At 48.8% G+C, this 53152-nt stretch carries 45 protein-coding genes and 1 tRNA gene; 18 read left to right on the top strand and 28 right to left on the bottom strand.

The window, feature by feature from the left end:
• Positions 1–180: 180 nt before the first annotated feature.
• Entirely contained in the window at positions 181–1014 is an 834-nt protein-coding gene (locus AC4IE7_RS01195; RefSeq protein WP_490774974.1) for a CheR family methyltransferase, read from the bottom strand.
• A 41-nt stretch (positions 1015–1055) separates the two neighbouring features.
• Entirely contained in the window at positions 1056–1973 is a 918-nt protein-coding gene (locus tag AC4IE7_RS01200; RefSeq protein WP_490774975.1) for a chemotaxis protein CheV, read from the bottom strand.
• A 158-nt stretch (positions 1974–2131) separates the two neighbouring features.
• Between AC4IE7_RS01200 and flgA the strand changes: the two genes are divergently transcribed.
• The 4 genes from flgA (at position 2132) to AC4IE7_RS01220 (ending at position 4603) form a co-directional block, all read left to right on the top strand.
• Positions 2132–2845 (top strand): flagellar basal body P-ring formation chaperone FlgA, encoded by a 714-nt coding sequence (gene flgA / locus AC4IE7_RS01205; protein WP_490774976.1) that lies wholly within the window; start codon positions 2132–2134, stop codon positions 2843–2845.
• Positions 2846–2934: 89 nt separating this feature from the next.
• Positions 2935–3258, top strand: coding sequence for a flagellar biosynthesis anti-sigma factor FlgM (gene flgM, locus AC4IE7_RS01210; RefSeq protein ID WP_490774977.1), 324 nt, complete (start codon positions 2935–2937; stop codon positions 3256–3258).
• 5 nt (positions 3259–3263) lie between these two features.
• Positions 3264–3749, top strand: a complete 486-nt coding sequence (locus tag AC4IE7_RS01215; protein ID WP_490774978.1) for a flagella synthesis protein FlgN — start codon at positions 3264–3266, stop codon at positions 3747–3749.
• 314 nt (positions 3750–4063) lie between these two features.
• Complete coding sequence (locus AC4IE7_RS01220) at positions 4064–4603, top strand: hypothetical protein (protein ID WP_490774979.1); 540 nt, start codon at positions 4064–4066, stop codon at positions 4601–4603.
• Here the strand turns inward: AC4IE7_RS01220 and AC4IE7_RS01225 are convergent.
• The 3 genes from AC4IE7_RS01225 to arsS are packed head-to-tail and all read right to left on the bottom strand — an operon-like array spanning position 4582 to position 6935.
• Positions 4582–5244, bottom strand: a complete 663-nt coding sequence (locus AC4IE7_RS01225) for a TIGR04282 family arsenosugar biosynthesis glycosyltransferase (protein ID WP_490774980.1) — start codon at positions 5242–5244, stop codon at positions 4582–4584. The two genes, AC4IE7_RS01220 and AC4IE7_RS01225, sit on opposite strands and share 22 nt — an antisense overlap.
• On the bottom strand, positions 5234–5923 hold the full coding sequence (locus AC4IE7_RS01230) for a TIGR04283 family arsenosugar biosynthesis glycosyltransferase (protein WP_490774981.1): 690 nt from the start codon (positions 5921–5923) through the stop codon (positions 5234–5236). The genes AC4IE7_RS01225 and AC4IE7_RS01230 overlap by 11 nt, the downstream gene beginning before the upstream one ends.
• 46 nt (positions 5924–5969) lie before the next feature.
• Positions 5970–6935, bottom strand: a complete 966-nt coding sequence (arsS, locus tag AC4IE7_RS01235; protein ID WP_490774982.1) for an arsenosugar biosynthesis radical SAM (seleno)protein ArsS — start codon at positions 6933–6935, stop codon at positions 5970–5972.
• A gap of 316 nt (positions 6936–7251) precedes the next feature.
• Between arsS and AC4IE7_RS01240 the strand changes: the two genes are divergently transcribed.
• The 3 genes from AC4IE7_RS01240 (at position 7252) to AC4IE7_RS01250 (ending at position 8228) form a co-directional block, all read left to right on the top strand.
• Positions 7252–7328: transfer RNA gene (locus AC4IE7_RS01240), tRNA-Arg, on the top strand.
• Positions 7329–7453: 125 nt separating this feature from the next.
• Complete coding sequence (locus tag AC4IE7_RS01245) at positions 7454–7918, top strand: thermonuclease family protein (RefSeq protein ID WP_490774983.1); 465 nt, start codon at positions 7454–7456, stop codon at positions 7916–7918.
• Positions 7919–7952: 34 nt separating this feature from the next.
• Positions 7953–8228 carry a DUF2934 domain-containing protein gene (locus AC4IE7_RS01250; protein ID WP_490774984.1) on the top strand — a complete coding sequence of 92 codons (276 nt, stop codon included), beginning with the start codon at positions 7953–7955 and terminating at the stop codon, positions 8226–8228.
• Positions 8229–8288: 60 nt separating this feature from the next.
• On the opposite strand, the gene AC4IE7_RS01255 is transcribed toward AC4IE7_RS01250, so the two are convergent.
• Positions 8289–8540, bottom strand: a complete 252-nt coding sequence (locus tag AC4IE7_RS01255) for a fumarate hydratase (RefSeq protein WP_490774985.1) — start codon at positions 8538–8540, stop codon at positions 8289–8291.
• 229 nt (positions 8541–8769) lie between these two features.
• On the opposite strand from AC4IE7_RS01255, the gene AC4IE7_RS01260 reads away from it, so the two are divergent.
• The 5 genes from AC4IE7_RS01260 (at position 8770) to AC4IE7_RS01280 (ending at position 15747) form a co-directional block, all read left to right on the top strand.
• Positions 8770–11631 (top strand): 2-oxoglutarate dehydrogenase E1 component, encoded by a 2862-nt coding sequence (locus AC4IE7_RS01260; RefSeq protein ID WP_490774986.1) that lies wholly within the window; start codon positions 8770–8772, stop codon positions 11629–11631.
• Complete coding sequence (gene odhB, locus AC4IE7_RS01265) at positions 11628–12821, top strand: 2-oxoglutarate dehydrogenase complex dihydrolipoyllysine-residue succinyltransferase (RefSeq protein ID WP_490774987.1); 1194 nt, start codon at positions 11628–11630, stop codon at positions 12819–12821. The genes AC4IE7_RS01260 and odhB overlap by 4 nt, the downstream gene beginning before the upstream one ends.
• A 55-nt stretch (positions 12822–12876) precedes the next feature.
• Positions 12877–14400 (top strand): fumarate hydratase, encoded by a 1524-nt coding sequence (locus AC4IE7_RS01270; RefSeq protein ID WP_490774988.1) that lies wholly within the window; start codon positions 12877–12879, stop codon positions 14398–14400.
• 6 nt (positions 14401–14406) lie between these two features.
• On the top strand, positions 14407–15399 hold the full coding sequence (locus tag AC4IE7_RS01275) for an oxidoreductase (RefSeq protein ID WP_490774989.1): 993 nt from the start codon (positions 14407–14409) through the stop codon (positions 15397–15399).
• A 192-nt stretch (positions 15400–15591) separates the two neighbouring features.
• Positions 15592–15747, top strand: coding sequence for a hypothetical protein (locus AC4IE7_RS01280; RefSeq protein WP_490774990.1), 156 nt, complete (start codon positions 15592–15594; stop codon positions 15745–15747).
• 90 nt (positions 15748–15837) lie between these two features.
• Here the strand turns inward: AC4IE7_RS01280 and glgC are convergent, their stop codons facing one another.
• The 5 genes from glgC to AC4IE7_RS01305 all read right to left on the bottom strand — a co-directional run bounded on the left by glgC (position 15838) and on the right by AC4IE7_RS01305 (position 21356).
• Positions 15838–17058 (bottom strand): glucose-1-phosphate adenylyltransferase, encoded by a 1221-nt coding sequence (glgC, locus tag AC4IE7_RS01285; protein ID WP_490774991.1) that lies wholly within the window; start codon positions 17056–17058, stop codon positions 15838–15840.
• 401 nt (positions 17059–17459) lie between these two features.
• Positions 17460–17669, bottom strand: coding sequence for an acetyltransferase (locus AC4IE7_RS01290; protein ID WP_490774992.1), 210 nt, complete (start codon positions 17667–17669; stop codon positions 17460–17462).
• A 168-nt stretch (positions 17670–17837) separates the two neighbouring features.
• Positions 17838–19424, bottom strand: a complete 1587-nt coding sequence (locus AC4IE7_RS01295) for a peptide chain release factor 3 (protein ID WP_490774993.1) — start codon at positions 19422–19424, stop codon at positions 17838–17840.
• A gap of 163 nt (positions 19425–19587) precedes the next feature.
• Positions 19588–20502, bottom strand: a complete 915-nt coding sequence (locus AC4IE7_RS01300; RefSeq protein ID WP_490774994.1) for a nucleotidyl transferase AbiEii/AbiGii toxin family protein — start codon at positions 20500–20502, stop codon at positions 19588–19590.
• A gap of 8 nt (positions 20503–20510) precedes the next feature.
• Positions 20511–21356, bottom strand: coding sequence for a type IV toxin-antitoxin system AbiEi family antitoxin domain-containing protein (locus AC4IE7_RS01305; protein WP_490774995.1), 846 nt, complete (start codon positions 21354–21356; stop codon positions 20511–20513).
• 867 nt (positions 21357–22223) lie between these two features.
• Between AC4IE7_RS01305 and AC4IE7_RS01310 the strand changes: the two genes are divergently transcribed.
• Positions 22224–22901: a putative metalloprotease CJM1_0395 family protein gene (locus AC4IE7_RS01310; protein WP_490774996.1), complete on the top strand. Its 678-nt coding sequence runs from the start codon at positions 22224–22226 to the stop codon at positions 22899–22901.
• Here AC4IE7_RS01310 and rimI read toward each other — a convergent pair.
• From rimI to AC4IE7_RS01370, 12 genes are all read right to left on the bottom strand, one after another.
• Positions 22894–23382, bottom strand: coding sequence for a ribosomal protein S18-alanine N-acetyltransferase (gene rimI / locus AC4IE7_RS01315; protein ID WP_490774997.1), 489 nt, complete (start codon positions 23380–23382; stop codon positions 22894–22896). The two genes, AC4IE7_RS01310 and rimI, sit on opposite strands and share 8 nt — an antisense overlap.
• Positions 23379–24161, bottom strand: a complete 783-nt coding sequence (locus AC4IE7_RS01320) for a uracil-DNA glycosylase (protein ID WP_490774998.1) — start codon at positions 24159–24161, stop codon at positions 23379–23381. The genes rimI and AC4IE7_RS01320 overlap by 4 nt, the downstream gene beginning before the upstream one ends.
• A 40-nt stretch (positions 24162–24201) precedes the next feature.
• Positions 24202–25752, bottom strand: coding sequence for a 2-isopropylmalate synthase (locus tag AC4IE7_RS01325; RefSeq protein WP_490774999.1), 1551 nt, complete (start codon positions 25750–25752; stop codon positions 24202–24204).
• Positions 25753–25963: 211 nt separating this feature from the next.
• A complete protein-coding gene (gene pssA, locus AC4IE7_RS01330) occupies positions 25964–26764 on the bottom strand; it encodes a CDP-diacylglycerol--serine O-phosphatidyltransferase (protein WP_490775018.1) in 801 nt (266 codons plus the stop codon).
• A gap of 134 nt (positions 26765–26898) precedes the next feature.
• On the bottom strand, positions 26899–28203 hold the full coding sequence (locus tag AC4IE7_RS01335) for a DUF58 domain-containing protein (protein ID WP_490775000.1): 1305 nt from the start codon (positions 28201–28203) through the stop codon (positions 26899–26901).
• The gene (locus AC4IE7_RS01340) at positions 28200–29174 is read right to left on the bottom strand and encodes an AAA family ATPase (protein ID WP_490775001.1); all 975 of its coding nucleotides are present in this window, start codon (positions 29172–29174) and stop codon (positions 28200–28202) included. Before AC4IE7_RS01340 ends, AC4IE7_RS01335 begins: the two co-directional genes overlap by 4 nt.
• Before the next feature lie 2 nt (positions 29175–29176).
• Positions 29177–30322: a DUF4350 domain-containing protein gene (locus AC4IE7_RS01345; RefSeq protein WP_490775002.1), complete on the bottom strand. Its 1146-nt coding sequence runs from the start codon at positions 30320–30322 to the stop codon at positions 29177–29179.
• Positions 30312–31790 carry a DUF4129 domain-containing protein gene (locus AC4IE7_RS01350; RefSeq protein WP_490775003.1) on the bottom strand — a complete coding sequence of 493 codons (1479 nt, stop codon included), beginning with the start codon at positions 31788–31790 and terminating at the stop codon, positions 30312–30314. Before AC4IE7_RS01350 ends, AC4IE7_RS01345 begins: the two co-directional genes overlap by 11 nt.
• On the bottom strand, positions 31777–32766 hold the full coding sequence (locus AC4IE7_RS01355; RefSeq protein WP_490775004.1) for a stage II sporulation protein M: 990 nt from the start codon (positions 32764–32766) through the stop codon (positions 31777–31779). Before AC4IE7_RS01355 ends, AC4IE7_RS01350 begins: the two co-directional genes overlap by 14 nt.
• Positions 32766–33467 (bottom strand): RDD family protein, encoded by a 702-nt coding sequence (locus tag AC4IE7_RS01360; protein ID WP_490775005.1) that lies wholly within the window; start codon positions 33465–33467, stop codon positions 32766–32768. Before AC4IE7_RS01360 ends, AC4IE7_RS01355 begins: the two co-directional genes overlap by 1 nt.
• 15 nt (positions 33468–33482) lie before the next feature.
• Positions 33483–34775, bottom strand: a complete 1293-nt coding sequence (locus AC4IE7_RS01365) for a BPSS1780 family membrane protein (RefSeq protein ID WP_490775006.1) — start codon at positions 34773–34775, stop codon at positions 33483–33485.
• Between the two features lie 252 nt (positions 34776–35027).
• The gene (locus AC4IE7_RS01370) at positions 35028–35495 is read right to left on the bottom strand and encodes a DUF302 domain-containing protein (protein ID WP_490775007.1); all 468 of its coding nucleotides are present in this window, start codon (positions 35493–35495) and stop codon (positions 35028–35030) included.
• A 987-nt stretch (positions 35496–36482) separates the two neighbouring features.
• On the opposite strand from AC4IE7_RS01370, the gene AC4IE7_RS01375 reads away from it, so the two are divergent.
• On the top strand, positions 36483–38309 hold the full coding sequence (locus tag AC4IE7_RS01375) for an HAD-IIIC family phosphatase (RefSeq protein WP_490775008.1): 1827 nt from the start codon (positions 36483–36485) through the stop codon (positions 38307–38309).
• Positions 38309–39082 (top strand): polysaccharide deacetylase family protein, encoded by a 774-nt coding sequence (locus AC4IE7_RS01380; RefSeq protein ID WP_490775009.1) that lies wholly within the window; start codon positions 38309–38311, stop codon positions 39080–39082. The genes AC4IE7_RS01375 and AC4IE7_RS01380 overlap by 1 nt, the downstream gene beginning before the upstream one ends.
• Before the next feature lie 337 nt (positions 39083–39419).
• Here AC4IE7_RS01380 and AC4IE7_RS01385 read toward each other — a convergent pair whose 3' ends face one another.
• Together AC4IE7_RS01385 and AC4IE7_RS01390 are read right to left on the bottom strand one after the other, a co-directional pair.
• On the bottom strand, positions 39420–41096 hold the full coding sequence (locus AC4IE7_RS01385) for a DUF4382 domain-containing protein (RefSeq protein ID WP_490775010.1): 1677 nt from the start codon (positions 41094–41096) through the stop codon (positions 39420–39422).
• A gap of 324 nt (positions 41097–41420) precedes the next feature.
• Positions 41421–42392, bottom strand: coding sequence for a putative metal-binding motif-containing protein (locus AC4IE7_RS01390; protein WP_490775011.1), 972 nt, complete (start codon positions 42390–42392; stop codon positions 41421–41423).
• A 1270-nt stretch (positions 42393–43662) separates the two neighbouring features.
• On the opposite strand from AC4IE7_RS01390, the gene AC4IE7_RS01395 reads away from it, so the two are divergent.
• Genes AC4IE7_RS01395 through AC4IE7_RS01405 form a run of 3 tightly spaced genes read left to right on the top strand, consistent with a single transcriptional unit; the run spans position 43663 to position 47563 of the window.
• A complete protein-coding gene (locus AC4IE7_RS01395) occupies positions 43663–45645 on the top strand; it encodes a cytochrome C (RefSeq protein ID WP_490775012.1) in 1983 nt (660 codons plus the stop codon).
• 29 nt (positions 45646–45674) lie between these two features.
• Positions 45675–46253, top strand: coding sequence for a c-type cytochrome (locus AC4IE7_RS01400; protein WP_490775013.1), 579 nt, complete (start codon positions 45675–45677; stop codon positions 46251–46253).
• A gap of 23 nt (positions 46254–46276) precedes the next feature.
• Positions 46277–47563 (top strand): FCSD flavin-binding domain-containing protein, encoded by a 1287-nt coding sequence (locus AC4IE7_RS01405; RefSeq protein ID WP_490775014.1) that lies wholly within the window; start codon positions 46277–46279, stop codon positions 47561–47563.
• A 59-nt stretch (positions 47564–47622) separates the two neighbouring features.
• Here the strand turns inward: AC4IE7_RS01405 and pyk are convergent, their stop codons facing one another.
• The 3 genes from pyk to AC4IE7_RS01420 form a co-directional block, all read right to left on the bottom strand.
• Positions 47623–49053, bottom strand: a complete 1431-nt coding sequence (pyk, locus tag AC4IE7_RS01410) for a pyruvate kinase (protein ID WP_490775015.1) — start codon at positions 49051–49053, stop codon at positions 47623–47625.
• 393 nt (positions 49054–49446) lie between these two features.
• The gene (locus AC4IE7_RS01415) at positions 49447–50217 is read right to left on the bottom strand and encodes an alpha/beta hydrolase (RefSeq protein WP_490775016.1); all 771 of its coding nucleotides are present in this window, start codon (positions 50215–50217) and stop codon (positions 49447–49449) included.
• Between the two features lie 420 nt (positions 50218–50637).
• A partial coding sequence (locus AC4IE7_RS01420; protein ID WP_490775017.1) for a hypothetical protein occupies positions 50638–53152 on the bottom strand: 2515 nt, incomplete at its 5' end.

Here is a 53152-nt window from a genome sequence, read left to right on the forward strand (position 1 = left end):
TTTAGAAAGCCGCTCAAGCCGTGAGTGCAAGGCGCAGCCCGCAGGTAATGGTTGTTCCCTTACCAAGGGGTGCAACGCCGCAATCGCGGCTTGAGTGGCTTCCCGCAGGGCGAGGCAGGTGATTTAAGCGCAAACTGAGATAGGCCTTGTCTAAATATAGGGTTTATATGACGCACCACACTAGGACTTAAGCCTGTATGAGATGCCCCCATGACCTACCTTCATCTCAAACCGATTGGTTAATTGATTGATAGATTCTGTGGAGCCGAGAAAAAGATATCCCCCAGGATTGAGAATATCAGCCATGCGATTAACGATATCTTTTTTCAGTTCATTGGAAAAATAGATCAGAACATTGCGACAGAAAATCACATCGAAACGCCCCATCACCTGATAGTTGTCAGCCAGATTCATTGGCCTGAAACTGACCCGGCGTTTGATCTCCGGTTTGACCTCAATACAATCACCTTGAGGGGTGAAAAAGCGACTTTTCTGTTCGGCAGTTAAGCCGCGCTCAACAGACAGACCACAGTAGACACCAGCTCTGGCCTCATCTAAAACTTTACTGGAGATATCAGTGGCCTGAATTTGAACCTGTCGAGCCTGCCCTTTCATTGCCTGATATTCATCTGCAATCATACTGATGTTATAGGGTTCCTGACCACTGGAACAGGCAGCTGACCAGATGCGTATCGCACCACCCCGTTGCTGATTCAGATCGGGAAGGATTGTCTCCTTCATCAGAATATAGTGTCCGATATCCCGAAACCAAAAGGTTTCATTGGTTGTCATGGCATCGATGACTTTAACCTTCAATCGGGAATGAATAGGTGATTTGATCTGTTTCAGCAGTTCACCGAGAGAGGCAACTCCTGCCTCCTTCATAACGCCACCTAAACGGCTAGAAACAAGGTACTCTTTGCCATTTCCCAGCAGGATTCCGCACGCCTGCTGCAGAAAATTCTTAAACGCCTCATAATCTGCCGGCGAAATAGCCGCTGTTCGGTTGTACATAGTAGTATCTTGTTATTCAGCTGTATGAATAAGGCTAGCGTTTAAGAAATATCTTTCAGACGCTTAGTTACTGTTGAAACCAACTCGTCCGGCATAAACTTAGCGAGAAAATGGTTGGCTCCAACCTTTTTAACCATACTCTCATTGAATACACCACTTAATGAAGAGTGAAGAATAACATACAGGTCAGTCAGCTTCGGATTTTCTCGAATTGCGCTCACCAGGGAGTAACCATCCATCTTTGGCATCTCAATATCCGAAATCACCATCGCCAGCCAGTCACTCACCTTACCCTCTTCAGACCAGCTTTCAAGGTGCTTCAAAGCCTCTTTGCCATCCTTTGCAAGGATCGCCTCCAGCCCGATCTCTTCAAGCACCTTCTTGATCTGATTACGAGCTACCATCGAGTCATCCACAACCAAGACTTTAAAGGCTGTAACATCCGCACCTTCTACGTCTATCGGCTTGGTGATCTCTTCATCAATCCCCAAAACTTCACTCAACACCTTTTCAACATCGATTATCTCTATCAAATCACCTTCAATTTCGGTGACTGCAGTCATATAACTGTTCCGACCCACCCCTTGTGGTGGAGGGAGTATATCCTCCCAATGGGTATTGACAATTCGCTCCACGTTACCGACAAGGAAGGCCAGCAACCGCCGGTTGTATTCGGTGATGATAATAAAATAGTCTTTGGCATTGCCCATCTTCGGTCCGCCAATGGCATGACAAAGATCCATGACCGGGATGTTGTTGCCACGTATTGAGGCGACTCCCCTTATATTCTCATGGGAACCAGGCAGTGCAGTTAGAGGTGGACACTGAACCACCTCCTTCACCTTGAAGACGTTAATGCCAAAAATCTGACGCCCTGATAGACGAAACAGCAGTAATTCAAGACGATTCTGTCCAGCCAGCTTGGTTCTTTGGTCAACACTGTCTAACATTGACGCCATTCTCTGACACCTCAATCTAGTGATATATATTGAATTTCATCAATAGGTATGGCGGCTTGCAGGCCTCGACCTTTAGGCTTAATAAATTCAACAGCCAGATCCATTTATCCACGGCACATTGCTTGCATAGTTTATTGGCAAATAGGTGGAGATACAGAATGATCAATCCGAAAGCACTAGGACTCAGAATACTGCTGGGACTGCTCCTGGCAGGATCTGCCTCTGCCCAGCCCACGGATAATGAACATCAGTCCCATCAATCCATTGCTGATGCAGCCAGAGACTACTTACAATCGACTCTGACCCAGGATGTGGCAGGAGCAACCATAAAAATCTCCTCCTTGGATCATCGACTCAAATTAAAGCAATGTGAAACTCCTCTGGAGGCTTTCAGCCCCCCTGGTGGCGTCAAGCTGGGACGCACCTCTGTAGGCGTCAGATGTACCTCCCCTGCCCCCTGGTCACTCTATATATCTGCCAATGTAGGCATTCAGGCCCCGGTCGTCTTTGCCGTCAGAGACCTGCCCAGAGGAGAGGCGATCGACAGTAAAGATCTTAAAATAAAAATATCCGATACCAGCCACCTGCTCCGCGGATATTTTGAGTCTGTTGACGAAGTGGTGGGACAGACCCTGAAGCGAACTCTGCGCAGAGGCCAGGTTGTCACCCCATCGATGCTGGTGGTAAGAAAAACCATAAAACGGGGAGACCAGGTAACCATTCTGGCAGGCTCTGGTGGTATCCAGGTGCGAATGCAAGGCAAAGCCATTAAACAAGGCAACCCTGGAGATCTGATTACGGTAGTGAACAGCAAGTCAAAGAAGAAGATTGAGGCACGAGTTGTATCGAAGGGATTGGTGATGGTCGACTGAAGTCTGTTACACAGAAATTCGATCTATGATTTAAGTTGCATTAACATAAGACGATATTAGCTTTGTATACATCTCATTGAGGTAGCACGATGCCCATTCAAATCAATAGTCTTTCAAGCCGGAATCTGAAAGGAACGGGCAAGAGCGGCAAAAGTGGCAAGACACAAAGCTCGGGGAAGGCCGGCGGAAGCAAAGCCCCGTCAGCAGCTGCAGCAACCTCAGGCGGCGATCGCCTCGATCTTACCGGTGATGCCGGAAAACTACAGGAACTTGAGGGAAGAATCGCCAATATGCCGATTGTTGATGCACAGAAGGTCGAAGCCGTACAACAAGCCCTTGCGAATGGAAGTTTTACTATCGACCCTAAAACAGCAGCCGATAAAATGCTGGCTATGGAACTCTCTCTTCCTTAACCGATATGCCAAACAATACTCAACATCAAACTACTTTTAGCAAGCTCCTGAATAGCGAAATTGAGCAGACTAATAGCCTGCTTGAGTTACTGAAGCGGGAATTTGAACTTTTAAAAGCCCCCCCTTCAAAAGCACTGGAAGAGTTGACCGAACAAAAAAAGCAGTTGCTCTTAGAAGTAGAAAAGAGCGTCTCACAGCACAATCAGCTGCTGGTTTCCCAAGGATATAGTTCTGACCGAAAGGGAAATAAAGCGTTTATTCAGCAGTGCCAGAACAGTGATCAGTTGGATCAACTCTGGCGTCAATTCTCATCACTGCTGGAAGCGTGTCAGAAACAGAATGAGATCAATGGGGGGGCAGTGCAACTGAATCAACATCAGGTCGCACAAGCTCTGGATATTCTGCGAGGTTGTGCAAATAGTGACAAGACCTATGGTCCGGCTGGAGAGTCCCGCCCAACCACCAGCTCGAAATCACTTGGAAAGGCATAGCGGCCCACTAGCAGACTTTCGCACCCCCGCTCGATATAAGGTGCCCTTAATCGCAGAAATCGTCTATTTTAGAAGCAAGATACCAACGAAACACTAATTCTGAGCTTCATCATCGACTGTTTCAGCTATTTTCTAATTAAATTTAGTCATTTGGAGGAATCCAACGTGACCTCGCACAGCCAAAAGCACTATACTTGACGTGGTAAGGGATAGAGACCGTCACATGATGTGATTTTTAGGCGCTAAGTGCCCAAATGGAATTTAGAAAGGAAGCCTACTAAAACACAGATCCTCAGCCTAAATCTGGAGAAATGATGACAAGAGTTACCCTGTTCCGCCTGTTACCCGCTGTACTGTTTCTGCTTGTCTGTGCGAGTGCAAATGCAGTGGAAATGAGGCAAAATTTCACCCTGACAGGGACCAATGGCGAGACCGGCAGTGGTTTTTTTACCTGGGATGACGCGGTTATCCTTGACGGAAGCATTCTTCCACTCGGCAGCGTTATATCCGGATCTCTCACCGTTACAGGTGGCACCACTACAGGAGGAACTCAAACATTTGCACTTGCAGACTGGACGGTAGGCATCCTGCGTTTAACACCTGATTTCGCCGTTGATTTAAACATCTCTGCTAATAACGGAGTAACGACTCTGGCGATTTTTAACACTTATGAAACCGACGCTTCCTGGGGCTCGAGACTGACATTGATTCCTGGTGCCACTGTATTGGCAAATCCACCAGCTAACCCACGGGCTATCCCATTACTGGACTCCCCCGGTCTAATCATCATTTCACTGCTACTGGCTTTGACCGGCCTCTGGCAAGTAAAGCGTCAATCGAGCAAGAGGTCTTGACCGTCCACCTCGATACCCAGAGCTTTAAGTTTTTTCAACTCTTCGGGGCGATCCAGATCCCACAGTAGCGGCAGTTCACGCCAACTCCACTCCAGACTACGTAGTGCGCTCCTGGTGGTTTCAGCAACGTCTTCTGTTCCCCAATTGTGGCCTCTGAATAGTTCGGCTGCTGCTGCTTTCAAACCCAACAGCACATAACCTCCATCCTGGGCTGGCCCCAATACAGCATCCTCAGTCTCCAACCAGGTAAAGGCCTGCTGTATATGATCAACTGTCAGTGGAGGAGAGTCGACACCAATCAGCACTACCTTTTGATAGTGACGCAGGGCTCTGTTTGCCGCATTAAACATACGCTCACCAAGATCACTTCCCTGCTGATAGTGAACTGTAAAATCGTAATCTTCAGCCAGTGTTTGTATCAACGGATGAGCTTTATTCGAGCTGAGCCAAAGCTGGATTTGATAGTTTTTCTCTTTCGCCAGCCAATGGATCTCTCTTTGCAGTAAGCGGCTATAGAGTTCTGCCGCACCCTCTGCACCAAGTGCAGGAATCAATCGGGTTTTCACCTTCCCAACTTCAGGGATCTTGCTAAATACAAGCACGGCATTTGAGGGCGATGCAGTTTCATATTCAATGGCCATAGCTTCGATAAAATCCAGCTAAACGGGTGGGACTGACGCCCAGCCAGTAGGCAAATCGTAAACCCCACATCAAAAGAATGGTCGACACTATCCCAGCAGACTCCCAGCGACGACTGGATGTGGTCAATCGCTCACGTAAACAGTTAGGTGCTGCAATACGCTTCAGGCGACGACTGATTTCGATATCCTCCATTAATGGCTGCTGAGGAAATCCCCCGACGCTTTCGAACAGCTGTTTTTGTACAAACAGCCCCTGATCGCCGGTGACGATAGCTGTCATCCTCGAGCGCCAGTTCATCATCCACGCCACCACTCGTAACAAGGGATGAGTGCCGTTAAAACGAACATCAAACCGCCCCCATAGAGCGTCGGAATCTGCAATAGTCAGTATCGCATGCTCGATACCCGGCTTGATCTGACTATCGGCATGCAGGAACCAGAGCAGATCACCATCGGCCATGGCTGCACCTGAATTCATCTGAATTGCCCGTCCAGGAGGTGAAATCTGAAACCGATCCACATAAGATTGAAGCGACGTTGAGAGTGGCGGCTCACTACCCCCATCGACCAGAATCAACTGGTGCCCCTGGTGGCGCAGATACTGCAGATCCTGCAGCAACTTCAGCAATCCTTCTCCCTCATTCAGGCAGGGTATCACCACGCTCAACTTAGTCGACATGGATGAATAGTATCCTCAAAGTCAAAACCAATCGGTGCGGCATCGTTTACTCAACAAACGCACCGCCACAACTGCTTCCTTGTCCAGCGGTACACCCATAGCAGTGCTCTGCCACCTGGATATCCAACCCTTTCAGATCCACATCGTAGAGATCCCTCAAATGGGGTTGATAGTTCTCAGCGGATTTAAGATGGATTTTCAACATTTGATTGAAGTCGCAATCATAGAGATAACCCTGCCAATCAACACTCAACAGGCTACGGCACATGACAGCCGCTAAATTTTCAGGCTTGTAGGCTCCTCGCAACAGATTCAGGTAGCTATTAAACTCTCCCTTGGACTGAAGCATACTGCCAAATCTTTGAATGGGCATATTGGTAATGGTGAACAGCTGATTAAACTGAATACCGAACCGCTGTTTAAGCTGAAGACGATAATCTGCTTCCAGGGGCTCCTGGGGAGGTGGAAGTGTCGGGCCAAGAGGATTGAAGACAAGATTCAGTATCAGGCCGCTATCTTTTACACCGTAACCCAACCTATTGAGTTTGAGCAGCGCCTCGATACTTTGAGAATAACTGCCTTTACCCCGTTGCTGATCTACATTTTCCTCCAGGTAACAGGGCATAGATGCGACCACCTCAACCCCATGCCCAGCCAGAAACTCAGCCAGATCTTCCTGACCCGCCTCCTGCATGATCACCAAATTACTTCGATCGATCACTTTAACACCCATCTTTCGCGCCTCTTCCACCAAGTAGCGAAAATCGGGATTCATCTCTGGGGCACCACCAGTCAAATCAAGCTGTTTGAGTTGTTGCTTCTCAAGAAACAGCAGTACATTATCGATAGTCTCACGACTCATCATCTCAGTACGTTTGGGGCCTGCGTTTACATGACAGTGAACACAAGACAGGTTGCAGAGAAATCCCAGATTTACCTGCAGGGTTTCCAGCCTTTCCCGCTGAATAGCGGGAAAGGATGTAGGGCTTAGTAGATGTACCGTATCAAGCATATTTAAATCCCGAATTGTTACTAACCACGCCCCGTCAACTGCGCATGCCGGGCTTTCAGGTAGTGGTGTTCCTTTTGAGCATAGCCACACCCTCTATTTTTAGGGCATCTGATCAGGGATACGGATACGCTTCCATATTGGATGCAATTTTACTGGAATCCTGACTAATCCCATCCTTAGTCTTCCTATGGATGAACATCTCGAGCCTGATGATTCAATATCAATCATACAACCAAAAAACTCGACTTTATCCGTTCAGAAAATAGAAAACATCGTAGCATTTTATATCTAATACAGGGACAATAGCCTGGCGTCCGCCCTCGTAGCTCAGTAGGATAGAGCGATCGCCTCCTAAGCGATAGGTCACAGGTTCGACTCCTGTCGAGGGCACCAACTCGGCACCCAGGAAAACCTTTTAAGCTGCTGAGCCACCATCTCCGATAGTGTCTAAATCGCTTATGTGTTTAATCAATATCAGCACTGAGTCCAACAGCCTCTGTAACAAGAGACCCTATCAGATGAACCTCGTTCGAAATATCACAAACTCTCTGACTCTCCTGCTACTACTATTCAGCCTGGGCCCTGACTGTGTGGCGGCTGCCAGCCTGCAAGGAAGAGTCATTAATGTTTTCAGTGGTGAACAGCTCCAAGCCACCATCTCTGATGGGCGACTACGCCAGATAAAGCTGCTTGGTATCAGAGCGCCGGTAAATTCCAGACGTATCAGTGCCGATGCAAAACAGTATCTACACATGCTTACCGCCGGCCGCGCTATATCTATCGAATACCGGGTCGTTATGGCAAACGGTGTTATACTTGGAACAGTGAAACATGGTGGCGCAGACATCGCACTGCGTATGCTTAAAGCGGGTATGGCACGCGTAGCTGACGAAGCCCATCTTGATCCCGAAACCCGACGGGGTTACCTGGCCGCAGAAAGATTGGCAAGGGGTAGAAAAGTGGGCCTCTGGCAGCAACACTAATTTATGAAAGTCTGCGTTGAGAGGAGACTATCAGATGGGTAAAAAATCAAAAAAAACCAAGCAAGAGCTTGAGGATAAGAGCAAAAAAGAGAGCTCGAAAAAAAACAAGATCAAGAAACCCAAAATGCATAAATCAAAGACACCAATGAACCCGCCGACCATAGATCCTACTCTAAGGTATCAGATGATCGAAACAGCGGCTTACTATATTGCCGAAAGACATGGATTTGATCCTAGAAAATCTATTGAGGATTGGGCACAGGCTGAGCAGGAGATCGACAAGCGTCTGAAAGAAGAGAGTCAAAGCTGATTCAGCTCTATAATGCCAGGATAGGCACAGTGTCTGAAAGGTTAATCTAATTCAGTGGTATCAGGCCTTGTCAGATTTTTTTGGCGCTCTCTTTTTACTCTTACCTGATGTTTTGGACTCACTCTTGCGCAGTCGCTTGAGATTTTCACACAGTGCACTCTCCAATGCTTTGTATACTTTTAGCTGAGCTGCCTGATAGCTCGTTTCCGGCTCTCCTACCAACTCCAGGCGCGCACCAAAATAGGCCAGATCCGCCTCCAAAGAGATCGGATTCAGATTGACCCTTAGTTTATTGTGATTTTGGCCCGACAATCTCTCAGTCCTTGCTCATTGACAGATTAATTCTGTACGCTCTAATCTTAACGACTCCAGTCATTCCAAACACCTTGTCTGGTCATCTATTTACAATTTATTCTATTCTGACACAGGATGAACGAATTTTTTACAATATCTACTGCCAAATACCCAGCCTGTGCTAACATTTACTGATAGCTGCACAAAAATAAGTTATATTTACTAGCCAATTGGTTCCAAATAGACGATGACCACAAATCTGGATTCCCTTAGATCCACTTCCGCCTTTTCTGGTGGCAATGCCTCTTTCGTAGAAGACCTTTACGAATCTTACCTCAAAGATCCTGAGAGCGTACCTCCAGATTGGCGACACCAATTTGACCAACTCCCCCATCAGGAGAGACTCGATACCGCCCATGAGCCCATTAGGCAACGCTTCCTCCATCTGGTAAAAGAGAAGCGTTCTGCTACAGCATCACCACAGGAAAACCTCTCTCCTGCAGCTGCTGAGCAACAGGCCTCTGTGCTTCGCTTTATCAACGGTTATCGCATGCGGGGTCACCAGAATGCCAACCTTGATCCGCTAAAGCTACGTGAGATGGTGACCGTCGATGATCTCGATCTGGCTTACCACAAGCTCGACAACATTGACCAAAACACTATATATAACACAGGTTCCCTGTTCGCCCCTGAGCGCATGGCGCTAAAGGATATAATCGAACTGGTGAAAAAGAGCTATTGTGGCAGTGTCGGTACGGAATATGGACACATTACCGATACCAAGCAGAAGCGATGGATACAGGAGCGCATCGAACAGCGACACCTGCTTCAACAATTCAGCGTCAAGGAAAAGAGCTGGCTGTTAACCCTGTTGACTGCGGCAGAAGGCATCGAAAAATATCTGCACACACGCTATGTTGGGCAGAAGCGATTCTCCCTGGAGGGTGGTGAAACACTGATCCCTCTACTTGATGATTTGATCCAACATGCAGGCAAAAATGATATCAATGAAGTCGTCATCGGCATGGCCCACCGTGGGCGTATCAATGTCCTGACCAACATTCTAGGTAAACCGCCACATGAGATCTTTGATGAATTTGAAGGCCGGGTCACTGTTGATCCTCAACGCCTCTCCGGTGACGTTAAATACCATATGGGTTTCTCAACAGATATCGATACTCCCGGTGGTATCGTGCACACGATATTGGGCTTCAACCCGTCTCATCTGGAGATCATCAATCCGGTTATAGAGGGTTCTGTCCGTGCCCGACAACGGCGTCGTGGTGATCATGATGGCTCGCGGGTACTACCAATTCTAATCCATGGTGACTCTGCCTTCGCTGGCCAGGGTGTGGTCATGGAGACACTGAATCTTTCCCAGACACGAGGCTACGCCACCGGTGGAACCGTTCACATCATCACCAACAACCAGATCGGTTTTACCACCAGTAACCCACTGGACACCCGCTCAACCCTTTACTGTACTGACGTTGCAAAGATGGTTCAGGCACCCATTTTTCATGTTAATGGCGATGATCCGGAAGCTGTCATTTTCGTTACCAGGTTGGCACTCGATTTCCGTATGCGCTTCCGCAAAGACGTTGTCATCGATGTCATCTGCTATCGCCGTCTAGGACACAATGAGGCGGATGAGCCGTCAGTGACTCAACCCGAGATGTATCGTAAAATCCGCAACCATCCCACCGTAAGAACCCTGTATGGTGAAAAGCTCGTTCAAGATTCAGTCATTACACCACAACAGGCCAGAGACCTGGTGGATAACTATCGAGAATCGCTGGAGGCAGGTATTGTAGAGGCCAGACCAGTCACCTGCGCACTGCGCCACCCCTATGCTGTACGCTGGAATGGTTTTAAAGGTATCGAATGGGACCATCCCTGCGATACCACTTTATCAATCGACACCTTTAACCAGTTGTCAGATCAGTTGCTTCATGTACCTGGTGGATTCGAGCTCCATCCCAGGGTGGAGAAAATCTGGACCGAACGTCGTCGCATGGCCAACGGAGACCAATTGATCGATTGGGGTTTTGCAGAAAACCTGGCCTACGCCTCAATGTTGACCGAGGGTATTCCAATTCGTCTCTCAGGTCAGGATTCTGGACGGGGAACCTTCTTTCATCGACATGCAGTGCTACACAATCAGAGCGATGGGGAATCCCTGGTGCCGCTGCAGCACCTCAGTCAAAATCAGGCTGATTTTGTGGTTATCGATTCCCTGCTCTCGGAAGAGGCTGTATTGGGATACGAGTATGGCTATGCCACAGCAGATCCAAATTCATTGACCATCTGGGAAGCCCAATTTGGTGACTTTGCCAATGGCGCCCAGGTGGTAATTGACCAGTTCATCACCTCTGGCGGTGAAAAGTGGGGACTATTATGTGGCCTCGTGATGCTGCTTCCTCACGGATATGAAGGACAAGGTGCAGAACACTCATCCGCCCGACCCGAACGTTTTCTACGCCTCTGCGCCAATCACAATATTCAGGTCTGTTGCCCTACCAATGCCTCACAGATATTTCATCTGCTTCGGCGTCAGATCCTGCGTCCATATCGTCATCCGCTGGTTGTCATGACACCAAAGAGTCTGCTGAGACATCGCCTCGCCACCTCATCCAAACAGTCACTCATAGAGGGCAAGTTTGAGAATGTAATCGATGAGATCGATGAGATCGATCACAAGAAGGTAAAACGTGTTGTCCTCTGCACCGGAAAAGTCTACTACGAGTTACTTGAAACACGTCGCTCCAGAGGCTTGGAGGACGTTGCGATCATTCGCATTGAGCAGCTCTACCCCTTCCCGCAAAAAGAGTTCGACAATGTGATACGGCAATATAAAAATGCCAAAATGATTATCTGGTGTCAGGAGGAACCACAGAACCAGGGGGCCTGGGATCAGATAAAACATCGCTTCTACCCATTAACTTCAAAAAGCAGACAGCTACACTACGTCGGGCGCTCTACCGCCGCTGCTCCAGCAGTAGGTTATCGCTCAGTTCACATCGCCCAGCAAGAGACCTTGATAGATGAGGCGCTCAGTGGACGCATCAACCCTAGAATGAATTACAGGAATCAGGCATACCAACAATGAGCATTGAACTACGTGTCCCCCAACTACCGGAGTCTGTCTCAGACGCAACAATATTGAGTTGGCACAAACAACCGGGTGAATCGGTAAAACAGGACGAGACTTTGGTGGATCTCGAAACCGATAAAGTGGTACTCGAAGTACCAGCCCCACAAGATGGACAACTGAAAGAGATACGTTTTAAAGAGGGTGAAACTGTCCAGGCTGAGGATATTCTGGCACTAATGGAGGCAGGCTCTGTTGCAGAAGAAACCCCTTCCAGCCAGCCTGAAACCGGTGCTGAAGAGAGTGAAGACTCCCCGGTCTTGTCACCAGCAGTCAGACGCTTGGTCAATGAAAGTGGCATTGATCCCAATACGATCAAGGGCAGTGGCAAAAACGGCCGTATCGTAAAAGCTGATGTTGAAGCGGCCATTGCGGACAAACCTGCACAGCAAGCCAGCCAACCCAAAAAATCGACACCAACTCAGGCTGTTCCTGCTGATGCTGATGGCAGAGTTGAGCAACGGGTACCGATGACCCGTCTGCGTAAACGGGTTGCAGAGCGTCTGATCGAAGCGCAACAAACTGCCGCCATTCTGACTACCTTTAATGAGGTAAACCTGCAAGCAGTCTCCAATCTGCGAGCAACCCATCGTGACACATTCGAAAAGCGCCATGATGTGAAACTCGGTTTCATGTCATTTTTCGTCAAGGCTGCAGTTGAAGCACTGAAACAGTTTCCAATCATCAATGCCACCATGGATGGAGATGATATTCTCTATCACGGCTACTTTGACATTGGCATTGCAGTCTCATCCCCTCGTGGATTGGTAGTACCCATTCTACGTGATGCAGACCAACTCAGCTTTGCCGCTGTCGAACAACGCATCAAAGAGTATGGTGAAAAAGCCAAGCAGGGTTCATTGAGCTACGATGATCTGACTGGAGGAACCTTTTCCATCACCAATGGTGGTGTATTTGGCTCAATGCTCTCTACTCCGATCCTCAATCCTCCCCAGAGCGCAATCCTGGGTATGCACTCGATTCAGCAACGTCCGGTAGCTGAAAAGGGAGAGATCGTTATACGACCAATGATGTATCTGGCACTATCTTATGATCACAGGATTATTGACGGGAGAGATGCCGTACAATTCCTGGTAACCATAAAACAATTACTCGAAGATCCAAGCCGTTTACTGCTGGAGATCTAATTAATTAACATGGTACCCCTTATCTTCTGCAGATAAGAACAGGATAGGATAGGTTATGACACATATTCGCGAGGATGATTTCATCCAAAGCATTGCTGATGCCATACAGTTCATCTCCTACTATCACCCGGCCGATTTTCTCAAGGCCCTGGGTAAAGCCTACGAGAATGAACAGAGCCCTGCAGCAAAAGATGCAATGGCTCAGATTCTGGTTAACTCCCGCATGTGTGCTGAAGGAAGGCGCCCCGTCTGTCAGGATACTGGCATGGTGGTGGTGTTTCTGAAAATTGGTATGGAGATCACCTGGGACAACCAACTGACTATCAATGAGATGGTAAACCAGGGAGTACGGCATGGCTACGCCCACCCGGATAACCTGCTGCGCTTCTCCATGGTCAGCGATCCTCTGGGCTCACGCAAAAACACCGGTGACAATACCCCGGCCATCATCCATACCGAACTGGTAGCGGGTGATAAAGTTGAGGTCAAGATCGCCGCAAAGGGTGGCGGCTCTGAAAACAAATCCCGCTTCAAAGTACTTAACCCTTCTGGCTCCCTGGTGGAGTGGGTACTTGAGGAGATCCCCAAAATGGGTGCAGGGTGGTGCCCTCCGGGAATGCTTGGCATTGGTGTAGGTGGCAGCGCTGAAAAGGCGATGCTATTGGCCAAAGAGTCACTTATGGAACCCATCGATATTCAAGAACTGTTTACCCGGGGGCCTCATAATCGCAAAGAGGAGTTACGCCTGGAGATATATGAGAAGGTCAATGCCCTGGGTATCGGTGCACAGGGTCTTGGTGGGCTAACGACTGTTCTGGATGTCAAGATCAGTGACTTTCCCACCCATGCCGCCTCCTTGCCTGTAGGTATGATTCCCAACTGTGCGGCAACCCGACATGTAGAGTTCACACTGGATGGCAGCGGACCTGCCCTGCTTACTCCACCACAAGCCAGTGACTGGCCAGATGTCACCTGGGAGGCTTCACCCCAGGCACGCCGGGTTGATCTGGATAAGGTCAACAGAGAAGAGATCGCCAGTTGGAAGCCTGGTGAATTGATTCTTCTGAATGGCAAACTGCTGACCGGACGGGATGCTGCTCACAAACGAATTGCAGATCTCTTCGAAAAAGGTGAACCTCTACCCGATCAGGTCGACTTTCATAATAGATTCATCTATTACGTAGGCCCTGTAGATCCGGTACGGGATGAAGTCGTTGGACCTGCAGGCCCTACAACAGCGACACGTATGGATAAGTTCAGTGAATTGATGCTGGGCCAGGCAGGATTGCTTGGCATGGTGGGTAAAGCTGAGCGAGGACCCACTGCAATTGAAGCAATTAAAAAACATAAAGCTGTCTACCTGATGGCTGTGGGTGGCGCCGCCTACCTGGTCTCCAAAGCGATTCGTGGTTCCCGCGTGCTGGCTTTCGAGGATCTTGGTATGGAGGCGATAAGGGAATTTGATGTTGTTGATTTCCCTGTCACCGTCGCAGTCGACAGCCAGGGCGTTTCGGTTCATCAGACCGGTCCTGCAGAGTGGCAGAGCAAGATTGGAAAAATAGCTGTAGTTACGGAGTAGTCCACCATGACCTCTTTTAACGCATTTCGTATACACTTCGACAATTCACAACACTCTGCCGGCGTTGAAGAGCTGCTTCTCGCACCACCGGATAAAGGTGAAGTGTTGATCCGGGTGCAATACTCCAGCATCAACTACAAGGATGCCCTGGCCGGCACTGGCAAGGGAAAAATATTGAGACACTTTCCTCTCACTGGGGGTATCGATGCCGCAGGAGAGGTAGCAGAGAGCAATGACAGGCGCTTCAAGGAAGGCGACCCGGTGATTGTTACAGGCTATGAGCTCTCGGCAACCTCTGATGGTGGCTATGCTGAATATCTCAGAGTACCTGCTGACTGGGTTATTCCTCTACCCGAGGGGCTTACCCTGGCTCAATCAATGGGGCTTGGTACAGCAGGCTTTACCGCAGCTTTGGCGCTGCACCGGATGGAAATCAACGGCCAACGTCCGGATATGGGCCCTATTCTGGTAACAGGTGCGACGGGGGGGGTCGGCTGTCTCGCAGTCAATATATTCGACGGCGAAGGTTTCGATGTCCATGCCGTTACGGGAAAGCAGGAGCAACATGCATTTCTGCAACACCTCGGTGCTCAAGAGATACTTGGACGGGAACAGATCACATCCTCTCACCACGCTTTGGAACGCGCACTCTGGGGTGGAGCTGTGGATAGTGTGGGCGGTGAAATGCTCTCTAGCATCGCCTGCAAGATTAAACCCTGGGGTAACATCGCCTCCATTGGCCTGGCTGGTGGACATGTATTGAATACTACAGTGATGCCCTTCATTCTTAGAGGCGTCAGCCTGCTGGGTATCGATTCTGCCAGCGCTCCTTATGATATTCGCATGGAGATATGGCAGCGTCTTGCAACAGACCTAAAACCGAGACACTTGGATGATATCGTTCAACAGAGTGTCAGCCTGGAGCAACTACCTGATACCTTTGAGCGCATGCTGACAGGAGAGATACACGGTCGAACCCTGGTGGCAATTCAGGAGTAATCCAGTCAGAAGGGTGCGCCCCAACCGCACCATTCTCCTCATAAGCTATCGGCCTGTGGCTTGTCCAACTGTTTAAAAATCCACCTGACCACCCTTCAAAATCAGGAACCTGCTATTGAAATGGAGCGGCCAACTTATTTTTTTTGGATAATATGTAGCCTGGATGGAGCGCAGCGGAATCCGGGAAGAGATGTGTCGGATAACCCGGATTCCGCTGCGCTCCATCCAGGCTACGGCGCTGCAAAGTCAGCTATGGTGATAGTTAAGGATCTGCGGAAGGTTGCAGGTGGTTTTTATGAGTTACCAGGGCGATTTGGTGGAGCATGGCCCCACCCTACCTGTCGATAAAGTGTAGGGTGGGGCCATGCCCCACCAATTGCTCTGCCCGCATATTACGTATATAGAGGTTGATACTCTTTTTCTGAGTATGGAGGGTAGTCAGGAAAATCTATACCCCTTCGGCACTACAACAACACCTTTGTCTGAAATAGTGAAACGCGCTTGATCCTGATCTTTATCGAAACCTATTCGCTCACCAGGCGGAACAATAACCCCCTTATCGACAATACAGTTTTCCAACTCAGCGCCATCCCCAACCTTGACACCTTCGAAAAGAATAGAGTTATGGATCACTGCTTCATCGCCAATATAAACATTGGGAAACAGAATCGAACGCTGAACACTACCCCCTACAATCACCACCCCATTGGCAACGATTGAGTTGATAAAGATACCTTCACTACCCGTCACACCCGGTACAGTTCGGGCTGGTGGATATTGAGCATGATGGGTTCGTATCGGCCACTCCGGCTGATAGAGATCCAATGCAGGTTGCGGATCAAGCAACTGCATGTTCGCCTCATAGTAACTGTCCAGGGTACCTACATCCCGCCAATAGCGATCTGGGCTTACACGACCAGCCTCACCACCAAAACGATAGGCATAGATCCCAGCTTCATCGATCAGTTTCGGCAGAATGTCGTAACCGAAATCGTGCCCGGAATCATCCCTTATATGGTCTTCTTCAAGAATTGAGATCAGCCGATCGATAGAAAACACATAGATCCCCATCGATACCAGGGCACTCTCCTCACCCGGTTTTAAGGGTGTTGGCCGCTTAGGCTTCTCTTGGAAATCAGTCACACGCCCCTGATCATCCACCCCCATCACACCGAACTGACTCGCTTCAGCCAGGGGCACCTCCATACCTGCCAAGGTGACCCCGGAGCTATGTTCTTCATGAAAGGCCAGCATCGGCGCATAATCCATACGGTAGATATGATCACCAGAGAGGATCAGAATCCGCTCAGCACCGCTGCGCTTGAGCATATAGAGGTTTTGGTAGACCGCATCAGCAGTACCGTCATACCAACTGCCACCGGTTCTCATCTGTGGTGGAACAGCGGTTATATATTCACCCAGCTCCGGGTTAAACAGAGACCATCCATCCCTCAGGTGCTTCTGTAAAGAGTGGGATTTGTATTGGGTCAATACCAATACTCTTCTCAGACCGGAGTGCAGACAATTCGCCAGGGTAAAATCGACTATTCGGTATTGCCCACCAAAGGGCACCGCCGGTTTGGTTCGTTCCTGAGTCAGGGGCTTTAAACGGGAACCATGTCCTCCGGCAAGTATTACCGTCACTGTTTTATCTAGCATCGGATCGCTTCCTATTGTTATTTCGCTATCGGATAAGTCACTAGCAATAAACAGTCCTAGAGGATATTTTCTTGCATCGAGGATTGTAACCTAAAACAATTCACTGTTTTCTATCATCGCTTATGATTATAACCCTGAAGATGATTCAGAATGATGCACCATTAAGCATCATGGATTTTGGATCAATCTGATCGATGCACTTTGAAAGCGCACAGACCATTTGAGATAGAGACAATCAGGCATACTCAGTATTTGTCAGGCCTGAGGTGAGATTTATTGAAAATGGGCCAATTCATGATGTGAAGCGCAGGCACAAACCCGCAACTCCAAATCCTCTCACATGGAAGCGTATATTTTTACGATGAATTGTCGATCACAGACCTGTTCAGAGCCTCGTTAGGTTAATGCTGCCGATACCCAGCGTCCAACCAACACTGGGGAAGTGGTTCACCTGAAGGGAATTGCATCTGTACTTTCAGAAACTTTTCCGCTTCCTGCATCTCTTCACCAGCATGGAAACGCCCAACGATCTCTTTGTGGTTGGGATTGAACAGATCGGGCATGCTCAGTACTTCAACCAATTTTTCGCTATTTTTTTGCATTAGAAACATTGACGACCTCCTGCAGTTCCAGGCGGGAAACATTGCTTACCCTCTACCAGTAAGTATGGTTTAGCCGCTTCGATTTTCAATGTGTCTAAGCCCTGATTCCATTCCGGGTATTATTATCTGATCATCTCAAGAACCTGATACTCAGCGACCAAATACCTAGCCGATCAACTAAAGCTCCCTGGTGGACATGAAATCCACATCCGGCCAGCGTTCAATAGCCAGATCAAGATTTACCCGTGTGGGTGCGAGATAGACCAGCTGGTCATCTCCATCCAAAGCCAGATTGTCATGGTTCTTCTGCTTGAACTGCTCAAGCATCTTTTCATCTTCACATTCGATCCAACGTGTGTTTGCCACGTTCACAGGCTCAACGATCGCCTCGACCTTATATTCATGCTTGAGTCGTTCAACAGCCACATCGAACTGCAGAACACCCACTGCGCCAAGAATAAGATCATTGTTCTTCATTGGACGAAAAACCTGTGTAGCGCCCTCTTCACATAACTGCAGCACACCTTTCAAAAGGGCCTTTTGCTTCAATGGATCCTTCAACACGACGCGACGAAATAGTTCAGGAGCAAAATAGGGAATGCCTTCATATTTCAGCTCTTCACCTTCAGTGAAGGTATCGCCTATCTGAATCGTCCCATGGTTGTGCAACCCAATGATATCGCCAGGCCAGGCCTCTTCCACATGACGCCGCTCATCGGCCTGAAACGTGATTGCATTACTGATCTGAACTGTTTTACCCATACGCACATGACGCATCTTCATACCTTTGCGGTAGGTGCCAGAACAGACCCGAAGAAAAGCAACCCGATCCCGGTGCTGGGGATCCATATTTGCCTGGATTTTAAACACAAAACCAGAGAATTTTTTCTCCGCCGGCTCTACCAGACGTTGTTGGGTATTGCGTGAGAGCGGGCCTGGCGCATATTCAACAAACGCTTCCAGCAGCTCTCTTACACCGAAGTTGTTGATTGCTGATCCAAAAAATACCGGCGTCAACTCACCTTTCGCATAGGCCTCGAGATCCAGCTCATGGCTGGCGCCCCGTACCAACTCGATCTCTTCACGCAACTCTACTGCCTGACTGCCGATATGTTCATCCAGTTTGGGATTGTCGATACCCTCGATAACCTCGCCGACCTGAATCTTGCCGCCATGGGTGGCACTGAAAAGATGGGTGGTGTCGGTGCGTAGATCGTAGACCCCTTTCAGACGCTTACCCATGCCAATAGGCCAGGAGACCGGTGCGCATTTAATCTTCAGCACCTCCTCGATCTCATCCAGGATCTCCAGTGGATCTCGCCCTTCACGATCGAGTTTATTGACAAAGGTCAGAATCGGGGTGTCTCGCAGGCGACAAACCTCCATCAGTTTGATGGTTCGTGCTTCAACACCCTTCGCCACATCGATCACCATCAATGCGGAATCGACGGCAGTGAGAGTGCGGTAGGTATCTTCAGAGAAGTCTTCATGTCCCGGGGTATCAAGCAGATTGACAACATCCTCCCCAAAGGGAAACTGCATGACCGATGAGGTTACCGATATGCCACGCTCCTTTTCCATCTCCATCCAATCGGATGTGGCGTGACGTGCCGCTTTTCGTCCTTTGACAGTACCCGCCATCTGGATGGCGCCTCCGAACAGGAGTAGCTTTTCTGTCAGGGTCGTCTTGCCGGCATCGGGGTGCGAGATGATAGCAAACGTGCGTCTCTTGTTGATTTCATTGATAAAATTGGCGTCTGCCATGTATCTAAATTCCCATTTTGTACAAACATTTGTACGAAAAAACAAAGTTAACTCTAAGCCCTGTTCCAAGCAGTTTTGCGAGACTTAAAGCCAGCAAAACCTCCTATCAGAGCATTGATAAATTATTAGCGCCATATTAGCAAATATGACTAAGCGCTATAACTCACACGCCCAGTACTTCTTTTAGCTTTTCAAACGCCTGCTTATGTTTGTCATTTGGCATTTTAGCCAGGTTAATCTGTTTCCATTTAATGGCTGGAAGCTTGTCGACACCTTCTAATCCAAGTAACGCCCAATCCGGCTCACGGTTTTTAAACGACAGTAAAAAGCCCTTCTCACTATCGGTTAGCCCTTGATGGATAAGCTCTACCAAGCGCTCTCTAACGGCCACCAACTCTTCCAGCGGCAGTTCCGTCTTCGCCATATTTGCAAACTCACCTGCATAAATGGCCGATATATCTTTATATTGCGGCCTCAGTAATTCGGCTATAGGCCGATTATGGCTTGAGATGTATACAAGCAAGGCCTTGCGTATCTCATCTGTCAGACCTTCATTTTCCAAGAGCCACTTAACATCAAATAAGTCTCTTGGATGTTGCCTATCTAATGCAGCACATATTTTACCTGAATAAAGATCAGCCAGGGCCACCACAGGCCCTTCAACGTAGCCAAATTCATCTTCTACCGCGGCACATACTTCCATAATCTGCGGCTCGTAAACCGTGCCGCGTAATACAGGTGACAGCTCCACCTTAATCTGCACACCGTTACGGGCAACAATCAGTCTTAGCGCATCGCGCTTTGACTTATAGGCTTCTGTTAGCTCAACATCTTTAAACACGGCTTTTAAGTCTGCGCAAATCGCATCAAGTGCTTCGCTAATTTCCTGCAAAGCCTCATCACGGCCTATGATGGGCAAATAGACCAGATCAACATCAACAGACAAGCGCGGAAACTCTCTAACAAAGAGATTAATCGCCGTGCCACCTTTGAGCGCGAAACAGTCTTGTTTGGCGACAAAGGGCAAAACCTGCATTAACAGCTGCACTTGCTTGTAATAAATGCTGTTTCTATCCATCCCTGAGTTTATTCTTCACTTTCCGTTGCCATATGCGACGGGACAGTGATTAAATAATCTCTATCCAGTTTGCCGCCCTTAGCTACAACGCGCTTGCCTGAGCCTAAATCGTAATCCTCAACATTAAGCTTACTTAACCAGGGATAAGCTTGGCGTTTCGCCAGCCAGAAAAACAATCGCTTGGCCTTTACGCTCTTACAGGCTCTCAAAAGCGTATCTAGTTTTCTGGGTGATAAATTCACCAGTCCCTGCACTAACTCATTGGCATGCTCAAACGTCACTGCGCCTGGCAAATCTATCAATAATTCCAATATCGCCTTCTCTGGGCATGAGAAATAGACAGGCGGCAATTCCGCTTTCCACTCATGCTCCTTGATGAAAGTCCTATCCATCAAAAGGGTTTCAGGCCACAGTTTACTTGTGCCATGCCTTTCAAACTCTACAGGTAGCGACAAACGCGCTAACCATGTCGGCAACTTACCTGCCGCATAGAGATGGATATGCGACTTACTGCCTAATGACAGATATTGCGACAAACCAGATAAAGAAAGTGCCGATAGCCCACCGACCACCACAGGTGGCACGTTTGCACTTTCGGCTTTCTCCATGCGCTGCATAGAAGCAACTACGCCTTCCCAGCTCACTGAGCGGGAATACTGGCTGTATACACCCGCTACCAGCAGCAACAGGGTTTCTGTTTTCACTGCATTATCAATGGTATGAGCACTTAAGCCCTGCTCAGCAAGCCACCTCTTAGTGGCTAACATGCCATAAGGCAAAAGCGTTTTAAGTGACTGTTTATAAGCCCCTTTTACACCGTCATACTGTGAAGTCGTGCTATTAACCAAGCGCACTTACCTTTCTTTGTATTTTGGCTATTAAGCTTTCTGAAGCAGCCTATTGGTTTACCTATCACTATATTTGCGGCGAATATCGCCGTAGAATTCAATTGATATAAACTATCATAAACATGCACAGTTTACCTATGTTATTTTTCACGGCGATTAACGCCGTAAAAATAGCATAAAGCAAACCGAAGGGGGGGGCGGGTGACACGGTTATGCGGGCAGCCCGTTGCCGGTCTGGCGACACCGGCTAGAAACGGGAGGCTATGAGGACAACCGCTAGAGGAGACCGGGAACCCTGACCAAGGCGCACCTCGGATTGGCCAATACAGCAAAACAAGTAGAAAACAGCACCTAAGCAAGGCTGAAACAGGTATGGAAACGCTCTCTGCGGAGAATAGCGGCTCTAATCTCCGTATAAATTACGGAGATTAATCTTGCCAATACTCCAAAGTGGTAGCGCTATGCTATTAACCTAAAAAAGATCAGTTGGGCAACGTGAAGTGTGCGTTTGTGGTGGCGCAGGGTAAGGGGCGCTCCTGCACAGCCCGCTATTCCAAGGAGTTGTAACGCCGCCACAAGCGTGCAATTCACGCTGTAGTGTGATTCACCCAACAGGTGACCATGACCGTCGAAGCTATTTTCTACAAAAGCAGGAACCTGCTATTCGGATCTGTTAACACTAATCGAATCGGCCCTTGAATGGAGCGGTCAACAGATTTTTTAGGTTTAAATACCTGCTTCACCGCCCGCTGGCATACAAAAAAGAATTTAACGCCCAAATAAACCTGTTTTTTTGCATTTGACGACGCTTTAGCATTTCAATTTCTAAAAGTTGGATATAATTTAATTGGGTAATTAGATTATTTGAGTGTTATGGACCTATCACTTGGTATGTTATCAGCTGTTAACAGCCATTCGTCTCAGTCTGGGCGGATGCCGCTTGCCCGTGATATCACCCAACTGCCCGGTTCAACAGATTCCGCTGCAACCCCCGCCACAGAAGAGAGCTCAACTGAGCGACCTGTACGGGAGAGCGGCCAACCCAGCCAACTCTCTCCGGAAGAGCAGGCCCAGGTAAGGGAATTGCAACAACGGGACCGGGAAGTGAGAGCCCACGAAGCTGCACATCGGGCAGCGGCAGGCGGCATGGTTTCTGGTGGTAGCTATACCTATCAGACAGGCCCTGATGGCAGGAATTACGCTGTTGGTGGAGAGGTATCGATCAGTGCCGCCCATGCCAGCACACCTCAAGAACAGCTCAGACAGGCTGAAACCATTCGCCGCGCGGCCCTGGCACCGGCAGACCCTTCACCGCAGGATCGCATGGTGGCTGCACAAGCTTCTGCAACGGCTTATCAAGCCCGTGGTGACATCAGGGCCGAGCAGCAACTGGAGATGAGTGAGCGGAAAGAGTCCAAACCTGCAGGAGAAGAGTCTGAAGATATTGCTATGCAAGAACTTCCCGTTCTGAACCGTCGCGCGATTGCTGCTTTCAGTGGCATTCAAGGCACACTTCACACTACCCCATCAACGATTGACGAAATTATTTAGTCACTTTTTCTGAGACCATTTCCAAAGAGAGTACAATCGCATCTTCCCTGGAATTATCAGCATCCGGGTAGTAACCTTTTCGCTGGCCTACCTCGACAAACCCCACCTTCTCATAAAGCTGAAGTGCGGCAAGATTACTTACCCTGACCTCAAGAAAAACTGTCTCTGCACCGTGCTGTCCTGCAACCTTCAGTAGACGCTGCATTAACTTCAGGCCCAGTCCCCGCTTTCGCCATTTGGGATCGATACAGATATTGAGAATATGAGCCTCATCGACCACGATCGACATTACACCATAGCCGATCATCTGTTTATCCATGGTCAACACCCAGCAGCAATATCCCACTCGCAGACAGTCCTGCAAGATACCCATCGTCCAGGGAAATGGATAGATCTCTTTTTCAAGGGCGAAAACCTGAGGCAGGTCCTGCTCCTGCATTGGACGGATTCCCAATAGCGGATCAGTAACCTGGGCACTCATGTATGTCCCTCTCGCAGTACTGAAAGGGCCAATTGTAGATCTTGCCAGGACTTTCCCTTCTGCTCCGGGGATCGGAGTAGATAAGCTGGATGATAGGTGACCACCAGCGGAATATTTCTTTCACCAAAAGCGTGGACTCGTCCTCTTAACTTTCCTACAGCAATATCAGTCTTGAGCAGATTATGGGCAGAGATTCGACCAACAGAGAGAATCAATCTTGGTCGGATCAACTCTACCTGACGCAAAAGATAGGCCTGACAGGCGAGCGCCTCTTCTGCTTTTGGGTCACGATTGTTTGGCGGCCGACACTTAACGATATTTGCGATAAACACCGCTTCACGTCGAAACCCCATAGCCCTCAACATGGCATTCAACAACTGCCCGGCGGGGCCAACAAATGGCTCTCCCTGCTTATCCTCATCTGCGCCAGGTGCCTCACCTATAACCAACATATCGGCCTGTTCGTTACCAACACCAAACACTGTTTGAGTAGCCCCACTGCGTAAACCGCACTGATGACACTGCTTAACCTGAGATCTTAAAGCTGACCAATCAGGGGTATCGATCTCAGTGGCGGTGGCGGGTGCGGGAACTGGCACGGCCTCTACCACAGCCCTCCTTGCAGGTGGAGGTGGAGCTGCTTCTGCCACTTCAACCTGTTGCTGCGAGGAGAGTTCAGCAACTTCATCTGCGAAATCTTCCGCATCAGCCGGTTGCCGAATCCGCCACTGGGTCACCCCCATCATCTTCAAATAGTGCTGACGACTCTGCTCATCCATTGCTTATGACTGAACGCCCCTGTGGATGGTTTCCCGGATACTATACATCACCGGTCTGAGGATGGGCTTTGGCGTCAGGGATAAGTATCTTGTTGACTGCATTGATGTAGGCCTTGGCAGAAGCGATAACGATATCGGTATCTGCACCTTGGCCATTGGCAATGCGTCCATCCATCTCCAGACGAACCGTCACCTCACCCTGGGCATCGGTACCACTGGTAATGTTATTCACTGAATAGAGCAGTAGTTCAGTACCACTGTTAACGATACTTTCGATCGCTTTAAAGGTGGCATCCACCGGCCCACCTCCAATTGCTGTTCCAGGCTCCTCCGCCCCATCCAGGCCAAGCGTTACCTCAGCACGAGGCGTCTCCCCGGTCTCGGAGCAGACCTTGAGAGAGACCAACCTGATCCTTTCATTGAAGGCCTCGGTCTTGGTATCTGTCATTAATGCCTGCAGGTCTTCATCAAAGATCTCGTGCTTTTTATCTGCCAGATCCTTGAAACGGGCGAAGGCCGCATTCACCTCCTCCTCTGATTCAAAACTGATACCCAGGCTCTCCAGGCGGGTGCGAAAGGCATTGCGGCCAGAGTGTTTACCCAACACCATCCGGTTTTGACTCCAACCTACATCCTCTGCACGCATGATTTCGTAGGTTTCACGAGACTTCAGCACCCCGTCCTGGTGAATACCAGACTCATGCGCGAAGGCATTGGCCCCTACAATAGCCTTGTTTGGCTGTACCGGAAAACCGGTGATATTGGATACCAGTTTGGAGCAGCTGACGATCTGGGTGGTATCCAGATTGGTCTGGCATGGGAAGACATCCTGCCGGGTCTTCACCGCCATCACGATCTCTTCCAGGGATGCATTGCCTGCCCGTTCTCCGAGACCATTGATCGTACACTCCACCTGTCGCGCCCCATTGCTCACCGCAGAGAGGGAGTTGGCCACCGCCAAACCGAGATCGTTATGGCAGTGCACAGAAAAAACCGCTTTATCGGAATTTGGAATGCGCTCACGCAGTTGATGAATCATCTCGCCGAATTGATGAGGCATGGCATAGCCTACTGTATCGGGTACATTCAGTGTTCGTGCACCGGCTTCTATCACGGCGTCGAAAATACGACAGAGGAATTCAATCTCAGAACGCCCCGCATCCTCAGCCGAGAACTCCACATTATCGGTAAATTTACGGGCTCGCTTAACCGCATGCACGGCCTGCTCGACTACCTGATCAGGATTCATCCTTAATTTATGTTCCATGTGGATAGGTGAGGTCGCAATGAAGGTATGGATGCGGGAGGAGTTGGCATGTTTTAGCGCCTCACCTGCTCTATCGATATCCTTGTCCAAGGCTCGCGCCAGACCACATATCGTAGAGTCCTTCACCACATTGGCAACAGCAGAAACCGCTTCGAAATCACCTGGGCTGGCAATGGGAAATCCGGCCTCTATGACATCCACTCGGAGCTTTTCCAAAGCCTTGCCGATGCGGACCTTTTCATCCTTGTTCATAGACGCACCCGGACTCTGTTCTCCATCACGTAGGGTGGTATCGAAAATGATCAATTGATCGGCTTGACTCATGCTTCTCTCCGGCAAGGCAGGGGATTTTTCCCTGAACGGTTCTTAAACCCGAATGCTTGCTGATATTACTATGTTAACTAGCGACCAGACAGGCCTCTTTCAGCCATAACGTACCTGCCTGGCGAGACTGTCCGCAGCTAGGCTAACTGTAAAATAATCTTAATATTAAGTGACTTCAAGAATAACCTAGTGTGGTGAAGCAGCGTTAGTTTTACCCTGCTTGACCGCTGTCATCACTATCCTGATCAGGTGCTCCATTCTGATCTGTCACACTTCTCTCCTCCCGGTGCTTACGCAACTGTGTCAGGGTCAACACCGGACCAGAGATTGCGTATGCAAGAAACAGTAAGAAGAGCACCGTTGGTGGATGGGTCTGGACAATGGCTAATACCACCACCACCACAACCAGGGCTATGAAGGGCACCTTGCCACTGAAATCGATCTCTTTGAAACTGTGGTAGCGAAAATTGCTGACCATCAGTAACCCGGTCAAGGTTGTCAATACTGCTGCTACCCAATTCAGACTCTCACCGGAAACTTCATAGTCCACCCCTAACCAAATGCCCCCCGCTATGATTGCGGCAGCAGAGGGGCTGGGTAAGCCCTGGAAATATTTTTTGTCTGCAATACCAATCTGGGTATTGAAACGGGCCAGTCGCAGCGCACCACTTGCGGTATATATAAAAGCAGCCAGCCAACCCAGTTTACCCAAATCACTCAAAGCCCAGATATAGACAACGAGGGCCGGCGCCAAACCAAAAGAGACCATATCAGAGAGGCTGTCGTATTCCGCACCGAAAGCAGACTGGGTCTTGGTCAGTCGAGCAACACGCCCATCCAGACCATCCATCAGCATCGCAACAAAGATCGCCACAGAAGCGAGTTCAAATTTTCCGTTGACTGCAGCAAGAATGGCATAGAAGCCTGCAAACAGGGCCGCGGTGGTAAAGAGATTGGGCAGCAGATAGATACCTCTGCTGCGTTTCTTCCGTTTACCTTCTTCAGTCTCGATCACATCTATAGCCTTTTTGTTTCAATGGCAAAAAATAAGCACGCCGGGATTGATTGGCAATCTCCCCAGTATCTTAGAGTGGCACTGTTTAAACCTGCTGCCTTGGTTGCGCCGGGCCGATAGTATAACAGGCCCTAGAGAGCACCGGTCGATTTGACATCAAGATAAGCATTCACCAGATTGACCGGCAGTTGTTGAGGTCGGCTATCGATTACCAGCCCACCCCGGTATTTAAGCCGGTCATGACTCTCCCTGCGCTCACCTAAATAGTCCACCACCGCCTGAAATCTTAACGCCCCCTGGCGATCAGTTACGGGCTGATCAACCACCTTATCCAGTGCCGCTTCATGTAGATCGGCAACCACCACCAGATGTCGCTTGGAGAGTATTGTAACCGCTTTGTGCAGCTCACTCTGCTCTTCTGTGTGACTATTGGTAAGTATCACCAACAGTGCCCTGCGACCTTGCAGAGAGATCAGCTTCTGCGCTGCTGTTAGGTAATCCGCAGCCTCCAGGGTGGCCTCAATATCATAGCTCCGATCGAGTAACCGGCGTACCAGATCCCCCCCCTTGACCGGTGGCTGCCAGCGATCAACACCACCAAAACTCAGAAAACCTACCGAATCTCCCTGACGCTCAGCAACATAGCTGAGCAATAACATCGCATTCAAAGCATGATCCAAGTGGCCACCATCTTCATCCCTATGGCGCATGTGTCGACCACAATCCAACATAAACACCAGCTGCTGATCCCGTTCATCCTGATACTCTTTGGAGATCAGCTTGCGATATCGGGAGCTGGCTTTCCAATCGATCTGTCGTAATGCATCACCAGTTCGATACTCCCTCAGCTGATGAAAATCGCTACCTTCACCTCGACGCTGGCGCCTTCGTATCCCCATCTGACTCAGATGGTTATCGGTTGCCAGCAGAGCAAAATGGGCAATCTCTCGAAAGTTGGGGTAGACCCTGACCTGGGTCGATTGGTTTATAAATCGCTTCTCTGTCCAGAATCCTAGAGTGGAGTGGATAATCAGTTCTACACCAGCAAAACTTTTCTCCCCCCGGGATCGAGGCAATATCCGGTACTCCAGGCTGACCTGACGCTGGGCAGGTAGATTAAGGGTCTGTGGCTGATCCCTGACTTCGCAATCTGGCGGATGGTGATCGTGCAGTGTCACCTGCAGGTTGCGGTCGGCACGATTCTCCAGCTCAATTTGTACATCGGTCCAAACACCAACAGGAATAGTGGTATGCAGTTTTCGCGCTACCTTTAGCGTGGGAACTCGTCGTAAACCCAGTAGATCCAAAAGTGCCAACATTAGAAGCAGAGCAGCTCCTGCTTTCCAGACACTACCCAAATCAGGGTACCAGGCTGCAAGTAGAGCCGGCAGCATGAGCAGCCCCAGAAACAGGATCAAACGTAGCGAGGGTGTCACTTTCTTGGTGCCGGTATATTATCCAGGAGATCCTTCAACACATCTTCCGCGCGATAGCCCTCGATCTCTAAATCAGTGGTCAAACGAATCCGGTGTCGCAGTACCGGAAGTGCTGCTGTTTTAATATCATCCGGTGTTACATAGTCTCTATCCTGAAGGAAAGCCTCCGCCCGGGCCGTGCGTAACAGCGAGATTATTCCCCGGGGACCCGGCCCGGCTTCAATACCATTCCACTCTCGGGCTGCCCTTACCAGTCGAACTGCATAGTTGATAATCTGTTCGTCCATCTGTAATCCAGCCACATGGGTCTGAATTTGAGGAATCTCTTGTGCCTTCAGCAATGGGCGTATTGCGGAAGTATCGAGTTGATCCCCCACCATCCCCTGAGTAACCAGAGAGACCATCGCCTGCTCATCTGCCTCGTCCGGGTAGTCGATAAAGACTTTCAGCAGAAATCTGTCCAACTGTGCCTGAGGCAGGGGGTAGGTTCCCTCTTGCTCAATAGGGTTCTGTGTCGCCAAGACAAGAAATGGGGCTGTCAAAGGAAAGGTTCGACCCTCGATGGTAACCTGCTGCTCCTGCATCGCTTCCAGCAGTGCAGATTGGGTTTTGGCCGGGGATCGGTTGATCTCATCCGCCAGTAGCAGATTACAGAATACGGGTCCCTTGCGTACCCGGAAATTCTCGCTCTTCATATCGAACATAATGTGCCCTGCAATATCGCTGGGCATTAGATCAGGGGTAAACTGAATACGACTGAATTCCCCCTGAATAGCAGCTGAAAGACTTCTAACCAAAAGTGTTTTCCCCAGTCCAGGTACACCTTCGACAAGCACGTGGCCGGCAGAGAAGAGGGCTAGAACCACTTCGTGGACAACCCGTTTCTGCCCAATCACTGCACGAGCAATTTCATTTTCTAATTCCCTGGCACGAGCCAGCAGATCCTGGGGGGTAGATGATTCATCATGCATGGCTATTTCACTTTCCTGTCCGGATGCAAGGCAGCGAGCAAACGCTGCAGATTGACTGTATTTTTTATCAATTGAGCACTATCCCCTTTGTTGGGGTAGAGCGTTTGATAGATGGCTGACGAGGTTAACCCTGTATGTTTCGCTATCCAATCACATCGCGCCTGTTGGTCGAGTTGTTGCAGCACCGGGTGGGCACTCAACCAGCGCTTCTCCACCTGATGCCTGGCACCCTGCAAAAGCCCGCTCTTCTGATCATTTCGCCAGGCAAATTCCCCACTGGCCAGGAGATGTTCCAGCAGATCGCGCCTGGCAGTCTCTTCCACTGTCAGTTTTGGACCTGAACTCCGACTCATTCGCCAAACAATCAATAGAATCATCGCAACAATGGTCACTACAAGGTAGGGAAACCATTGCCAGACCAGCGTAAACAGTGATGGCATCTGAGCACTGTAGAGTAACCATGCCCGCCCCCTTTCAGGTGCAAAATGAGCCATCAATCTGGCATGATCAAACTTTGAAATCTGCTGATTGGTGAAGATCTCACTATCACTGACCAGGGTCACCAGCCCCTCTCCCCAGGGAAAAACCAGAAATTGCGAATCGGAAACTACAGGGTTGACACCCTCAAAATCTGCATCGATTTCAAACCACCTCTGCTGATCAAAATCGACTTCCAACCCCTCATTTAGATTAGGCAGGAAAAGAGCTCCCCTATCGAACTCTTCCTCCTCTTCATCCAGGTAGAGTAAGCTGACCCCAAATTTTTGCAGCAGAGGATCTGCCCTTCCCGCTTCCTGTTGACCACTAGGACTGGCTACAAGATGTCCACCCTGCTCCACCCAGGTCAGTAACTTATCCACACTAACCTGAGGCAGTGGCGGTCCCAGGTCACGTACGAAGAGTAGCCCCTCATCCTCAGGTGGCTGCATCAGATAGGCTCTTCCTGACTGGCTCTGAACTTCCAGACCCAATCGTCTCAGAAATATTTCGGCTGCCAATAAGGGGTTCCTTCTCGCCTCTTCACCCATCGCCGATCGCTCTATCTTAGTGCGCTTCTCAAAATTCTTATCGAACCAGAGCCAGCCTAAAGCAGCAACCATTGCCGATAACACGATTATCACTGTGATGGTCATGCGATTACCCTGCATGATCCACCTCAAAATGGTTACCCCAAGAGCGACACAGTTCCAGCAGATGCGCTTTATCAGGCCGATGATGTGCATAGGCGAGCTGCTGCCAGGCGGCAGTCAATTCAGCAAAATAGTTGCTGATCCCTGGCTGAGCAAGAGTCTGACTCTGGGTCAGGCATTCACCTTCCGTCGCCCCCTCGTGAATTGGCAGGGCATATGCATGCACCAACTGCGACAGGGTAGCCCGATAGAGTAATCCCAAGCCATCCCTGATCTTCTCTTGTTCAATCAACCGTGCTGATGTTGAAGCTGGATCATCAGGTAGGGATTCCGGACGTAGATCCAGCCCAGCCACAACTCGCGGTGGTTCTCCTCGTTTCTGTTTTCCAAAACCAGATATGCCCAGCATCCCTCGATTTTGAAAATACCAATAGACAAGGAAAGCCAACACGCCAGCAACCAGGATCCACAGTAGAAACTCGCCCAAAGCAGCGATATGTTCGGCAATATCTTCAAGCCACTGCAGAAAGGCAGAATCCGACTCTTCAGGAGAATCTTCATCATCCCCTATATATTTCCAATAGTGGCGTTCTCTCTCCTGGCCGAAGGCTTCATCCTTTAAAACCGCCTCAATCAATGACTGGGATTCGGCTCGACTTATCTCCATAGCCTGACTGCTATCAAGCGGAGCCATGCCGGAAAATAAGAGAGCAAGGCAAGCAACCACCACTTTGCCTGCCACCCCAGGTCGAGGTGGATGCCGTTGTGCCAGCTGCCTCAAACCCAGTTCAAGATCCCAGGCCTCGAGTTGACTGCGTCGGGTCAAATAGAGCCCAAAGCCTGCTGCCACATAGAATGGCGCAATCAAAGACATGGCCGCCAAGGCAGACAGATGGTGCAGCCATTCGCTGACAGGATCGGGCTTGAATAGATAACTCTGCCAGTCGACCCAGAGCAGATCCTCAGGAATCAGAGCCAACATCAATCCAAGCAATCCAAACTGGAGGATCACCTCAAAATGGAGACCAACTGAGGTCAACCAAACGCTTACATTACTGGTTTTACCCAACACAGATATGCGCTTTGTTCGCCTTGCGCCCTTCAGCCCCTCCAGCACGACAACCGGCATAAAAAAAGAGCGGGAGAGAGTAAGCCTTCGCCAGGTGAGTGATGCAAACAGCTGCGGTAGAACAATCCGGGTCCACTCTTTGAAAACAGCAGAAAGGGTTACCTCTTCAGAGAAGACCCGGCGACTCATCCAGAACAGTAGAGGCGGCTCATAGGCAGGCTTTAACCACCACATAATCACCCCTGCAAGCCACAGTGGAAGGGGCAACAGCGTCAACAGCAGCATCACCGGCAGAGCACTACACAACCACAGTAACCAAAGATTCAGAAACCACTCACGCGCCATAGCGAAGCCCAGATCCATTCCCTCCCAACTGCTGCGTGGGCGCAATCTGATGGCGATCTTATTCAGATCCATGGGCGTTACGTCCTGTAAAAATCAGATAGAGTGCCACTAAACTCCAGAGCAACGCAGCGACACTATATTTTATCGAGATTGATACGCTACTGGATGACCAGAATGCCTCGATAAAAGCCGCAAAAAGCAGCATCATTGCAGCCCCCATCACCAGTGGCAGCGCATTAAACGCCCCTTTTTTCAGTGCCTGCAGTCGTGTCTGCTGGCCGGGAGACAACAGGGCATGCCCTAATATCAATCCCGCTGCGCCACTGATAACGATTGCCGTCAATTCAAACGAGCCATGTCCTGAAACAAACGGCCAAAAAGTATCGTGATAACCCAATCGACTCAAATGACCCGCTACCCCACCAATCACCAGACCATTGAACATAAGAAGAAACAGTGATCCCAAACCAAACAGAATCCCTGTTGCGAAAGTTCTGAAACCAATACCGATGTTATTCATTATGTAATAGCCAAACATCATAAAGTCTGTCTCGGAACTGCGCTCAGCTGCCCGGCCAGGCCGATCATTGGCAGGATCGTAGTTCTGTTCCATCTGGGCCACCATCGACTCGCTCATCACTGTATAGAGTAGATCTTCATTGAGATAGCAGGCCACACCCATAATCACTGCGGGTAGAAGAAAGGCCAGTAGCGAGACTACAAAATAACCGCTGTTCCGACGAACCGCTGTGGGAAATCCTGCAAAGATGAATTGCATCGTCCGCCATAGCCATGCCCCCCTGAATCGATAGAGCAGTGGATGGCCACGCAACACCAGACTATGTAACTGCTCCACCAGAGCAGGACTGAACCCTCGACTGCGTGCCAGGGCGTAGTGGCTGCATATCTGACGATATAGAGCAGGAAAACGTTGATGTTGTTCAGTGGTGAGTTGTCGCTTATGCCGGTTCAGCTGAAGATCGCTCATCAACGATTCCACCTCATCCCACAGAGGTAGATTTTCAGTCTCAAACTGTTGCTGTTTCATCAGCGCCCCTTGAGAATCCAGTTTGCATAAGCGGTCATGGCAGCTACAGCTTCAGCCCCCTCCAGGCCGGTTTGCTGGGAGATCAAGTTTGCCAACTCCTGTCGACGCTCCTCAGAGAGTTCGCCTCCCCTTTCTGCAAAGCTCAACAAAACCAACTGTTCATCTTCCGACAGATTCAAGGGTGGTTTCAGGGGAGGAGCGTTGGATGGGGCAACCCGCTCCTTTATCTGGTCACGATAGACAACCAGCGTTCCAGCGGCCAGGTCACCGAGGCGCTGAAAGCCTCTGTTACTCAACATTGCAATTAAACCGACTGCATAGAGAAAGGGTAGAAAATCTGCACTGCGCAGTAGGTTGCGAATGACTGAAGCACTGGGCGTAACCGGGGTACCGTTCTCCTGAATCACCAGGATTCCCATCGCCCGTTTGCCAGGTGTCGCACCATTCTGCAGTTCGAATACCACAGGATAGAACCACTCGATCAGAAACAGACCAATCAGCATCACGCCCCCGCCCAGTCCTCCAAAGAGACTCAGAATCACTGCCAGGACAATATAGATAACCGATCTTAACAAGGCATCAATAGCCCAGGCACAGGCGCGTACAACCGGGCCTGCAAGCCGGAATTGCAACATTACACCTTCGGGAATTTCATACCATCTTAGGGTATCGAGAGGTGAATCAGGAGTCCCTTCCTTCATGCCGAAGACCATTGATCAATCGTAAAAGATATCCCTATAGGCAGTGTAGATCGCTCCGATCTGGATTGGAAATATTACCAGGAAACCGATACCAAAGAGAATCATTGAAAGTATCGGAGAGATCGATGACAAGAACATAAACAGCCCATTCGCCAGAAACAGTAACAAGGCCAATAGAGTGTAGAGTGTCAGTGGCAGGATATTCTTCAGACAGCCAACGAAACTCAACTTCATGGCCCTCCAGGCGCTTTGATCATCCAGTGCAACCAGAGCAGGTGCGAAAATATAAGCCATCAAAACAACAGTAATGGCGATCACAGACAGGCCTAAACCAACCAGTATGGGTGTGGTCAGAAGCTTTGCAGCCGCTTCCTCTGCTCCTGCACCCAGGGCAATAAGGTCTTGAACTGAATCAACCAAGATAAACCCCATCCCCAAGCCGACCAGGAAGAGGGCCAACAGATAGAATAAGCCAACCAGAATGTTCTGCCCACCATTCTGACTGAAACCAGAAAACAGATAACCGATTGAAAATTGACCGCCCTCATCCTGCTCATTGCAAGCGATCATGAAACCTGCCATTAAGACTGGCCCCAACACCGAGACTATAATAGGGCCTAAAAAAGGCACTAGGGAGAGGAGTATATTCACTATGCCGAAGATCACCAGTGTGATCATCCAGGACCATGGTGCCTCTGAAAAGAGTCTCCACCCCCCAACCATCCAGGCAAATGCGCGGCCCGATGAAACTGAGCGAGGCCCGACCATCTCGTCATCACTCTCATCCTCAAGATCGGCTTCAGGAGGGGTATATGGGTCGTCCCTTTCGTCCCCACCCACTTCAGGGTCATTAACCCCCGTATCGCCATCTCGAACCTGGGCAGCAATATACTTGGCCGCGACAATACCGCAGCTCTGACAGATGCCTAACTGCATGTTGCCCGAGTCACACTTTGGACAGCGTTCTCTATGTATCTCTGATTGATCCAAAACCTCAGTAGTCTCATCATCACCACTACCGAAGCTTTCCAGTGTCAATTCTGAGGGATAAGAAGGCTCTTCAGGTGGGGGATCAGGATCCGGGTCTATTTCGATAACCATGCCAAGCTTTTCAAGTGCTTCCCTATACTTAAGTGCTTTTTCCCGATCAAGATCCTTCTTTAAGGTAACCGCTCTACCGCTGCCAACCAGCTTTTGTGCCTTCTCCTGCCCAAGTTTGAATTTTTCACTGAATATTGCGACAAGACGCGCCTGATCTGCTGAAGGCTCTACCTTTCCAGTATAGATAACTCTAAAAACTTCTGACATTCCTACGGTTCTCCAAAATACCCAAACAACTGTCAGCACTTACTACTGAGCAGATATTCAGGCTCATCCTATGCATTACCCAATATACCCAACTGGTCTCCGGGTTATTATTCTATTACGGCAAGAAGTGGAAGTCCTTGAATTGTTGAATTTTAACCGAATAGAGGAATTCAAATCCTATTGAACATCAGAATTCAATCTAGTGTGGTGCGTCATACTAGGGCCTGTTAACACTAATCGAATAGGCACTAACTAAAGTGCATCTTCAAGGATAGTTTCAAACAGATTGATGATATCCTTTGTCGCCTCCCCTCCATCTCCCATTAGATGAGGGACACGATAGGCTGCGTAGACCTTTCCTGGTTCACTCTGTTTGACATAAACAGCAATGGTAAAAGGACATATTGCGATATTCTCCGGCGCAGCCTGGGCCATTTTATGTGACATCAGAGCGCTGCAGAACTCCACCGATTCAGCTTTTAAAAAGAGCTGGGAAAAGCCCAGATCAGAGGCGGTTCGATTCAACATGTCACTGACATGCAGGGTTCCGCTAACCAGTAGCCCCTGATCAACGACCGCCATCTTGACATTTTCCACCACATCTTCGAAAGACTCTTCCGATGTGAAGACACTCACTGGATCCCCTCCTCCCATCTCCGAGGCTGACACCAGGCTGGAACTGAGAAGAAGTGAGCAGATAACCCAAAGAAACTTCATCATAACCTCCAAATCATTCAATTTAATAGTTAGCCAACCCCCTCAGCCCACAAATTGCACGGGGTTATATTTATCCTTAAAAGGCTCATCCATCAATGGATCTGGGCTGTCACATACGAAAAGTGAGCACCTGGATATCTGAAACCGATGCAGTGAGGGGTGCAAACTGCCTGAATAGAGCATGAGACAATGATCGAACAGCTGAAACCTATTCTCCCCGCACCATAATCAGTCATCTTCAGAGCGAGCAGACCAATGATATAAGGTCAGTATACCTATCGGATCAAATAAGCAGCAAGCAGACAACCCGCGGATTAGCACACCTATGGCATCCCCCAATCACAGCACCCCCCTATTTGGGTATAGGCACTAAATATAGGGGCAAACAGCAGACTGCCTATGGGGCATATAGTGATTTATTCACTTGAAATATATTCAGTCTATATATCATCATTCGCAGCTCAGGATTATAGTACTATTTAGCTGATTTCAGCTATCATACACATCGACTGAGCTTAGTGGGCCGCTCGGTAAATTCCATAATTGGAGATTAAAGTTTGTTACAATTCGCCCAGTTCACGGCGCTTAGACAGAGAGAGTAAGGAGATAGAATGTGACAATGCACATTGATATCTTTATTTCTTCATCAGATAGTCAATTACAGCATTATGAACCAAGTAGATACCCACAGCTTCAGAAATAGCCTTTATTGCTGTATGGAAGAAGACGCTGTCTCTATCTTTTACTTATGCAAGTATAATCTGAGAGGAGAACAATGATCGGCAATGACAAGCTCATTTCCTGATGACCTTTAAGAAGGATCTAAAGCTTATTCCTGGGATCGTTAGAACCGGATCACTTGAACAGATGCAATGCCACCCAGGCAGAGAAGTTGTTTAACAGATTTGGCACTAACGCCGAACAAAGGATTAATTAACTGCCTAGGCCGGAGCATAGGCAGATACTGAAATTTTAATATAGAGCCGATTTATGTTTGAACTGGAAGCCAATCACGACAATCTTGCTGCTGATGCCATTCCAGATGACATCAAACAGCAGTTTCAATCCAGGAATCCGGAGATTCGTGGATATACCGTACTGCCTTGGGAAGAGCACTGCACCGAATGTGCAATGCCTGAATGCTATCAGAGCTGCGATCTATATGAACCTCGCGATGATGGCAAATGCCGTCGATTTGTTGGTGGCATATCCCCCATCAAAGGCACTTCTCGACAGATCGTCGGTATCGCATTCAAGCGCTGGGGTCAGCTGATGGCCTATGCAAATCTAAACATGATGCCATTTTCAACAGCCTCCAGGGTCGAAAAATTTGTTTCTGCCTTTGATATGTTTGTCAGTTTAATACCCGATAAACGTATCTCTATCAAAGGCAGGCCATCTATAACCACTAGGATCCAACGCCGACTTAAACAAATTCTTACTAAAAACGGATTCCTCAAGGAGGCTTCTGCAGGAGACCCTGAACAGTTCATGATGGAGGTATACAACCCGAATCCTGACAGCGTCAATCTATCACTGGTCATCAGCAACACGGATCAGACTGAATACAACATGGGTTACCAGGAGCTCGTAGAACTGAAACCTGGATTCAACAGAATCACGATTGAGTTTGAGAAAATAGCAACCCGCCTGGATCTGAATAAAAGATTTAATATCACCCTGAATCCCAATATTCTCGATAAATCAGCTGAAGGACTCACCCTCTACTTCGGCCTGCTGACTTTCATCTGGCTGGAAGAGTCCAGACAATCAGATCAAAGTGAAAAGTCCCCCACCATCAAAGTCATCGCATGGGATCTGGACAACACAGTTTGGGATGGCATCCTGATTGAGGACGGCACAGATAAACTCAAACTCAAACCCGGCATTATAGAGATCATTAAGCAATTGGATAAACGCGGCATACTGAATACGGTAGTAAGCAAGAACAATCCAGATGATGCACTCAACTTCCTGCAGCAGATAGGACTCAAGGATTATGTGGTCTACCCCAAAATCGGTTGGGGACAGAAAGGTCAATACATCAGAGAATTGATTAAAGATTTTAACGTAGGCGCAAACACTTTCGCCTTCATCGATGACCAGCCATTCGAACGGGATGAAGTCAAATCACTCAATCCTGATGTTCGTGTCTATGATGCGCTAGAGTACGACAAACTACTCTCAATGCCTGAATTCAACCCTAGAGTCAGTAGTGAATCACACCTCAGACGACAACTCTACCAATATGAAAAGACCCGACAAGACGAGCTATCAACTTTTGATGGTGACTACCTGACATTCCTTCAATCCTGCGAAATCACCCTCAATATTGACCAGGCTACTATTGAAAAGATCGAGAGAATTCAGGAGCTCGTGCAACGTACGAATCAACTCAATTTTTCTGGTAATCGCTACCAACGCGAACAGATCGAAGAGATTATGGCGAATGAGGAGAAGGATGCTTTTGTCATCGACTGCTATGATAAATATGGTATTTACGGCACCATTGGATTCGCCATAGTCAACAACCGGAATGCCCAGCTTATCGACTTGATGTTCAGCTGTCGTGTGCAGTCAAAACGTGTTGAACATGCCTTTATCTCATTTCTATTGTCGTACTACAAAAAGCAAGATCACTCACATCTGACTGCTCTTTATAAAGAGAGTGATCGAAACAAAAAAGCGGCTACTGTCTTTACTGACATGAACTTCTCCATCAAAGAGAAGCAGGACAACCTGACAACTTTTGCCTATGACCTCGCCAAACCCATTCCCGATGATGGCGTCATCAAGGTCATATGGAGCGGCAACTGATGTCTCTCCTCCTGAAAGCACTTCAAGAGATAAAAACACGGGTATACCAATCTTTCATCAACGACACCCGCAAAATTAAACTCAATCAGGCTATCATCAGCGTTACTTTTGATGATGTCCCCTACAGTGCTTTAAAAAATGGTCTTGCCATTCTGGATAAACACTCGATTAAAGCAACCTTTTATATTGCAACCGGACTCGCCTCCCCTGAGGATTTAATAGATTCAGAAACCGATTCAGCAGAACGTTTTCTAAACCGCTCAAATGTCGAACAGCTACACCAGTCAGGACATGACATTGCCTGCCACACTTACAGTCACTACAGACTCGATCAGGGGAGCGCTGAAGAGATGGAGCGTGATGCTGAACAGAACATCAACACACTCAGTTCCTGGATAGAAGGAAAACCGATCCAGCACTTTTCCTACCCTTTCGGACTGGTTAGCTTCAAGGCTAAAAAGCTACTATCAAAACACTACAAAACCATGCGCAGTTCGAGACCGGGCATCAATACTGATCCGAGCGACCTCTATTTACTCAGAGCAACCAGCATCTACAATCCCAGCTTCAATAGATCCTCTATGGCTGAACTCATCAGCACAACAGTTAGACAGGGTGGGTGGCTTGTCCTATATACGCATGGTGTTGATGGCAATCCTGGAGCATATGACTGCACCCCAGAGCAGCTCGATTGGGTACTTGGGCAAGCAGTGAATAGTGGCGCACGCATTCTACCTATTGCGGATGCTTATGATATTGTCAGCAACACCTAAAAGAGATCACTCAAGTATCGAGCAGGGGCCAGATACTGGTTTAGTCGTCCTGTAGAAACACGCCATATGGAAATATGGTTACCCCCCTACTTCCAGATGATATTTAAAAACAAACCATGCGTCCCGCGTAGGGTGGGGCCATGCCCCACCAAAAGGGGTTAGATATTCACGACTGGAGTAGATAATAACTGTAGAACTTGAATAAATTTTTTTAGCAACTTCAGACTATTTCCCAGCTTATTATGGTGGGGCATGGCCCCACCCTACAATTCTAACGAGGAATAACACTTATTAGACCAATGAGATCCCTAACTTCAGTTCTCGATGGTTTCTATAATTACAATGCAGTTTGATCATCAATGATTGTTACTGTCTCAGCTAAGTACCCTTCTGTACTACAGTTGCCATCGATATCAACACGCTGCCCAGCCTCTAAGACACCATTCTGAGAAACCTCACTCACCGTATCAGTGATTACAACCGTTAGAATCTCCACTTCATCATCCAGTGTGACATGTAGGTCTGTCGTAGCCAGGCCACATACCGTATCTTCTATAGGCTCAAGGTTAAAACTGTTGCTTCCAACAGATAGCACCGTACCGCTGATATGGTCACTCTCATCGAATTCTGTCTCTGATTCTGTGTCAACAACTACCAAAGCAGCATTGAGTAGATCTTCAGATCCTGTTGAATCTAATACGCCATCAACCTGAACCTGACGCAACTCAGCTATCTCAGCATAGTCAAGTAAATCTCCGGTTTTTGAGAGAATCCTTGTACCATTGACGGTCGACTCTCCTGCCTGGAAGACTACATCAAGTGATGCATCAGCAACTACACCCTCACCTTCAGATACAGTCATACCAAATCCGACACTATCTGCAGTGCGGTTAACACTTCCTTCCAACTGCAGAAATTCTCCTAACTCTACAACCAGAGCTTCTACCTCCATCAGCGGATGATAACGCTGCCCTACCACCCCGTCATGATCAACCAAAACTCTATCATCGGTCTCTTCATCTTCCAGTAACTCACAATCACCGGGAGCAGACTGTTGCCCTGGCGCCAAACCCAATTCCCATAGACGACACTCACCCTGTGGTGGCAGATGTCCGGGAGGTATATTTGCATCCCGTTGAGGCTCCACATCATGATCAGGCTTACCTATCACGACCACCTGCTGGCCCACCATCGTTTCCAGCAGAAGTTCAGTCAGTGGACGAGGTGCTCCTTGGTAATTTATGTTGTCAAAATATGCACTATCGTCACCCAACTCCACAGTGACGCATTCCATACTGTCAGATTGTTGAACGGGTAGAGCACCACACAGCAATAATGCGTTCTCCTCAGGCATGACTTCACTGATTTCACCTTGCAGGCGAACCAGCTTACTTTCAAAGCCGGCTTCCAACACATCAACAAAAACCACAGGCCTGAAGTTGTAACCCCGACCATTTTCAACGATGTGTATAGAGCTTCTGGCATCCAGATCAACCTGGACAGTAATAACATTGCCCTCATCGACACTGAAACAGTCTCTCGCAAGCAGATCAAGCTTGCCAGTGCCCGGCAAATTTGGATGGAAGGTCTCATTATCTGTGATGTCGTCTGGCGTATCATCAGCCAGCACCAGTTCCAGGTCACTTAAAATCAGGCGGATCTTACAGTAACGACCTACAGGAACATCGTCACGAAATGTGAAAGGAATCGATTCGTTTCTCAATCTGAGCAGATCAACTGTCTGTGCCTCATCTGAGTAGAGCACAACTGGATCAGCTTCTTCAGAACCCAATAATTCAATCCGCTCAATGACTGCATTGATTGATACAAATATTGAGGGGTCAGCTGGTTTATCAGTCAATAATACGCCGACTGTACCTGTACGCTCCGCACTACCGGTCGTTGTATCATTTGTTGAGGTACTATCGGAACTACCACCGCCGCCACATGAGATTAAGATAGCTACCAGTAGAACAGCAATGAATTTAGAGCTGATTTGGGTATAGAGACGCATCGTTCATATCACCTTATTTGTGCACTTTGGGAATATATTACCATTAAACAGATAATTTTCTGAGCAGCGACTCGCATTTTTTGAGAAATGTTTTTTATCCCGCCAGTGATTTATCACATTGAAATATAAAGATAATTTACAAACCATCAAGCTCAAACAGAAAATCCAATACTTGGTTAAAAGAGCATCAGCTATACTCTATAGTGACCTGTAAAGGTCACAATTTACTGAACAAAATAAACAAACAGTGTAGTCCAGTCATAAAAAAGGGGGCCGAAGCCCCCGATTTTTCCCGCTTAGGGTGAAACCAAGCAGAACTACTCCTTAGTCATCATGACGGTCTCTGCGTGGACGCCAAGAGTTCCATCTATTCCGATCATCATCACTGGAATATTCATCATCTTTAGACTCGTCATCGTCAGACTCATCTTCATCTTTTGACTCGTCATCCTCAGATTCATCATCGTCTTTAGACTCGTCATTATCTGAATTACTATCTTCACGATTTTCGCAATTACGGTCATGATCATGCTTATGTCTTGGATGTTCTCTCCACCATGGTTTGTCATCCTCGTCACTCTCATCATCATTCTCGCTCTGACATACACCATCAGCACTGTCTACCAGGGCGTTACAGTTATTATCCACGCCATCATCGCAGACCTCTAAGGCACCAGGATTGACATCGAAATTGTTATCATCACAATCCACTGCACCACAGCTACCACCTTCAATGCTGTAACCATCGCCATCAACATCAGTACAGTCAACAGGACAATCAACTGCATTCACATCTGCAGTATCTGTAAGTCCGTTACAGTTGTTATCAACATTATCGCTACAGATTTCTGTCGCGCCTGGATTAATTGCAGGATCGCTGTCATTACAGTCAATCGCACCACAAGAGCCACCATCAATTGAGTAGCCATCACCATCCATGTCAGTACATTCAACAGGACAATCTACCGCATTTGGATCTGCTGCATCGGTCAGGCCGTTTCCATCATTATCAACACCATCGGTGCAAATTTCAGTTGCGCCAGGATAGGCAGAGGCATCGCCGTCATTAAAGTCAGCTGCGGTACCACAACTTTCACCTTCAGCATAAAAGCCATCCTCATCTGAATCAGTACAAGTTGGTGTAACAGGTGGCGGGCAGAAAAACTCATAGTCACCTGCTGAATAGGCCGACTTCGCATCATTATCAGAATGGCATGCTTTACAGCTGTCATCCTGATATGACTGCAGTAGATCGTAGCCATTGCTGTTGCAGTATTCGACAATAGTATCTGTCATGGAAGAAAAAGCACTTGCCTGTTGAGCTCCAGCAAGAAGGGATGTGCTCAAAACGAGCAACTTAAATCTATGTTTGTTACGAATCATATATCAATCTCTCATTCCGTTAATTTTTTTAATGGCGCATCCAGAACTGAAATGGATCACCAATCCTTTTCGCTTAAATGAGGTCAATAAAGCAGATCGTGATCACAAGAAATCACGTCTTAAAAAACGCTTTATTAAGGCCAGCCAAGCGGAATAGATAGTGTCGCTAAGATAGGAATGCATCTGTGATATCACTCACACAACCCTTGGGAGAATAATCCCAGTCATCAATAATTCCAAACAACTTCACACAATCAATCGGTTTTGTTAATTAGTCCACTAAGCGGAAATTAAATATCGATCAAATATTTTTTTTGTAGATAGTGTCAAATACTCACAGAAAGACATTTGAATCTTTCTTTGCATTTAAACGATGATATAGAGTTGATTTTTTTATAGACAGTTGCGACCTTTTTTTAATGAATATCAGCTCATCAATGACCTGTTATTTTACTTTGGTCTTTATCATGCTCTCTAACACCTAATTGATCTGCAAAAATTTAGATTCTTCTCAGATCTTTTTTCACTCTCACCCAGGATGCAGATGCATGAATCCTCTTCGGGTAAAAAATCTTCTACCTGGATTATCTCAGTTTCCCCTGTTAACTCTCCTTTTCCTCCAGAAGCAGGCGTAAATGGAGCAGCACAGCATTTACTGATCAGATACCCGGATATCCAGGATATGCTGAGGGCATCTGTTATCAGCGGGATAAACTAAGCAGGAGCAGGCAAGAGACCCCACGCCGAGCAACGCAAAGTCTTAAAGCTGGATACCAATCCAGGAGGATCAGGATGTTGAGAATTTGTCTGGCTATATGGCAAAAATGGTGGCCCTGTAGTAACTGAGCACCCAGTTGCAATCGTTGAAAGATAGATCAATTTTCAATAAATCATTGATATATCTCACATAATTACTTCATACCAATATAAGAATAATTTAAAATGTACTTTAAAAACAATGCATTGATATATATCAACCACATTGATATTCTACCCTACGGATTGAATGTTTATACCAATACTATGTTTTGGATATGTATTTTCTCATCGCGGGATATTTACCTGAGCAATATCAAAACCGGGCACTATTCCGTATTAGCATTACAGTCAAATGTACGCACCCGCAAGGAAGTATCAGCAGCGCGTTTTTAAAATAAAAATTACATCCAAGGGGAAGAACAACATGTGGAAAAATTTTACCAGGTACAGTGCCTGGCTGGTGCCCTTGTTCATTTTGATAAGTATTCAAACTGTTCAGGCCGCCCCCACACCCGCCTTAACCATACTGGGAGAAGAGATTCCGCACGGCTTCGATCCCGAAACTGGTAAACGCATTATCCCCAACGAACGCTGCCTGACTTGTCATGGCGACGAGAACGAAAAGTCTGATGTGCGTGATGATGGCAGCAAGGTCACTATCTTTGTACACAGCAAACAAATTGAAGAGAGTGTGCATGGTGAACTGCACTGTAATAGCTGTCACATCACCATCGAACGCGTGCCCCATCGTGAGGCACCCGCAGTTATTGTAGGCTGCGTCGACTGCCACAAAGATACCTGGGAAGAGTATAAAGACGACCCCGACGAAAAGCATAAGCGTCTGAAGATCGTCAACGAGCAGATCGACTACTACATGGATTCTATCCATGCTCAGCCAAACTCACTGGATCAATCTCGCACCAATGCCACATGTTACGACTGCCACGAGGCCCACAATGTTGGAGAACTCGGCAGCATACAACGTGCCGAGAAGCGCCTTAAAAACCCTGAAGTCTGCGGCAAATGTCATGAGGATCAGCTGGCTGATTACCGCAATTCTGTACATGGCGAGGCGGTACTGGAGAAAAGTGACAGCGACTCAGCGGTATGTTCCGATTGTCACACCACCCATGCCATAGACGCCCCTGAAACCGACAAGGCAAAACTGGCAATTACAAAGAATTGTGGTGAGTGTCATGAAGAGGCTCAGCGCACCTATTTCGATTCTTATCACGGCCAGGTTCATCGCCTCGGATATACCAATACAGCCAAATGTCATGACTGCCACGGCAGCCACAAGATCAAGGGCGAAGATGATCCGACTTCAGAGATTCATGCCAACAACCGACTGGAGAACTGCCGGGTCTGTCATGAGGACGCCAATGAGAACTTCCTGACCTTCTGGCCCCACGGCGACGCAGATGACAGAGCAAACTATCCGGGCCTCTGGTTCTTCAAACTCTTCATGCAGATTCTTATTTTCTCCGTGATGGCCTTCTTCTGGGTACATGTGGTGCTTTGGCTCTACCGCGAGGTAGCTGACCGTATGGCAGGCAAAGGCTTTATTGAAGATCTGGACAAGCCTGATATTGTCTACTTCCGCCGCTTCCCTGTCGTCTGGCGCTGGATACATGGCCTGTTCGCCATCTCCACCATGACTCTGATCCTGACCGGCACCACGCTGCTGTTTGCCCATACCGGTTGGGCCAAGGCGGTGGTGGTGTTCCTTGGCGGTACTGAAATGGAAGGCATCATCCACCGCACCGCCGCTGTGATCTGGTTGGGTATATTCCTCACCCATCTGACGATAGCCGTCACAAATATCATTCGCAAACGTAAAGACTTCGAATGGTTCGGCAGCACCTCCATGATCCCCAATATGAAGGATTGGCGGGATCTGAAGGGCATGTTCAGATGGTTCCTTGGAAAGGGTGAGCGCCCTGAGTTCTCCCATTGGACCTACTGGCAGAAGTTTGACTATTGGGCACCCTTCTGGGGCGCGGCTGTAATCGGTACTTCCGGTATCATGCTCTTCGCACCAGAGAAGACCGCTCTTATTTTGCCGGGCTGGATGTTCAATATCGCTACCCTGGTCCACGCTGAGGAGGCACTGCTGGCTGCCATATTCCTCAACTCAGTTCACTTCTTCAATGTGCACTTCAGGCCTGAGCGATTCCCGATGAGTACCACTATTTTCACCGGTGCGATCCCATTTGAGGAGTTCCGTCACGACCACCGTGAAGAGTACGAACGTCTCGCTGCCACTGGTGAGATAAACAATTACCTGGTCAGACGGCCTTCCCGTCGTGCTGAGCTGGCGGCCTCGTTTATCACCACTGTACTGATCATGGCAGGCCTTGGCTTGCTCACCCTGGTGCTGATTGGTCTGATGACCTCGCCAAGTTGATATACCCGGTAAAATTGAGAGAAGACATTATGAATAGAAAAGTTCGCAATCTCCTTCTGGGTATAGTGGCATTGTTACCCTCGACGCTCATGGCCGATCCCACTGGGCAGGCCTTGGCATTCACCTGTGCCGGTTGTCATGGTACTGACGGCTCCAGCGTCGGCCCATCCAGCCCCTCCATTGCTGCAATGGATCCAGAGGTGTTCATCGATGCCATGGAGGGTTACAAGTACGACGAACGTAACTCCACCATCATGAATCGCATTGCTAAAGGCTATAACGAAGAGCAGATCAAAAGCATGGCCTGGTTTTTTGCTAAACAGCCACTACAACTTAGCCCACAACAGCACGATGCTGAGATGGCCAAGCTAGGTGCTGTATTACACGACAAGTATTGTGAAAAGTGCCATGAAGATGGAGGCAAACCGGGTGATGCCGGTACCCTGGCAGGACAGTGGATACCCTACCTGCACAACTCCATGGAGGACTTCATTGCTGGACGTCGCGACTACCCCAGAAAGATGAAACGCAAGGTAGACGCCGCCATTGAGGCAGAAGGTGATCAAGCTATACAGGCTCTGATTCACTATTACGGCAGCCAACACTGATTCCCAGGACAGGTAAAAAGAATATGAGTGATATCAATCGTAGAGACTTCATCCGATTCGCCACCCTGGCCGGCGCTTCGTTCAGCCTGCCGCAGCTTGCACTGGCAGCTAACCCAAAAGTTGTGATTGTTGGAGGTGGTGTAGGTGGCTGCACCGCAGCCAAATACCTGCGCAAATTAAATTCGAATATCGAAGTCACCCTGCTCGAAACCAAAAAGGCCTACTCATCCTGTTTTATGAGTAATGAGATTCTCAGCGGTGATCGTACCCTGGAATCCCTCACCTTCGATTACGAGGGACTGCGCCGTCACGGAGTCAAAGTGGTTATCGACCGGGTCAGCGCTATCGAGCCTGATAAAAAGCAGGTGGTTACGGAAGGCGGCCAACAGTTCGCTTATGACGCCTGTGTGGTCTCACCCGGCGTTGACTTCAAATGGGATGCCATTGAAGGGTATGACGAATCAGTAGCCGAAGAGATTCCCCATGCCTGGTTCGCCGGTCCGCAAACCGTAACTCTGCGCAAACAGATTGAATCCATGCCAGAGGGTGGCAAGGTTATTATTGTGGCCCCACCAAATCCTTACAAATGCCCACCAGGACCATACGAACGTGCGGCACAGATTGCCATGTATTGTAAGCACCATAAGCCCAAGGCGAAGATTCTAATCCTCGACCCCAAAGATAAATTTTCCAAACAGGGATTATTTGAACAAGGGTGGAGCAAGCTCTACGGTTTCGGTACTGACAACAGCATGATCGAATGGGTAGGTGCGGCCGGTGGTGGCACCGTCGAAGAACTCGATCCCTCGACCCGCACTTTGCAGGCAGAAATTGAGGAGTTCAAAGGTGACGTAATCAACATCATTCCTCCTCAGAAGGCCGGCAAGGTCGCCTTCGCATCGAATCTCACTGAGGGTGATTGGTGTCCGGTGAACAAGCTGACCTTTGAGTCCAGCTTGCACAAAGGTATCTATGTATTGGGAGATGCCTCCAGTGCCGCGAAGATGCCTAAATCTGCCTATGCCGCCAATTCCCAGGCAAAGGTTGCAGCAGCGGCCATCGTCTCTCATTTCAACGGTATCGAGCCTTCAGATCCCACCTTCGTCAACACCTGCTACAGTATTCTTGGCGAGGAGCACGGTATCTCCGTTGCCGCGGTCTACTCCCTGGACAAGGAGAACAACACCATCCTGCCGATCAAGGGTGCCGGAGGCCTTTCCCCCATGGACGCTTCTGACCTGCAACGCAAACGCGAAGTAAGCTATGCCCACAGTTGGTTCAAAAATCTGATTGATGACATGATGATGTGACTATTCGGGGGGAGCTCCGTTCCCCCCAGCTCATTGGCGCCATCCCAAATACTCAGCTGTTATTCAATCCGGCAGGAAGAGATATCGGCGATCTGAAGATTATAACTGGCACCTGGATTCTCTGGGGAAGGCCCTTGGGTAAGAACGGCACGGCCACTGTCGAAGCCTTGTTGATGCAACCAATGGCAGATAAAAGGCCCCCAGTCACGTAAATCATTTTCCACTTTGATTGGTTGCACCCCATAGGAAAACTGCAGTGCCTGGCAAGTGGTTTCGTCAGTACTAAAAGCGTTGATCCAGACCGGCAGGCGATAACGGGTTATGTTCCGCGCCGAGGCGCCTGAGCGAGTGGGAACCATCACTGCAACCGGATTCAGCTTCACAACTGCCTGTTGGACACAATGGGCAATCAGGTCTGTGGGCTGAACATCATGATTGCGACGCATACGCTCCTCACGAATAATCAGGTTTCGGCTCGGCTCGGTATCGACGGCTATTTCGACAAGCATTTTCACCGCCTCCACCGGATAGCGGCCCATGGCGGATTCGGCTGAAAGCATGACCACATCTGTACCATCCAGAATGGCGTTGGCGACGTCCGTAGCTTCCGCCCGTGTCGGTCTGCGATGCTCCGTCATCGACTCAAGCATCTGAGTGGCAGTGATCACCGGTTTGCCCAGCTGGTTGGCTTTATCCATCAACTCTTTCTGCACCACAGCCATTCTTGAGATAGGGATCTCAACGCCCAGGTCCCCGCGGGCCACCATCAGCCCATCAGATACGTCCAGAATGGAGTCCAGATTATCAAGCGCTTCCAAACGCTCGATTTTCGCAATAACGAATGGCCTCCGGCCGCACTCGTTAGCAGCTGCGAGTAAATCCTCGATATCCTTTCCATGAGAGACAAAGGACTGACTTACTGCGTCTACACCCGCCTGCAAAGCAAATTCCAGGCATTCGCGATCATGTTCGGTGAAGGCGCCAAATCCCAGATCGATACCAGGAAGGTTCAAACCTTTTCTCGAGGAGAGCTCCCCACCAGCACGCACTTCGCAATGAACCTCCGTATCCTCAATAGCGTCTACCTTGAGGGAAATCAAACCATCATTAAGAAACAGCTTATCATTCACCGAAACGATCTTAGGCAGCTCTTTGAGGCTGACCGAAACACGCCCTGCGTCACCTGCAATATCCTTCGTGGTGAGTGTCAACCTGTCGCCGATCTGCAGATCAACCGGCCCCTGGGGTATCTCACCGATACGCATTTTCGGCCCGGGAAGATCGGCCATGATCGCCAGCCGTTTGCCGGTTTTCTCAGCCACCCTGCGTAATTTGAGGATGTTCTCCTGGTGGGTGGAAAAATCTCCGTGGGAGAAGTTCAATCGAGCAATATTCATCCCCGACAACAGCAGTTGTTGCATGACTTCTTCAGAATCGGAAGCCGGGCCGATGGTGCCGATAATCTTAACTTTGTTCGATCGATTTATCACTGCATGTACTCTTTAAGTTAAACCTGAGCACACTATTCTAAGGGGGTTTGATGAATCTTTTGTTATTGATTCAGGGATAATCATTTAACTGCACCCTATTCCTGGACTCTACATAACCAGGTACATCAGATTTCCACAAACTTCCTCGGATGTAATAGAGAACACAACAGGCTTTGTTCCAGGGCGGATATAGTTGATAGCTTTCTCCCGCCGGTGTGGAGAAACGGTAATCCGATGAAACCACCGCATACAATACAATTGCCTCTCCGATAGCAGTCTTATCGTTCTAGCAAATACTGAAACAGCCCTCATGGCTGCCGATCTTACCCTGCTCTATAAGCCCAACTAAGTTATAACCAATAGCTTCTCTATGGCTCAACATTATCCAGATGGTTACTGGTTTGTTGCTTTCAACTTTGAAAGTCTCGTTTGACGTGATTCAGCCACAGTGCGAAAGAATATTTCCATGTTAGGTATCCAGTAGTCCCAACTATGATCCCCAGGCCCTGGAAAGTAGTGCTCTTCCGGCAGGATGGCTCCAAGCAGCTCGGCGTTTGGATAGAGCCGATCCTCATCACCGCACATCAGCCAAACTCGCTGCAATTTTGTCTCATCTCCGATCCAGTCTTGTGCCATTTGCCAAACTAACCGATCGTAGTTGTCACTTTGCATAACCATCGTGCGTTCACCAGAATCCCATGATTTCAGACCGCCTGCCTCACGAATGGTGTCGGTCACTTCGTCACCACCCAGGTAGGGTGAGATCAGCACTAATCCATCCAACTCTCCGGGATGATGCCATTCGTACATCATAGTACCCAAGCCACCCATGGAACCACCAGCAAGCCAAATCTCCGAATAGCCCTGTTGTCTAGCCGGTGCCACGATCTCATCATGCAGGCGTTTGGTGGCTGCACCTTTACGGTAGAAATTCATGGTCAGGTCGGCCATCAATATGTCGGGTTCAGGCCAGCCACGATGGATCGCTTTATCCACTCCCCTATTCAGCATGTCTTGGGAATCACTGAGTATGCCAGGTAGAAGAATGATCAGGACTTCGCTGTTTTTTTGACTACCCTCGATCAATTGCCGCCCCATTCGGTCAGGGACTGGCCCAAAGACACTACAAGCCGATAGCAGGGTAGTCGCTAGGACCAGGGCCAAAATCCGGAACAAACAATCAGCTGATTTAAACTGTAAAGGTAATTGTCGCATAGCACTTCTTCACCCGTCTGAATCTGGTCATATAACCTGGCAAGCGTAATATAGAAAAACAGTTCAAGCGAACAATAGCGCCGACCCAACAGTTTGCCAAGACCAGGAAGAAGATGAACTCGTTGTGAATTTGTGATGCCCACATCAATTCGTACTGAATTCGTGAGTATGGATTCGAGTTCATGGACAAATATGGATATTCCAAGGATGTCTACATTTGCCCATTCAAGGCTGTACTTCACGGGGTCGGAGTCGGACCAGAACGGACTGGACTACCAGAATAAAGCGCTAGTGTTTTTTCGAGGCGACTCACGATATGGGAGCTCTCGACTCCGACCCCTGATGCTCCTTACCTTTCAGCCAGAATGGTTAACATAGGGCCTGATCCTGATCACTGCTGCCATAGGTAGAGTAGCCAGAGTCGTGGGTGTCGATGTTATGCGCACCAACCAAGTTCACATAGTCACCAATGTGGTCCATATCGGGGGTTCTGCAACCCATATCATGTTCCTCGATATTGAAGTGTGTGGTGTGATTTCCGTGATCATGACGCACTACAACACTATCATCCTGGTCGCAAGCGATATCGCAGTCAGATTCCGAACCTTCATGATGAAGTATGTCGTTACTGTCCAAGCCATCAAACGTGCCACAACTTTCATGCAGTTCATGGTTATCGTCATCATCGTCATTAGGTTTACTTGCATAAGCGATGATATCGGCAATGGAGTAAGTTTCTCCGTCATCACTTTGAACATATTCAAAGTTGGTAATGGTTGAACTATTACCGTCACTGTCGGAGATCACTAAGTCGCCATTGTCATCGAGTTCCACATCGTAATCCGATACAGAACCTGAGAGGAAGAAAGTATCCGTTCCGTCGTCACCATCCATAAAATCACTACCCGCGGTGCGGTTCACTGTGTCATTACAGATATTGGCATGGTCTCCATGCCTATCCGTGTAATCATGACTCATCACATCATCGTTACCCTCGGTGTCGTTGACAAGACAGCCAGAACCTTCATCCGCATCAGTGACATTAAAGAGAAGATCGACCTCATCAGAACCACCATTTCCGTCTTCAACACGAATTGTCACCTCATACTCGTCGTCACTGACACAGGTGATATCATCGTGGCTATGCCTGTCATCGTGACTATGTCTATCATCGTGACTATGTCTATCATCGTGGCTATGCCTGTCATCGTGGCTATGCCTGTCATCGTGGCTATGCCTGTCATCGTGATCACTGTGACCATCCACGTCACACCGGTGCGTGACGACATCATCGACACAGGTCTCACCTTCATAGTCCGGTGCGTCGAAGCTTAACTCACCCGTTGTCTGGTTAATGGTGAATCGGTCAGCATCTTCACCGTCCGCGATCGAGAAAGTCAGTGTATCGCCATCCGCATCACACGCATCAGCATCAATCACAAAGGTGGTGTTTTCCGGTATATAAAAATTATCACCATCCTCAACATTCGTGAAATGAGGAGCTTCATTTACCGCATCATCATCATTGACAGCAACATCCTGGGTAACCGGATCAAAACCCGGTGCAGATGCGGTGATGGTCGGGTACTGAGTACCATCGACAATCTCATCGTCAACCGGAGCGACCGGAACTGTTACAGAAGTCTCACCCACCGGGATGGTTACAGTGACAGGTACGGTGGCTTCACTTTCGTCATCGCTGCTCAGGGTTACGGTTAACGGCTGATCCGTAGGGCCAGTGCGGGTGATCATCAATGCTTGCTCTGGATCACCGTTCTCGTCAAAGATCGGGTTACCATTGGCGTCGACGTTCACGCACGGAGTCGGAGCGATGGTCAGCTCAGGTACATCGTCATCATTAACAGCAACATCTTGGGTTACCGGATCAAAGCCCGGCGCAGATGCGGTGATGGTCGGGTACTGAGTACCATCGACAATGTCATCGTCAACTGGAGTGACTGGAACTATTACGTAGCTCTGGCCAGCTGGGATGGTTACAGTGGCCGGAACGGTTGCTTCACCTTCATCATTACTGCTTAAGGTTACCACCAGCGACTGATCCGTAGGACCAGTGCGGATGATCATCAATGCTTGCTCTGGATCACCGTTCTCGTCAAGGATCGGGTTACCATTGGCGTCGACGTTCACGCAGGGAGTCGGAGCGATGGTCAACTCAGGTACATCTGGTACTGGCACATCATCGTCATTAACAGCAACATCCTGGGTAACCGGATCAAAGCCTGGAGCCGTCGCCGTGATGGTTGGGTACTGCGTTCCATCGACAATGTCATCGTCAACCGGAGTAACCGGAACCGTCACAGAAGTCGCTCCTGCAGGGATGGTTACAGTGGCAGGCACTGACGCTTCACCTTCATCATCGCTGCTCAGGGTTACAACCAGTGGCTGATCAGTTGGACCAGTACGCGTGATCACTAGGGCATCAACTGGATTACCATTTTCATCAACGATCGGGTTGCCATTGGCATCAACTGCTGCACCGGGTGCAGCTTCTATTGTCAGCTCAGGTACATCTGGCTCATCATCATCATTGACCGCAACATCCTGGGTAACTGGATCAAAGCCCGGTGCCGTCGCGGTGATGGTTGGGTACTGCGTTCCATCGACAATGTCATCATCAACTGGAGTGACAGGAACCACTACGGAGGTCTCACCTGCCGGGATGGTTACAGTGGCAGGAACGGTGGCTTCACCTTCGTCATTGCTGCTCAGGGTTACAACCAGTGGCTGATCAGTTGGACCCGTGCGAGTGATCACCAGTGCATCGGAAGGATTACCGTTCTCGTCGAGGATTGGGTTGCCATTAGCATCGACAGCTGCACCGGGTGCGGCTTCTATGGTTAGCTCAGGTACATCTGGTACTGGC

The organism is Candidatus Thiodiazotropha sp. AKAK3, assembly GCF_058244645.1.

Coding starts and splice junctions, on each gene's coding strand:
- AC4IE7_RS01195 (WP_490774974.1), bottom strand. CDS start 1,014: ATGTACAACCGAACAGCGGCTATTTCGCCGGCAGATTATGAGGCGTTT.
- AC4IE7_RS01200 (WP_490774975.1), bottom strand. CDS start 1,973: ATGGCGTCAATGTTAGACAGTGTTGACCAAAGAACCAAGCTGGCTGGA.
- flgA (WP_490774976.1), top strand. CDS start 2,132: ATGATCAATCCGAAAGCACTAGGACTCAGAATACTGCTGGGACTGCTC.
- flgM (WP_490774977.1), top strand. CDS start 2,935: ATGCCCATTCAAATCAATAGTCTTTCAAGCCGGAATCTGAAAGGAACG.
- AC4IE7_RS01215 (WP_490774978.1), top strand. CDS start 3,264: ATGCCAAACAATACTCAACATCAAACTACTTTTAGCAAGCTCCTGAAT.
- AC4IE7_RS01220 (WP_490774979.1), top strand. CDS start 4,064: ATGACAAGAGTTACCCTGTTCCGCCTGTTACCCGCTGTACTGTTTCTG.
- AC4IE7_RS01225 (WP_490774980.1), bottom strand. CDS start 5,244: ATGGCCATTGAATATGAAACTGCATCGCCCTCAAATGCCGTGCTTGTA.
- AC4IE7_RS01230 (WP_490774981.1), bottom strand. CDS start 5,923: ATGTCGACTAAGTTGAGCGTGGTGATACCCTGCCTGAATGAGGGAGAA.
- arsS (WP_490774982.1), bottom strand. CDS start 6,935: ATGCTTGATACGGTACATCTACTAAGCCCTACATCCTTTCCCGCTATT.
- AC4IE7_RS01245 (WP_490774983.1), top strand. CDS start 7,454: ATGAACCTCGTTCGAAATATCACAAACTCTCTGACTCTCCTGCTACTA.
- AC4IE7_RS01250 (WP_490774984.1), top strand. CDS start 7,953: ATGGGTAAAAAATCAAAAAAAACCAAGCAAGAGCTTGAGGATAAGAGC.
- AC4IE7_RS01260 (WP_490774986.1), top strand. CDS start 8,770: ATGACCACAAATCTGGATTCCCTTAGATCCACTTCCGCCTTTTCTGGT.
- odhB (WP_490774987.1), top strand. CDS start 11,628: ATGAGCATTGAACTACGTGTCCCCCAACTACCGGAGTCTGTCTCAGAC.
- AC4IE7_RS01270 (WP_490774988.1), top strand. CDS start 12,877: ATGACACATATTCGCGAGGATGATTTCATCCAAAGCATTGCTGATGCC.
- AC4IE7_RS01275 (WP_490774989.1), top strand. CDS start 14,407: ATGACCTCTTTTAACGCATTTCGTATACACTTCGACAATTCACAACAC.
- glgC (WP_490774991.1), bottom strand. CDS start 17,058: ATGCTAGATAAAACAGTGACGGTAATACTTGCCGGAGGACATGGTTCC.
- AC4IE7_RS01290 (WP_490774992.1), bottom strand. CDS start 17,669: ATGTTTCTAATGCAAAAAAATAGCGAAAAATTGGTTGAAGTACTGAGC.
- AC4IE7_RS01295 (WP_490774993.1), bottom strand. CDS start 19,424: ATGGCAGACGCCAATTTTATCAATGAAATCAACAAGAGACGCACGTTT.
- AC4IE7_RS01300 (WP_490774994.1), bottom strand. CDS start 20,502: ATGGATAGAAACAGCATTTATTACAAGCAAGTGCAGCTGTTAATGCAG.
- AC4IE7_RS01310 (WP_490774996.1), top strand. CDS start 22,224: ATGGACCTATCACTTGGTATGTTATCAGCTGTTAACAGCCATTCGTCT.
- rimI (WP_490774997.1), bottom strand. CDS start 23,382: ATGAGTGCCCAGGTTACTGATCCGCTATTGGGAATCCGTCCAATGCAG.
- AC4IE7_RS01320 (WP_490774998.1), bottom strand. CDS start 24,161: ATGGATGAGCAGAGTCGTCAGCACTATTTGAAGATGATGGGGGTGACC.
- AC4IE7_RS01325 (WP_490774999.1), bottom strand. CDS start 25,752: ATGAGTCAAGCCGATCAATTGATCATTTTCGATACCACCCTACGTGAT.
- AC4IE7_RS01340 (WP_490775001.1), bottom strand. CDS start 29,174: ATGCATGATGAATCATCTACCCCCCAGGATCTGCTGGCTCGTGCCAGG.
- AC4IE7_RS01345 (WP_490775002.1), bottom strand. CDS start 30,322: ATGCAGGGTAATCGCATGACCATCACAGTGATAATCGTGTTATCGGCA.
- AC4IE7_RS01350 (WP_490775003.1), bottom strand. CDS start 31,790: ATGGATCTGAATAAGATCGCCATCAGATTGCGCCCACGCAGCAGTTGG.
- AC4IE7_RS01355 (WP_490775004.1), bottom strand. CDS start 32,766: ATGAAACAGCAACAGTTTGAGACTGAAAATCTACCTCTGTGGGATGAG.
- AC4IE7_RS01360 (WP_490775005.1), bottom strand. CDS start 33,467: ATGAAGGAAGGGACTCCTGATTCACCTCTCGATACCCTAAGATGGTAT.
- AC4IE7_RS01365 (WP_490775006.1), bottom strand. CDS start 34,775: ATGTCAGAAGTTTTTAGAGTTATCTATACTGGAAAGGTAGAGCCTTCA.
- AC4IE7_RS01370 (WP_490775007.1), bottom strand. CDS start 35,495: ATGATGAAGTTTCTTTGGGTTATCTGCTCACTTCTTCTCAGTTCCAGC.
- AC4IE7_RS01375 (WP_490775008.1), top strand. CDS start 36,483: ATGTTTGAACTGGAAGCCAATCACGACAATCTTGCTGCTGATGCCATT.
- AC4IE7_RS01380 (WP_490775009.1), top strand. CDS start 38,309: ATGTCTCTCCTCCTGAAAGCACTTCAAGAGATAAAAACACGGGTATAC.
- AC4IE7_RS01385 (WP_490775010.1), bottom strand. CDS start 41,096: ATGCGTCTCTATACCCAAATCAGCTCTAAATTCATTGCTGTTCTACTG.
- AC4IE7_RS01390 (WP_490775011.1), bottom strand. CDS start 42,392: ATGACAGATACTATTGTCGAATACTGCAACAGCAATGGCTACGATCTA.
- AC4IE7_RS01395 (WP_490775012.1), top strand. CDS start 43,663: ATGTGGAAAAATTTTACCAGGTACAGTGCCTGGCTGGTGCCCTTGTTC.
- AC4IE7_RS01400 (WP_490775013.1), top strand. CDS start 45,675: ATGAATAGAAAAGTTCGCAATCTCCTTCTGGGTATAGTGGCATTGTTA.
- AC4IE7_RS01405 (WP_490775014.1), top strand. CDS start 46,277: ATGAGTGATATCAATCGTAGAGACTTCATCCGATTCGCCACCCTGGCC.